Below are 43,242 nucleotides of genomic sequence, written 5' to 3' on the forward strand. Positions count from 1 at the left end.
CAGACTGGTTAGGATTTGAAGTTGAAGGGTATGTATTTGTCACTCTTATTTACTGGGTTATCTGCTTCAGTATGTCGCAATACTCAAAATCTATTGAACGCAAATTTAATACAGAGCATTAATTGCAATAATCAATAAATTGATACTTATTTTTAAATGATGCCTGTTTAACATTATTAGTCAAAAAGGAAATTTCATGTCCGCAGAAGAAAACATGATCACAATGCAAAAAGTTAATAAATGGTATGGGGATTTTCACGTACTCAAAGATATTAATTTAACCATTAAAAAAGGCGAGAAAGTGGTTATTTGTGGTCCGTCAGGATCGGGGAAATCAACCACTATCCGCTGCTTAAATGGTCTTGAAGAATTCCAAAAAGGCAGCATTACCATTAATGGGACAGAGCTGACCGACGATCTTAAAGTGGTGCGTCATATCCGCGCAGAAGTGGGCATGGTATTCCAACACTTCAACCTATTTCCGCATCTTTCCGTGCTCGAAAATCTGCTTTTAGCACCTATCTGGGTACATAAAAAACCGCGTAAAGAAGCCATTGAAACGGCCATGTATTATCTTGATCGCGTAAAGATTTTAGATCAGGCATATAAATATCCGAATCAACTATCCGGTGGGCAGCAGCAACGGGTCGCTATTGCACGCTGCTTATGTATCAACCCTAATATTATGTTATTTGATGAGCCGACCTCTGCATTAGATCCAGAGATGGTTTCTGAGGTACTTGATGTAATGGTCGAGCTTGCAGATGAAGGGATCACCATGATCTGTGTTACTCATGAGATGGGCTTTGCCAAAAAAGTCGCTGATCGTGTTATCTTTATGGATGCAGGGCAAATTATTGAAGAGAATGAACCGCAGCAGTTCTTTGATAATCCGCAGTCGGATCGCCTCAAGCTATTTTTAGAACAGATTTTGTCACACTAAAAGTGATCAAAGGTTAACGCGCAATACGCGTTAACCTTTCTAGAAAAAATGAACCGATTTCATTTAATTAGTTAAGCTAATATTATCCACCATTAGAACAACACCACGTTGCTTACCCCAGTCGGGTAATATCGCAAATGGGATATTCACATTAGTGATATCTAGGGTTGAACCAGACTGATTAATTAAGTCAGCCAGTTTGATTTTATAATGCGCCCAACTGTCCTCTTGAGGTTTTTTGATTACATAATCGCCAGAACTACAAGGGTAGAAACAATCCATTTTGATCACCAGCCCGCCTTTCTTTCTCGGATCAAATTTTACTTTCAGATCGAATTCAAGATAATCATATTCAGCATAATTCTCGCCATTAACAGTTTCAAAAAATGCAATGCCTTTATCTGTATAAAATTTAATGCGCGTAACTTGACCATGGTCAACGTCACTTACCTGCGAAACTATCAATCGGTCATATTGTACAAATTTATTCAAGTGAAAAGGAGGTTCAACTTTATCCGCATAAATAGTAAGAATCTTTTTAACTTTCTCTTCACGCTCGTCTGCGGCAATTCCAGAAAGGACTAAAGCAACTTGAGCGGCTTTAGCAACTTGTGCTGCTTGAATAATTTCAGCCTCTTTCGCTGCTTGTGCGATTTGAGCAGCTTCCGCTACTTTTGCAGCTGCAGCGATTATAGCGGCTTTTGCAACTTTCTCTGCTGCTTTTACAGCTTTCTCCGCTGCTGCTATTTCCGCAGCTTCTGCTTTTGCAGCTTTTGCAGCTTTTAGTGCAGCAATAATCTTAGGATCATCCTTAATAACTTCATTAGGATAACCTTTTTTGGCATCTGCTTTTTTTACGATGCAAAGTTTAGAAGCATCACTTGAACTTAAACAGAACTCATTTAAGGCTTGATCAAGTTTTTTAAGACAATGTTGAAAAGAGTTTTTTACTTTTTCCGGTATATCAGCCCTGGTATAAACTGGCATCTCTTTTACCGTTCGTCCCTGACGAATAAATACTTTTTCTGCATCTAAGAAACGAGTGAATAAATCTGTGTTATAAAACAGATTACCATGCTTGGACGCTTTTTCCCTATATTCATAAATTTTCCCATTATTCTCATTATGGAAAGATAATGTGGTCACTTTATTCGCTTTCATCCCATGTGGTAACCAAGATTGCATCCCAGTTTTTATCTCGCCATTATTAAGCTCGGCTTGGAAATTATAAAAGACAGGAAACCCCTCATTCGTCAGATAATTACCATTTTTATAGTTCAAAGTACAAGCAGAATCTCCTATATTTTGTACTGTCACCTCACGGTTCTTATTTGTCTCATGAGCAAGTGTCTGCACATCTGCAATTACTGAACATGAGATAAAACTTAAAGCTGCAATTAAAATTTTACTGTGCATATTTTATAAAATCCCTTTTTTAAGATACGAGAGCCAGCTGCTTCTATCAAAATAGCAAACATGAATATATTTCTCCGCATGAGTATTTTTTTTAAAGTTCACAAACAGCCCCACACCAAAATGTAAGCGCTTACTTATAAAGCAATGAAAAATGACTAAATCCGTAGATCTAGCCCATACTTGCCTCCGATTTGATAATAACCGCTATTTAATCAATGCGTAAGCACTATAAGATGAGTATACAGATTAAAATACAAACAAAAAGAGAGCTACAACACACAAGTAAGCGCTTTCACCCAAAGGGCTATTCACCAGATTATGCTGCAGGTATGTTTTAGCGCTATTTTGTAGCTTACTCATCAATATTGGCGAAACAGGTTACGCTGTACTGCTATCCTTTCGGCGTCACCGTTGGCCGAGATGCCCTTGATTATATTCCCCTTAGTTAAGGCGTACTCTCTATTTTGCAAGTGAGCGGCTTTGCTGGGCAAAAAAAAAGGTTAACGAATTTATTTCGTTAACCTTTTTTTACTCTTGTTTATGCAATTATTAGCGCTTTAATTACTCAAAGCAGCAATGTAACACTGCGTTGACAATAATTGAAAATGCTGAATTCACATTAGTAGTTAGTCATAACAACACTATCGATAATAAATGCAACACCACGTTGATTCCCAAAATCAGGAAAAATAGCAAAGGGTACATTCACATTAGCAATATCAAGGTTTGAGCCGGGATTGTTAATTAAATCTTCCAAGCGCACCTGATAGTGCTTCCACACACCCAGTCTTGGTTTTTCAATTACGTACGGACCCGAGCTGCAAGAATCAAAACAATCCATTTTGATATTTAGCTTACTATCAGCACGATGATCAGATATTAGCTTAAGATCAAATTCAATATAGATATATTCAGAATAATCTATACCGCTATTACTCGCATAATATGCAACACCACCATCGGCTGGATAATTAACACGCATAACATTACCACGCATCCCCCCTTTAATTATTTTCGCTATAGCAGGATCATTATGGCCAAATTTATTAAGATGGAAAGGAGCTTCAACGTTGTCAGCAAAAATAGTGAGTTTCTTCCTGTTTTTGGCGGCAGCCGCTTTATCAACTGCAGCCTTAAATGCTTTCACCCTAGCTTCTCTGAGTGCTTTAGCTACTTCAATGGCTACGGCCGCTTCAAAAGCTTTGTTTGCTTCAAGTGCTTTAGTTGCGTCAAGTGCCCTGGCTTCTTTAAGTGCTTTGATTTTGGCTGCAGCAATAAACTCAGGATCATTCTTAATAAGCTCATTAACGGAACCCTTGTTGGCATTCGCTTTTTTAGCTATACACAATTTAGATGCATCATTCGAGCTTTTACAAAACGTCAGCAATGCTTTATCGAGCTTCTTAATACAGTTTTTAAAGACGTTTATTGTTTTATTCGATATCTCTGCCTTTTTATAAACAGGCATATTTATTGTCACCCCCCCCTGGCGCATGAGTATTTTGTCTACAGCCAAAAAGTGAGTTAATAGGTTCGTTTTATAAAACAGTTCGCCGTACAAGGAAGTATTGTCAGTATATTCATAGATTTTCCCAATAGTCGTATCATGAAAAGATAATATACTCGGCTCTCCAGGTTTAATCCCATGCGGCAACCAAGATTGCATCCCCTCTTGTAATTCCCCCTCATGAAGTTCAACTTGGAAGGTATAAAAGATAGGCATCCCCTCACTCGTTAGGTAGTCACTATTTTTATAGTTCAATGTACAAGCCGTATCACCGACATTTTGTACTGTTACCTCGCTTTTTCCGTTTACATCGTGAACGAGAGTCTTTACATCCGCGATCACTGAACAGGACATAAAGCTTAAAGCTGCGATTAATAATTTCATTTCCATATCTGATAAGATCCCTATTTAAATAATTTTAGCGAGTGCAATTAACCTTTATATCAGTCAGCTCTAATATTGATTAGCATTGAGAAACATAATTAAGTTAAATATACCATGTGTGGTAAATAAATTAACTGCTACGCACGATCAATCAAGCATAAAAAGTAAATAATAGCGTTTAAGAATCAACTTTAACTGATTGAACGTTAACTCTTTAAGTAACGCTGTTCCCACTTTTTAAAAACGTAAATAACAGAAAAGGTTAAGCACATATATAAAAGGCCCGCTGCTAAATACGCTTCAAAGGGGGCATAATATCGCGCATTCACTACGCGAGCCGCGCCTGTGATATCAACAATAGTCACCACACCGGCAATCGCACTGCCATGAATCATAAAGATCACCTCATTACTGTAGGCTGGTAGTGCACGCCGCAATGAATTGGGTAAAATGATTCGCCGTAAAATTTTCCACCTGCTCATGCCATAAGCTTTAGCCGCTTCGAGCTCTCCTTCGGGCACAGTTCCAATCACACCGCGTACTATCTCTGCGGTATAAGCACCGGTATTTAATGTAAAGGCTAATAATGCACAGAACCAGGCATCCTGAAAGTAATCCCACAACCAACTTTCCCGCAGCCAATCAAACTGCGCACTTCCGTAGTAAATAATAAACAGCTGCACTAATAATGGTGTACCGCGAAAGAAGTACATATACGAACCAATAACGCCTCTAACCAGCCGGTTTTCGCTACTTTGTAAAATACCAGCAGGGATCGCAATCAGCAGACCTAACAGTAATGAACCAGAGACAAGCAGCGCAGTAGTCCATAGCCCTTCGAGGTATAACGGGTATTCATTAACAATAATTGATAAATCCATCTCTACCTCGTTTTAATTGTATATTTACGTTCAGCCCAATTTAAAAACGAGCTTGAAATAAAAGTAAATAAAAGAAAAATAAAGGCAACGGCTAGATAAAAGGTAAATGGTTTTTGGGTCGAACCTGCAGCATCCCCAGCAATCTTAACCATATCCTGTAAACCAATAATAGAGACTAACGCCGTTGTTTTTAATAAAACCTGCCAGTTATTGCCTATCCCCGGCAGGGCATGACGCATCATTTGCGGAAACATTACCCGGGTGAATATTTTAGACCTGCTCATACCATAGGCCGTAGCGGCTTCTAGCTGGCCTTTTTCAACAGACATAATTGCACCGCGAAATGTTTCCGCCATATAGGCTCCAAAGATAAAACCTATGGTTATAATGCCGGCAAAATAGGGGCTAATATCGATATAGTCAGGTAAAAATGCGTACCACTCATGGGCAGCATCAAAACGGGTAACCGTTTCATTAAGCCATTCATTTAACCGGTAACTTAAATCATTAACCAGCATCTGACCGCCAAAAAAGATCAGCAGCATCAAAATTAAATCGGGAATACCGCGAATAATAGTGGTGTATAACGTCGCGATACTTTTTAAAATAAGCGAATGTGATAATTTGGCTAGTGCACCGAGCAGCCCCAGAACAACCGCCAGTAATAATGAAAGCAATGCAACTTGAACGGTTAACCATGCACCTTCAAGCAGTATATTCTGGTAATTTTGCAGTTCAAGCATAACTGTTTCTTATCGGTTACAACCGCAAAGGACGATTTTAAGCCTTCGCGGTTGAGTTAATTAATACTTATTGGTCACTACCATAAACATCGAAACTAAAGTATTTATCTTGTATTGTTGTATAAGTTCCGTTTGCACGGATTGCGGCAATTGCACGGTTAAACTGCTTAACGAGATCCTGATTTTGTTTGCGAATTGCAATACCCGCACCTTCACCAAACCACTTAGGATCATTAAGCTTAGGCCCGATAAATGCGAATTTATCACCGCCATCTTTCTCTAACAGCCCGCCAGTAATAGCAGCAGAGTCTGCCAGTACAAGATCTAAGCGGCCCGCTTTAAGATCAAGGTATGCTTCATCGGCTGAGCCGTAACGCTTGATTTGAGCGCTCGGATAATTATCTGAAATATACATATCCATTGAGGTTGCTCGCTGTACGCCAATCTTTTTATCAGCCATAAACGTGTCTGTCGCCTGATATTGCGCACCTTTCAATGCCACAAAACGAGCTGGAATATGCTGATATTTATTAGTAAACGCCACTTTTTTCAAGCGTTCTTCAGTAATGTCCATGGTGGCAATAACTGCATCAAATTTGCGGGACATTAACGCGGGAATAATGCCATCCCAATCTTGTTTTACAAAGGTACACTTAGCTTTCATCTCCTCACATAATGCATTGGCGATGTCGATATCAAAGCCGGTTACACTGCCGTCGGCTTCCGTTTTACTAAAAGGAGGGTAAGCGCCTTCCACGCCAATACGAATCTCTTTCCATTCTTTTGCCTGCGCGGTATTGAAAGACAAAGCAAGTAGTGTGATTGCCATTTGCATCCAGCATAAAGTGATTTTTTTCATTTTAGTTCCTTATGTTACGGTAGATAAGTTAAGTGAAATTACTAAGAACTGAAAAATAAATTCAGATCCAGTGAGTGTTATTAATAAACAGATGAAATAAATTTTTTGAAACGTTCTGATGATGGATTTCCAAAAACCTGCTCTGGTTTTCCCTCCTCTTCAACTAAACCTTGATGTAAAAACAGTACTTTATTAGAAACATCACGCGCAAAGGTCATCTCATGAGTAACAACCAGCATAGTCCTTCCCTCTTCAGCAAGACCACGCATCACATTTAACACTTCGCCGACTAATTCGGGATCAAGCGCCGAGGTAGGTTCGTCAAATAACATCACTTCAGGTTCAACAGCCAGCGCACGTGCAATCGCGACGCGTTGCTGCTGTCCACCGGAAAGCTGACCTGGAAAAAAACCTTTTTTTTCATATAAACCGACACGTTGTAAAATTGCTTCCGCTTTCACAATCGCTTCTTTTTTAGGTACCCCTAAAACATGTACCGGTGCCTCAATAACATTTTCTAATACAGTCATATGCGACCACAAATTAAAACTTTGGAACACCATCGCCAAACGGGAACGGATACGTTCAACTTGTTTTATTGAAACAGGAATCAGACCTCTTTTTTTATCCTGTTTCATTTTGATTAACTCACCGTTTACCAAAATATCACCCGAGGTCGGCGTTTCAAGTAAGTTCACACAACGCAAAAGTGTACTTTTACCTGAGCCAGAAGCCCCCAAAATAGAGATAACGTCACCTTTGTGCGCATCTAAATCGATACCTTTTAATACTTCATTATCTGCGAATGATTTATGCAGATTTCTTATTGATAAGGTTGGTAAACTCATAGTTAATATTCATTTTTATTGACAATAAATCTCATTGTACCTGCTTTATAGATTTAAATTAATAAAATTAATACAAAGCTTTGCTCTGCATATTATTTATTAAAACATGAATAACTATTCAGAAATAAAGGCTGTATATGTGCGTCCTGGCACGCAAAAAAGAGCTCAAAATCGATCTGAAATGTGAGCTAAATCTTATTTCAACTATTTTCTTTACAAAAAAAATAGTCGTGCTATTGTCCGCGCGATTTATCCATCCATTAATATAAAAAGGTACATTGCGTGTCACAAACTATTAACTATGCTAATCCAGCCCCCCTTGGCCTAATGGGCTTTGGTATGACCACTGTTTTACTTAACATCCATAACGCGGGTTTTTTCCCAATGAGCGCAATGATTCTTGCAATGGGCCTTTGTTACGGCGGTATTGCGCAAGTTATCGCGGGTATACTTGAATTTAAAAAAGGTAACACCTTTGGACTAACTGCATTTACTTCTTACGGTTTTTTCTGGATCAGCCTAGTCGTACTCATTGTTTTTCCTAAACTTGGTTTGGCTGATGCAACGCCACATGGTTTTATGGCTTGGTATCTGGTGATGTGGGGTATCTTCACTGGTTTTATGTTTGTCGGTACGCTGCGTGGCAATTTTGTGCTTAGATTTATATTTGCCAGCTTAACAGTACTCTTTTTTCTGTTGGCTGTGCGTGATTTCACAGGCTCAAAACTGATTGGGACAATTGCTGGTTTTGAAGGAATTATCTGTGGATTAAGTGCGATCTACTTAGCCATGGCTGAAGTGATCAATGAACAATTAGGAGAAACCGTTTTACCAATCGGTGAGCCAAAATAATAATTCCTGATTTTTAATCTCTATTGAAAAACCGAGTTAATCTCGGTTTTTTTACATCTGCGATTTAGAATAAACACAAAATAAGAGCAAACCGTAAATATTCGTTTCCTCTTTTCCGCGATCCTTCCTTAGATTGTTACCGTCGTGCTCCTCTGTATCCTCAATAGCAATAGGCAATGATAAGCAACCGACACACAGTTTTACAGTGTAAAGAAGGGCTGAGAGTTTCTGTCTGCGCTCTTCACCATTATTTGAGGCATAGATGAGAGATCTGCACTAGGCCATCTTCGCTCTTTCTAAATTTTTAACAGGCATAAAAAAAGGAAGCCAAAGCTTCCTTTTTTAACTAATCAATCAAATGATTACTCAGCAGCTGGAACGTCTTTCTTTTCCATTGCATCGATGACGGTTAGGCGGCAACTTTCTTTAAAGAGAGTGCCTTGGCGATCAACTTCTAACACTTTTTAACTTCTTGACCTTCTTTTAGATGGTCAGAATTTTATGTATACGCTCTTCACCATTATTTGAGGCATAAGATGAGATATGTGCACTAGACCATCTTCGCTCTTTCTAAATTTTTAACAGGCATAAAAAAAGGAAGCCGGAGCTTCCTTTTTAATTAATCAATCAAATGATTACTCAGCAGCTGGAACGTCTTTCTTTTCCATTGCTTCTTTGATGCTTAGGCGAACACGGCCTTGGCGATCAACTTCTAACACTTTAACTTTAACTTCTTGACCTTCTTTTAGATGGTCAGAAACTTTCTGTATACGCTCTTCACAGATTTGCGAGATGTGCACTAGGCCATCTTTACCTGGAAGAATGTTAACGAACGCACCGAAGTCAGCCAGACGAACAACTTTACCTGAGTAGATAGTGCCTACTTCAACTTCAGCTGTAAGCGATTTAATGCGGTTGATTGCATCTTCTGCCTGCTCACCAGATGTTGCAGCAATTTTAACTGTGCCATCATCTTCGATTTCAATCGTGGTGCCCGTTTCTTCACAAAGAGCACGAATTGTTGCGCCACCTTTACCAATAACGTCACGGATTTTATCCGTTGGGATTTTGAGAGTGTGAATGCGCGGTGCAAATTGAGAAATATCAGCGCGACCTTTTGGAAGAGCTTCATCCATTACAGATAAGATATGTAAACGTGCTGCTTTTGCCTGGTTTAAAGCAATTTGCATGATTTCACGTGTGATACCTTCGATTTTGATATCCATCTGCAGTGCAGTAATACCTGCAGTTGTACCGGCAACTTTAAAGTCCATATCGCCAAGATGATCTTCATCACCTAAGATATCAGAAAGAACAACGAACTCTTCGCCCTCTTTCACAAGACCCATAGCGATACCCGCAACAGATGCTTTAAGCGGAACACCGGCATCCATCAGCGCTAGCGATGCACCACAAACAGAAGCCATTGAAGATGAACCGTTTGATTCAGTAATTTCAGAAACAACACGTACTGTGTACGGGAAATCTTCCAAAGAAGGCATAACCGCTAGAACGCCACGTTTAGCTAGACGGCCATGGCCAATCTCACGACGTTTAGGAGAACCCACAAAACCAGTTTCGCCTACACAGTATGGAGGGAAGTTATAATGTAGTAAGAAGTTATCTTTCTTCTCGCCCATTAGGCTGTCAATAATCTGTGCATCACGTTGGGTGCCAAGTGTAGCAGTAACTAATGCTTGTGTTTCGCCACGAGTGAACAGTGCACTACCGTGAGTACGTGGCAGAACGCCAGTCATTACGTTCAACGCACGAATGCTTTGCGGATCACGTCCGTCAATGCGCGGCTCACCTTTAATGATGCGTGTACGAACCACTGTTTTTTCTAAATCGTGCAGGTATTCACCTACTTGCTTAGCTTCTAATGTTTCGTCGCTTGCTAATAATTTAGCTTTAACTTCAGTAGTGATAGCTTTAATGGCATCGTAACGCTGCCCTTTATCACTGATCTGGTAAGCTTCTTGGAAACGCGTTTGTGCTTCTGTTGCAATCGCAGCATCTAATGCTTCGTTGCGTGCAGGCGCAGCCCAATCCCAAAGAGGGCGAGCAACGTCAGTTGCAAATTCTTTAATCGCTTCAACAACAACTTGCTGTTGATCGTGGCCGTATACAACCGCGCCAAGCATAACATCTTCACTTAAGATGCCCGCTTCAGATTCAACCATTAATACTGCGTTATCTGTACCAGATACCACAAGGTTAAGATCACTTGTTTCTAATTCTGTTTTGGTCGGGTTAAGTAGGTATTGACCTTCTTTATAACCAACGCGTGCACAGCCGATAGGACCATTAAATGGCATACCAGAGATAGAGAGTGCAGCTGATGTTGCAATCATAGCAACGATATCTGGGTTAATTTCAGGGTTGATAGAAACAACCGTTGCAATCACTTGCACTTCGTTTTTAAAACCTGCTGGGAAAAGAGGACGAACTGGACGGTCAATAAGACGTGCAATTAACGTTTCTTCTTCACTTGGGCGGCCTTCACGTTTGAAGAAACCACCTGGAATTTTACCTGCAGCGTAGGTTTTTTCTTGGTAGTTAACAGTCAGAGGGAAGAAATCACGCTCTTGATTGTCAGCATTTTTACCAACAACAGAAACGAATACACAAGTATCGTCCATGCTACACATTACAGCGGCAGTCGCTTGACGAGCCATTACGCCCGTTTCTAGTGTTACCGTATGTTCGCCATACTGGAAACTTTTTACAATAGGAGTCATTTTTTTTCCTTTAATATAATTATTTTCGTTTTGCTTTTTATCGCGCCGATAGTATACGTCAAAGTTTTTGCTTTAAAACTTTTTTGCAGTTTTTTTTTAGAGTTTTTAGGAGGGGGATGAGTAAATAGCATTTATTTGAATACCATGATGTTAAAGCATTTGCTTATTTGTTGATGAAACTCACTCCTAGCGCCAATAATATAGAGTGAGTTTTATATAACTATTGATTATCACTAGTTAACCAATTTTTTGCATTAACGCTTGCTGAGAAGCAATCGTCACTTCCCGTTGTAAACGCACCATGACACTACGTATGAAGTTTTGCGACATTTCAAGTTTGTCTGACACAAAAGGCATACCTAATACTTGCATTAACTTTTTAATGAATAATAAAACCCAATACGAAATATTTTCAGCAAGATTAACCCCTTTCGCTAATATGTACGCTAGCTTATCAATCAAAGTAATTGATCCACCGACTAGTCCAGCTAATGCTGTATGTGCTGCTCCTAAGCACTTCTTTAGTACCCAGACTAATGCTTGCTCTAACCATCCAACAACAGTAACCGTTAATGAGTTAGTTTCCTTGCTCTCTAACCAACGAGCAATGCCAAAATCAGTTTTCTTTTCTTCTACAAAACCTTTTAACTGTGGCCAATTCCCTTCTCGTTTAATAGTTGCTATATACATATCCATACCATGATATGTCGCAGAAAAATTACTGCCAGGGGACGGTAAATAATAATCACCACCAGAAAAAGGGACGTGGGTATAAGGCCAAGGCAATAACTTAGGAACAGGATCTGTTTTATGGTAAGCCCTAAAAATATTTTCACTGTTTAATTTTTGTGTGATATTTTCAGCAAAACTGGCTAAACCAGTTCTAGGACTACCAAAAGTATACAAATAAGTGCTTTTACTCGTACTGACCCAGTTCGCACAAAGAGTCGCTAAAGCACCGCCTAAACTATGACCCACACAATGCACAGTATGAATCCCATGACGGGGTTGGTTAATCACATTAACAAAATCTTTTAAGCGTGGTTTCATCGTATTAAATGTATTATGGAAACCTCCATGTACTAGATGACCCGACTCACTTCTAGATGTTGCTATATGACCGTTAGTGAGCCAATCAGCAAGCAACTGAGTACCTCGAAATACGATAAATGCGTGGCCTTTATAAGGTGCTTTTTTACCTAATAAAACAAAGCCAAAACCTGTTGATATTTTAAATCCAGGAGGCCCACCTGTTTTCGCTGTTAATAAATTATCATCCGCAAAACTAAAGCTCCCTTTATAAAGCCTATTCAACAAACGTAAGGCATCCTCTTTAGTTAGTTGTTTTGTTAATGCATATACATCATCAGCTATTGTTGCAGCGACTATGGCAGATTGCGCATTAGACATGTAATACTCCTAAATATTTATCCAAATAAACTACTTCTATCATCAGGATCAGCTTCAACGTCCCATGTACATAAACTAAAAATTGGAGATCTTTCTACAATTATAAAGTTCAGTTCTGGCAGGGTTAACTCACAACTGACGTGCAAAGGCTTACCTCGAGCTTCAGAGTTCTCCTCTGATTTTCTTTTTGTACCACTCCACATTTCATATTCTTTACCATCATAAAATGCTGTAATTTTTTGCGCAACTACAAACTCCATTGGTAAAACCGCACTAAGAAGGCTGCTACGGTATATCGGAGAAAAATGAAACTTGCCATTTTCATCAGTTACTGTTTCGTCGTATTGAGCTTTATTGTAATCCACCATACGTACTAACTTTACGCCAGCCGCAGGTTTACCTTCAAAATTAACTACCCCTGTCATCTCTGAAAACAGGCACTGTTTTATACTCACCGCAGTTACTCCATATGAAAATATTAATAATAAAATTAGTAAAATGTGTTTTTTCATCATATTCCTACTTATACCAATCCGTTAATTCGCTTCTCTATTTATGTGCAACAGAAATAATTGTATCGCTGCATGGAAAAACAGTACAAAGCCGCATTTTAGTTAACAACAAAAACAAGATGAGAGTTGTTGTCAAACGATAATATTTAGCGATTGACGTAAATATTATAATTTAACCATACATATCTAAAAAAAAACACAAAAAAAGCAAGGAACTAAGCTTTCAGAACAGAACTTAAAAATGACAGGGATTTTAAAAATCAGTATAAGGTGAGGAAATGGCTAATAATTAGCGAGTGTGGGGTGTTGAATTGTTTCGTTTAAATTAAGAGGAAAGCAAAACGTATGCTATTTATATTCTGATGATAATGTTGCAGTGATCCTTGCCATTTTAAAACTCCTTATCTACATTACTTGGTTGAAAATCATCATATTCATCTTCTTTGTCTTCTTCATGAACAAAAAAACTTGACCTATCACTAGGTGGATCGGGCTTCACATCCCAAGTACAGTGACTATAGATCAAGTTCCCATTGACCTTAATATAACTCGCTTCTTCTAACGAAAGTTCACATGAAACAACTAATGGCTTACCGCGCGCTTCATAGTTTTCAGTGCTGTCCATGGTTGTGGCTTCCCAGACTAAATATTCTACCTCGTCTTTATAAGCAGTAATCTTTTGATTAGCCACAAATTGCATCGGTAGAAACTTCCCAATTATATTACGACGATAAAGTGCAGGGAAATGAAAGTTTCCATTTTCACCGGTCACTGTTTCGTCGTATTGAGCTTTATCGTAATCCACCATACGTACTAACTTTACGCCGGCCGCTGGCTTACCCTCAAAATTTATAACGCCTGTCATCTCTGAAAACAGGCACTATTTAGCTATACCTTTACTTCCCACAGCAGTCACTCCATATGAAAGAATTAATAAGAAAATTAGTACCACTTTTTTCATCACAGCCCGATTCAGCACTTGTTAACTTTTTATCTCTAGAAACCTGAAATTTTCCAAAATCGTGCGGGCCGATGATGATTGTCACTGCCATTTTGAGGACGGCTAGGATCCCCTGTCAAAATTAAAACCCCATTTTCGACACTCACGTCAATAATGGTACCCGCCTTGTAGCTAAATTTAGCTATATCATGCCCTTGAGGATATTTACTTGAATACAGCCTTATTGTACTTATTCTGGGCTGGGTACAATCACCACCAAAACCAAAAATAAAGCTATCTTGATAATAAATAGCAATAACGCCATCAAAGCCTTTTGCTGTTAAAATCTTTGGCGGAATAGAAGAAAAATATAGATCTGTAGTAAGTAATATCACCTCAAAGCTATTTAAGTCAATTTGCCATAAATACGTACCGAACGCCTTGGGAGCAGTAGCCATCCCACTTAGTAAAACAATCTGTTCATTAACATAATTTGCGGATTGAATCTTCATTTTAGAGAGGTCTAATTCATGAAGAAGTTTACCTATTTGATTATCTTGACGTTCATAAATACTGTTTTTTTTAAATATGAGTTCCCTCTCTGTGTTGCCTAAGCGTAAAGAGATCACGGCGGTATGTTGGTCTTCATTAGAAAATATGTCTCTTTTGATCAACTTGCCTTGCGATGTTAAATCTAATTTTTCAGAGAGAGGAAGTGCAGATTTATGTTTGCGGTCAACATTAATCACTTGCTGTGTTACATTTTCTTTTTCTTCAACTTGTATATTATTATCAAGTATCTGCACAGTAGAAGAAAACCAAATTTTTACTTCGGTAATTTTTCCGACAAATATTAGATTAATTAACACCACACTGAGCACACAAAATACGATACCAAAAGAGATGATCAGCAACCATTTAAGCACTTCCATATAGACTCCATACATTGATAAAAATACAATTGAAGATAAAATGATATTCTTTTTAGGGAATCCTCTTACTTAATGATTTTATTCTATAGCTAATTTACTTGCTTTAGATACAAGCAAACTTATTCAATCAATAACCGCTTATTTTCCAAAATCTAGCTCGCCGTTCAAAATCATCTACCATGGACTAGAGAAATAAATTATCCATCAACCACCTCGGCATCAACAATAACGTCTCTTATATAAATGAATATTAATAATAAATTTTTAACTCTTCGCGACGATAGAATGTCGCCATTACATTTTTCTACAGGCACAAAAAAAGAGCCATAAGGCTCTTTTTGAAGTCAGGGTTTAAGTCGAAATTAACGACGTAGACCTAATTCTGCGATTAGTGCTGTGTAAGCAGCAACATCTTTACGCTTTAAGTAGTCAAGTAATTTACGACGTTGACTTACCATGCGTAATAGACCACGACGGCTGTGGTGATCATGGATGTGCTCTTTAAAGTGACCTTGTAGATGGTTGATTTGTACTGTGTACAATGCAACTTGTACTTCAGAAGAACCAGTATCGCCTTCAGAACGACCAAATTTAGCTACAATTTCAGCTTTTTGTTGTGCACTTAGTGACATAACATACTCCGATATTTTGTGGTTAAGTGAATTAACCTATTTAAATTATTATCGCCGATCACTAATTCAGCGATAAAGTGAGCGCATATTTTATATATTAAGCAGATACTACGCAATGTTTATTTACATCTGATTTAATCTTAACTGATCAGCAAAGCCAATTAAAAATTGTATATCACAAATTAAAACTTATTCCATAGTCGAGGACTATTTTTAAATGTAAACCATTTGTTGTTTTTATATTATGCGAATAGACTCGTATATTAATCAATACGAATAAAGCATTCATCCAATTAAAATAATAACCAATAAAGTCGCCATCTAATTAAAATTCACTACAAAACAGATGAATTGTATGGGAGAAGTTAACTTACATGACCGCATTTCTGATTATAGCAGGTGTGTGTTTTTTACTTTCTAGCCTTAAACCTACTATTTTTATCTGCAAACAAGATAATAATGTCGGTTGGAAAATTTTACTGACTTTTATTATCTTATTTATCTTCGGTTACCTGATTTTCCTTTATTTTTTATACGCTAAGACTTCACCCACGTTTATTGAAAAAAGCCTATCTCTGATTCTATTTGGAGGGGGCATTTTTGTTATGATGGTTATTAGATTAAGCCAGAAAAGTATTAACAAAATTCATAATATTTCCCATCAAGAAAAATATAATTCACTTCACGATTCACTAACAGGGCTTGCTAATCGCCAACATTTTTTAAGTGTAATTAACAAAAAAAGTGAGCAAGCAAAACCTTTTTCGGTCTTTGTTTTAGATATTAATCGCTTCAAACAGATAAATGATATGCTCGGACATAGCTTTGCCGATCAGATTCTGATAAAAATAGCATCAGTGATTCAAAGAAAACTACCTAACGACTGTTTTATTGCTCGGGTCGGTGGCGATCAATTCATGCTAATATCGAATGCAGTTACAGATAAAGATATTAGCAATTTAATGCGCACTATCCATCTGACACTCAAATCCCCTTTCAGCATCAACAGCTATAATCTTAAAATCAGTATCTCTATCGGTGGCGCCCTCTTCCCAAAACATTGCACTCAGGTTCCCCTCCTATTACAGCAGGCAGATGCAGCAATGAGTGAGGCGAAAAAGAAACAGATCGAATATATAATTTATAATGAAAATTTAGAGAGTGATGCGCAGTCTCACCTTGAAATATCCAGTAAGTTACACTGCGCCCTTGAGAAGAAAGAATTCGAGGTACATTACCAACCACTAATCAAGATTCAAACAAGTGGCCTCTATCACTTTGAAGCGCTGATCCGCTGGCCAGTAGCAGAAGGAAGCTTCATTCCGCCAGATAAATTTATTCCCATTGCAGAGCAGAACAACTTGATTAAATGGATAACGCTTTTCGTTTTAAATGAAATTTGTACACACTTGCAGGTGCTTAAACAAACCAGTATTGATGCCTGTATCCATCTCAATTTATCAGCTCTAGATCTGCAGGATGACTATCTTTCAATACAGCTTGATGAACTCATTAAACAAAGCAGAATTTCACCACATCAGTTGGTTTTAGAAGTGACTGAAACGGCGGCGATGAATGATATGGCTACCACTAAAGCGGTATTGCTGCGGCTCTCTCAGCAAGGTTTTTTAATCAGCCTCGATGATTTTGGTACAGGGTACTCTTCTCTTTCCATGCTCCTAGAACTACCTATCCATCAGATTAAGATTGACCGCTCTTTTGTAACCTTGATGCAACAAGAAAAAAACCATTATTCAATTGTTAAATCGCTTATTTTCCTAGCACACCAGTTAAATTGTTCAGTGGTCGCTGAAGGAGTTGAAACAAAAGAACTTGCAGATCAATTAATTTATTTAAAATGTGATTATTTACAAGGCTACTATTACAGCAGACCGTTACCTATTAATCAGCTTATTGGTTATTGTCAGCAAACAGAAAATTAAAACATGAATATCTATATTGAAGTAACTTGCCTACGGAAAACTGTTTAATCTTCTAATTCAAGGCTAATACCCGTGCAACCCTTCTCGCAACTCACACCGACTTCGCTTGTAACGGAAACACTCAATTTAAGGGGGCGTTGGCAAGTAGCACAAAGCACGGTTTCACCTCTACCTATTTTTTTGATCAAATTGCGCTGTTCGTTAAATGAGTTAGCTGCAGATTTATTAATTGCGGAAAAGTCTAATTTAGCCATTTTGTTACCTCGCTGCGCATCTAAATTCCCACGCAGAGCATGGGAACTAGTAATAGGGCCGTTTTAATAAGGTTTACAGATTAGCGAGACGTTTAGGTGCGATTAAACCATCATCATTCATCTCTCCGACACCAATAAAGGTATGTTGATCACCAACTGTGATGCGCACAACAGTGTCACTCGGCGCGCCAAATACCTGCACAGGCTGACCATGTAAAACATAGTCCCCCATCTCTTCTGTGACATTCACTTCGGGAAAGTTTTTAACAGCAGTGTCCATCTCTAATAAAAGCGGATCTAATAGCTCATAAGGACTGATATCTGACTCTTTAGCCTGCTCAATTAACGCTTCCAACTGATCAATAGTGACCATTCGCTGATAGGGATAATCAGCAACTTGGGTGCGGCGTAACATCGACACATGTGCACCACAACCGAGTAATTCACCTAAATCGTCAACGATAGTACGAATATAAGTGCCCTTACTGACGTGGATATCTAAATCAACTTCATTGTCTTCAAAACGTAACTGATTTATTTCATAAACAGTGATCGGCCGCGCGTCACGTTCAATGGTGATACCTTCGCGCGCATATTTATAAAGCGGCTGGCCTTTATGTTTTAATGCAGAATACATCGACGGTACCTGCATAGTTTCACCGCGGAAAGTATCTAACGCCTGATCAAGCTGCTGTTGAGTAACTGCAACTGGCCGTTCGCTAACCAGCTCACCTTGTGAGTCGCTGGTCGTTGTGCGCACACCTAATGTTGCAGTAACAGTATAGCGTTTATCGGAATCGAGCAAAAACTGAGAAAATTTTGTGGCTTCACCTAAACAGACGGGCAACATCCCAGTTGCAAGCGGATCCAATGCCCCGGTATGCCCTGCTTTATTAGCAAAAAAGATACGTTTAACACGCTGCAATGCATGATTTGAACTAATATCTGTTGGTTTATCTAATAAAACGATGCCGTTTATTGAGCGCCCCTTTCCCCGTCTTGCCATTACTTTTCGTCCTCTTCCGTTTTACCTGATTCTGCTGATTTAATCTTATCACTTTTTATAGCGCCGCTGACTAACTCAGAGATGCGTAAACCTTCCGTTAATGTTTCATCAAAACAGAAGCGAACCTCAGGGACGATACGCAATTGCATCGCTTTTCCCAATAATCTGCGGATATAACCAGAAGCAGCATTCAGACCTTCAAGAGATTCATCGTTAGTCTGATCACCAACAGTCAAAAAAGTAACAAATACCTTTGCATAAGCTAAATCACGTGTGAGATCAACTCCCGAGATAGTGACCATGCCGATGCGCGGATCTTTTACTTCTTGTTGTAATATACGTGCCAGTTCTTTTTGCACTTGCTGCGACACACGTGAAGAGCGGCTATATTCTTTTGCCATTTGTAACTCCAGAATCACCAATGTGATTATTCTATATATAGCCAAGCTATCTGGTGATACAGATTCAGGTAGTTTGGATATAAATGCGAATGGAGGCATAAAGCCTCCATTTTTTACAGTAAAGCTAATTTATACTTATAGAGTACGTTTAACTTCAATTATTTCAAACACTTCGATCTGATCGCCTACGCGTACATCGTTGTAGTTCTTAACACCGATACCACACTCAATACCGTTACGTACTTCAGGTACATCATCTCTAAAGCGACGCAATGACTCAAGTACACCTTCGTAAATAACTATATTTTCACGTAGTACACGAATCGGGTTATTACGTTTGATAATACCTTCCGTCACCATACAACCAGCAATTGCACCAATTTTAGGAGATTTAAATACTTCACGCACGTCTGCAATACCGGTGATCTCTTGTCTAAATTCAGGTGGTAATAAACCGCTCATTGCCGCACGTACTTCATCAATCAAGCCATAAATAATACTGTAGTAGTGCAGATCAACCCCTTCATTATCGATAAGTTTACGTGCAGATGCATCCGCACGTACATTAAAGCCGATAACGATTGCACCCGATGCAGAGGCTAAAGAGGCATCTGTTTCAGTAATACCACCAACACCACGACCAATGATATTAACCTTAACTTCATCAGTTGATAGTTTGTTCAATGACTCACAGATAGCTTCGAGTGAACCTTGAACATCCGCTTTAAGCACGATATTGAGTTCTGAAACTTCACCTGCTGCCATATTTGCGAACATGTTATCAAGTTTCGCTTTTTGTTGACGAGCGAGTTTAATATCACGGAATTTACCTTGACGGTATAATGCAACTTCACGTGCTTTTTTCTCATCTTTAACAACGCTGGCTTCATCACCCGCCATTGGTACGCCCGATAGACCTAATACTTCTACAGGGATAGAAGGGCCCGCCACTTCAATAGGTTGACCATTCTCATCACGCATTGCACGAACACGGCCATATTCAAGACCACACAGGAGAATATCGCCCTGCTTTAATTCACCGTGTTGAACCAGGATAGATGCAACTGGACCGCGACCTTTATCAAGACGAGATTCAATTACCACACCCGATGCAGGACCGGTTGCCACTGCTGACAAATCTAACATTTCAGCTTGAAGAAGAATACTGTCTAGTAACGCATCAACACCGGTTCCCACTTTTGCTGAAACGTAAGCAAAGATGTTTTCACCACCCCATTCTTCAGAAATGACATTGTGCTGTGAAAGTTCACTTTTAACACGCTCAAAATCGGCACCTTCTTTATCGATTTTGTTAACAGCAACAATCAATGGAACTTTAGCTGCTTTAGCATGTTGAATCGCTTCAATAGTTTGTGGCATAACACCATCATCTGCAGCGACTACCAATACCACAAGATCCGTCGCCTTAGCACCACGAGAACGCATTGAGGTAAAGGCAGCATGTCCGGGTGTATCTAAAAATGAGATCATCCCTTTATCAGTTTGTACATGGTAAGCACCGATATGCTGCGTAATACCACCCGCTTCTCCGTCAGCAACTTTTGCACGACGAATATAATCCAGTAGTGAAGTTTTACCGTGATCAACATGACCCATGATAGTTACAACAGGTGCGCGAGATGTGCGTTCGCCGCCACCTTGTTGCGCTTCAGCCATTACCGCTTCTTCTAACTCGTTTTCTTTAGTTAGAATAACTTTATGACCCATCTCTTCAGCAACAAGCGTTGCTGTTTCCTGATCAATCACTTGGTTAATAGTGGCCATAGCCCCCATTTTCATCATCACTTTGATAACTTCGGTGGCTTTAACTGCCATCTTATTAGCCAGCTCCGCAACCGTAATTGTTTCACCAATTTTTACATCACGCTCAACAGGTGCAACCGGTTTTTCAAATGCCTGTTGCAAGGCCGACGGCGTATTAGGTCGCATCTTTTTACCACGACGTCCACGACGGATTTTTTCAGATTGTACAGGCGCTGGCGCTTTTTTCTTTTTCTTACGGCGAGAAGGACCTTCTGCTTTTGAATCAGATGCATCTTCTGCTGCCTGAGCTTCTACCGATGAAGTTACATGATAGTCGGCATCAGCGGCTTTCTTACGCGCTTCTTCTTCAGCAGCCCAACGAGCCGAGTTTTCTTCTGCTAACTTTTTGGCCAGTTCCACCTGTTGTGCAGCTTCTTGTTCAGCTTTGACTAATGCGTCATGGTCCGCTTTTTTAAGAATCTCAGCAGCTTCTTGCTCCTGCTTAATCTGCTCTGGTGTTTTTTCTGATTTTACCGATACATACTTTTCTTTGTTGGCAACCGCAGCTTTTTTCGCTTTTTCATCTGCTAATTTTTTAGCCGCTAACTTTTCAGCGTGTGCTTGTTCAGCAATCGCTTTTTTAGCTTCTAGTTGCGCTTGAATCTTTGCTTCTTCAGCTTGCTTAGCCGCGAGTTCAGCTGCATTAGATTCTGCTATTTCGTTATCAGTACGTTTAACGTAAGTACGTTTTTTACGTACTTCAACATTTATCGCATTCGCCTGACCTTTAACATGCAAAGTAGATTTTGTTTTACTCTGCAGGGTCATTTTCTTTTTAGAATCACCACCATGCTGCTTTTGTAAAAACGCAGTCAGTGTTTCTGTTTCTTTTAAGCTCACTTTATCTGATGCTGATTTATTAATACCTGCATCTGTAAACTGTTTAACCAATACGTCGACTGACTTATTTAATTCTCTCGCAAGGTCTTGTAGTAAAATATCTGACATTCTTATTTCTCCTATCTGATGCTTATTCAGCGTCTTCACTGAACCAACAGATGTTACGAGCAGCCATAATCAGCTCCCCTGCTTTTGCTTCGTTCAGTTCTTCAATTTCGATGAGATCATCGACAGCTTGTTCAGCTAAATTTTCAAGCGTAATAATACCTTTACTTGCAAGTACGTACGCCAAATGGCCTTCTAAACCTTCAAGAGCAAGTAGATCGGCCGCAGGCTTCGTGCCTTCTAAACTTTCTTCTTGTGCAAGTGCTTTTGTTGCTAATACGTTTTTAGCACGACCACGTAACTCTTCGACCATCTCTTCATCAAGACCATCAATTTCGAGTAACTCGCTCATTGGTACGTAAGCAATCTCTTCTAAAGAACTAAAACCTTCAGAAGCCAATACGCCAGCAAACTCTTCATCAATTTCAAGTGCCTCAGTAAACAGAGTAATAACACTCTCAGATTCAGCCTGATGTTTCTCTTTTAGCTCTGCCACTGTCATTACATTTAACACCCAACCTGTAAGTTGAGAAGCTAAACGAATATTTTGTCCGTTCCGGCCTATCGCTTTTGCAAGGTTCTCTTCTTCAACTGCAATATCCATGCTGTGTGCATCTTCATCAACAACAATCGAAAAAACTTCAGCAGGAGACATGGCATTGATTGCAAATTGTGCGGGATTTTCATCCCACAAAATAATATCAACACGTTCGCCACCTAATTCACTCGATATAGCTTGCACTCGTGCACCACGCATACCGACACAGGCACCAACAGGATCGATGCGCTGATCGTTAGATTTCACCGCAATCTTTGCACGAGAACCCGGATCGCGAGCCGCGCCCATTAGATCAATCATCTCTTCAGCAATTTCTGGCACTTCCAAACGGAATAGCTCTATTAGCATTTCCGGTTGAGTACGCGTCATAAACAGTTGTGCACCACGAGCTTCGGGGCGAACATCATAGAGAAGACCGCGTAAACGATCACCCGGACGGAAATTTTCACGTGGTAGCATTTCATCACGGAAAATAACCGCTTCAGCATTACCACCTAAATCAAGTAGGATGTTGTCACGGTTCATACGCTTAACAACCCCCGTGATCAACTCTCCCTTTTGCTCTGCATATTGCTCAACAACCTGTGCACGCTCTGCTTCTCGTACTTTTTGTACAATAACTTGTTTAGCCGTTTGCGTGGTAATACGGTCAAAAGTGACTGATTCGATTTCATCTTCGATATACTCACCCACTTTAATTTCAGGGTCATCATATTCAGCAGCTTCAAAGGTGATCTCTTTGCAGGGATGCAGCATCTCGGCATCTTTTTCAAGTACTAACCAACGACGGAAAGTTTCAAATTGACCCGTTTCACGATCAATTTCAACGCGTACCTCTATATCGTTGTCATATTTCTTTTTAGTTGCAATTGATAGAGCGCTTTCTAATGCCTCAAAAATAGCTTCACGTGGAAGCCCTTTTTCGTTAGACACTGCCTCTACGACCAGTAAAATCTCTTTATTCATCTGTAATCGCCTTAATTAATCAAATTTTGGAACAATATTCGCTTTTTGGATATTGCTCAATGCAAAACGCTCTTCTGTACCGTCAACATTTACGCAAATAATTTCACCTTCAACAGAGGCGATAACACCTTTCCATCTGCGACGGTTTTGAATTGGCATTCTTAATTGCACTTTTACCTCAGAACCGATAAATGCGGCATATTGATCTGCAGAAAAAAGAGGACGCTCTAAACCAGGAGATGATACTTCCAGTGTATATTCGTTTGTAATTGGATCTTCAACATCCATTAACGCACTAATTTCACGGCTAACGGCCGCACAATCATCGACTAAAATACCATTTTCATGATCAATATATACGCGCAGCGTTGAATGTTTACCTGCACGAATATATTCGATACCGACTAATTCGTAGCCGAGATCTTCAACATTTGGTTTAAACATTGCTGTTAAACGCTCTTCTAAACTTGCCAAATCTATCCCCTTTCAGATACAAAAAAAGGGCATATAGCCCTATTAAATTAACAACTTATGTTTGTTAAAAACAAAAATAAGTTGTCATATTTCAAAGTTGAAAACAATTTCAACTTCCTAAATAACAAAAAAGCCCCAATAAATTGGAGCTTCATTCAATTTGTCCGTAAAAGGACAAGATACTCTTTTCTAAAGAGGGTATCGAATACCGTTGATTATACCTAGTTAACTATTTCTAATCAATCGCTATTATCAACAATAACAAAATAATTGGTGCGGATAGAGAGACTCGAACTCTCACGACCTAAGTCATAGCCCCCTCAAGGCTACGTGTCTACCAATTCCACCATATCCGCTTAATTTAGATTATTCTGGGATTTGGTTTGAAGTATCGACTTCAACAGGTTTTTCAACAGGCTGTTCAATAACAGTAAGATCTGAAAATTCATCATTTACAGATACTTTATTTGTTGAAAGGTTACCTAAGACGAGGCTTAACCCAAAAAATATTACGGCAAGGAAAGCCGTTGTGCGTGTCATGAAATTACCAGCACCACTTGCACCAAACACTGTATTTGAAGCACCTGAGCCAAATGATGCACCCATACCAGCACCTTTACCTTGCTGAATAAGTACAAATCCAACTAAAATAATTGCAACAATTAAATAAACGACTAACAGTATTTCGTACATAAGAATATATCCAATTTTATTCCAGAAAAACGTCTTTATGCTCCACTAAAGAAGCGTGCGAATATTACCCAAAAGGCAACAAAACCACAAGGGAATATGCAGATAATTTGTATATTTTCGCCAACCAGCGACCTAATCGCTCAAAATTAGCACAAACAGATACAATTATGCTTGTACTTTCTTTTAACGAGGCCAATTACACTTTTACTTTATCTGCTATAGCTTGCGCGTAACCATGAACAATATCTTCTTTATCATCGGCTTCGACCATCACTCTAAACACCGGTTCGGTGCCTGATTTACGCAGTAATACACGGCCACGTTCCCCGAGCAACTCCTCTATGCGTTTAACCTCAGACAATACATCCTCATCTTGTAACGGATCTATTTCATTATTAAAACGCACATTTATCAGTATTTGCGGGAATTTTTTAATCCCTTGTCGCAAATCGTGCAGTGTCATACGGCTGCCCTGCATCGCGCTTATCACCTGCAGACCGGAAACAATACCATCCCCCGTTGCAAGATGTTCCGAGCAGATAACATGACCTGAGTTTTCAGCGCCGATAGACCAGTCGTTTTTCACCATTAACTCCATAACATGACGATCGCCCACATCTGAACGCTCAAATGGAATTCCTAGCGTTTTTAAAGCTAACTCTAAACCTAGATTGGACATTTTAGTCCCGACAGCCCCACCTTTGAGCCTACCTGTACGTAATTTATCGCGCGCGATGATATATAACAGTTCATCACCATCTAATACGTAGCCGGTATGATCAACCATCATCACACGATCACCATCTCCATCAAAAGCGATACCGAAATCCGCTTTCTCTTGCACAACGCGTTCAGAAATAGCCTGCATGCTGGTTGCACCACAATTTAAATTGATATTGACACCATTTGGTTCAACACCCATCGCAATCACTTTGGCGCCCAGTTCATTAATTACCAAAGGCGCTATATGGTAAGTTGCACCATTTGCACAATCGACAACAATTTTTAAACCTCTTAAATCGTACTTGTTGGGGAAAGTACTTTTACAAAATTCAATGTAGCGACCTGCCGCATCTTCAATGCGCGAGGCTTTACCTAACTCACTTGATTCAACACAGATCAATTCTTTTTCAATTTCAGCTTCGATTTCTAGTTCAACTTCTTCAGAAAGTTTTATCCCTTGATCGGAGAAAAATTTAATACCATTATCATAATAGGGGTTATGAGAAGCACTAATAACGATTCCGGCAGTGGCGCGAAAAGTACATGTTAAATAAGCAACCGCGGGTGTTGGCATTGGCCCCATCAATACTGGGCGTAAACCTGCCGCGGTGAGTCCCGCCTGCAGCGCAGCTTCTAACATATATCCGGAAATACGGGGGTCCTTACCTATTAGCACTTTTTTTGAACCCGATTTAGCAAGCACACGGCCTGCCGCCCAACCCAGTTTCAACGCAAACTCAGGTGTAATTAAAGAAGCGCCTACTTTGCCTCGAATACCATCTGTACCGAAATATTTCTTTTTCATGATTTATCCAATTTTGTTTAAATTTATTCTTTAAACGAGTTAACTTCTTGTAACACTCTGATGACATCAACCGTTTCCGCGACATCATGTACGCGAATAATTTGCGATCCCTGCTGCACGGCAATTAACGCCCCGGCAAGGCTGCCTGCTAAGCGGTTATTTATATCACGATTTAATAATTGACCAAACATTGATTTTCTAGAAACGCCAGTCAACAACGGATATCCCAATGCAACAAACTCTTTAGTGGCTGCTAATAGCTGAAAATTATGCTTAAGCTGCTTTCCAAAACCAAAGCCTAAATCCAAAATAATATTATCTTTGCGTATGCCCGCTTCAATACAAGTATTAACACGCTGCAATAAAAAGGTTTTGACCTCTTCAAGCAGATTGTTATATTCAGGCGCACTTTGCATCGTGCGCGGCAAACCTTGCATATGCATCAGACAGACTGGTACCTCTGATTTAGCTGCAATCCCTAATGCACCTTGATCCTGCAAGGCGCGTACATCATTAATTAGATCTGCACCGGCATCAACCGCTTCCTGCATCACTTGCGCTTTACTGGTATCGATAGAGATCCAGCAATCTAAATTTTTATGAATCTTTTCAATGATTGGAATAACGCGATCTAATTCATTTTGCACTGAAACATCACAGGCCCCAGGACGGGTTGATTCGCCGCCAATATCAATAATGGCCGCACCTTGCTGCACCATCGTTGTGGCTTGTTGCAGTGCTTTATCAATATTGGCAAAAAAACCACCGTCAGAAAATGAATCCGGCGTTACATTTAAAATGCCCATCACTTTAGGAGAGGTTAAATCGAGTATTTTGCTTTTACTATGCAGTTGCATTTTGTCTCTCAGCAATAAAAGAGGAAGTAATAAAAAAACCTAAGCAAGCTTAGGTTTTTATATAATAAATTGAGTTGATCACTCGTTTATTCTTTATCGTCTTCTTTTTCTTTTGTTTCAGTGGATGATAATGGTTCCTTGCTATCATCCACAGTTGTCGCGTCTGCGTTTACATTCTCAGGCGCTTCTTTCACGATTTGAACTTTAGCGACCTGTTCCTCTTCATCAGTCCAATCTGCTGGCGGACGCACGTCAATTCGCGCCATTAAATCAGCAACTTGCTCACTATCAATCGTTTCATATTTCATTAATGCATCTTTCATTGCATGTAATATATCAATATTTTCCGTTAATATTTTTTGCGCTCGTTGATAGTTTTTATCAATAAGGAATTTAACTTCTTCATCAATCATTTTGCCTGTTTCATGAGAAACGACATTAGAGCGCAGTGTATTTCCATCAACTGTTAATAAGATTGGCCCTAATTTTTCAGAAAAGCCCCACTCAGTGACCATAGCACGTGCGATCGTTGATGCTTGTTTAATATCCTGAGATGCACCCGTAGATACTTTATCAAGACCGTAAATAATCTCTTCTGCAATTCGTCCACCGTAGGCCACTGCAATACTACTTTCCAACTCAATCCGATTTTGGCTAATCTGATCGCCTTCAGGCAAAAATTGCGTAACACCTAAAGAGCGTCCTCGAGGAATAATTGTGACCTTATGAATAGGATGATGCTGCGGTACTAATCTAGCTACAATCGCATGTCCTGCTTCATGATAAGCGGTAGATTCTTTATCTTCTTCACGCATCACTAAACTGCGACGCTCCGCTCCCATTAAAATTTTATCACGGGCTTGTTCGAAATCTTGTTTATCAACAGTGCGTTTATTGCTACGCGCAGCAAAAAGAGCGGCTTCATTGATAAGATTAGCAAGATCTGCCCCAGAAAACCCGGGCGTGCCTCGTGCAAGTATACTGGCTTGAACATCCGCGCTAAGTGGCACTTTGCGCATATGTACATTTAGTATTTGCTCACGGCCGCGGACATCAGGTAAAGAAACAACCACCTGGCGATCAAAACGTCCGGGTCGTAATAAAGCAGCATCAAGTACATCCGGGCGGTTAGTCGCAGCGATCACAATAACCCCTTCGTTACCTTCAAAACCATCCAGCTCTACTAGCAATTGGTTTAATGTTTGCTCACGTTCATCATTACCACCACCGACACCCGCGCCGCGCTGCCGGCCAACCGCATCAATTTCATCGATAAATATAATACAAGGCGCTGATTTTTTTGCTTGTTCAAACATGTCACGCACACGTGATGCACCAACACCGACAAACATTTCAACAAAATCAGATCCTGAAATAGAAAAGAAGGGAACCTTAGCTTCACCGGCAATCGCTTTAGCTAACAATGTCTTACCTGTACCAGGTGGGCCAACTAGTAACGCACCTGTTGGAATACGCCCGCCTAATCTTTGGAATTTTGTTGAATCTTTTAAATAATCAACAAGCTCTTTGACATCTTCTTTCGCTTCATCACAACCAGCAACATCAGCAAAAGTTGTTTTAATTTGGTCTTCGCCCATTAACTTGGCTTTACTTTTACCAAACGACATTGCACCACCTTTACCTCCTCCTTGCATATTACGCATGAAGAAAATCCAGACACCAATCAAGAGCAACATAGGGAACCAGGAAACAAAAAGAGAAGCTAAGAAACTTGTTTCTTCAGGTGGCGTGCCTTCAACTAATACATTGTTTTTGATTAGATCGTTCAACAGATCAAGATCTGGCGCAGGGATGTAAGTAACAAAACTGGTTTGATTACTTCGAACACCTTTGACCTCTTGTCCGCTAATTTGGACTTGTTGAATTTGTCCTCGGTTAACTTCTTTGACGAATGTTGTGTAGTCTATTTTGGATTTTTTTGCTTCATCTTTTCCAAAACCTTGGAATAGAGACATCAGCACTACTGCGATGACTAACCACAATATCAGGTTCTTTGCCATATCGTTCAAGATGTAAACCTCATGTTAAGAAATAAAATTTAGATTGTAGGTTACTACAGATTAAAACCCGTCGCTACTAAATATACTTCACGCGATCGTGCACGTGATGAATCGGGTTTACGGGTTTTAACGGTTTTAAATAATTTACGCAATTCTTTCATAAATGGATCAAAATCAGCGCCCATAAAGACTTTGACGATAAAGCTGCCCTCTTTGACTAATACAGAGCGACACATATCAAGGGCAAGTTCGACTAGATACATAGATTTAGGCTGATCCATCGCTGCATTACCACTCATATTCGGTGCCATATCTGAGAGCACCACATCGACTTTATGATCGCCAATGCGCTTCAATAAAGCATTTAATACCATCTCTTCACGGAAATCACCCTGTAAAAAATCTACCCCCGCAATGGAGTCCATGGGTAAAATATCACAAGCAATCACTTTGCCTTTTATACCAACAGTATCTACCGCCCACTGTGACCAACTTCCTGGCGCCGCGCCCAAATCTACAACTGTCATGCCAGAGCGAATTAATTTATCTTTACTGTTAATCTCTTCAAGCTTAAAAACAGCACGTGAACGTAACCCTTTTTTATTTGCTTCTTTTACATAAAAGTCGTTTACATGCTCTTGCATCCAACGCTTAGAGCTTCCCGAGCTACTTTTTTTCAATACACCGGGTTTAGATGCACCCGAATTAACTTTTTTACCCATTTATTGTTCCTCGACATTGCCATACTGCAATTATTTATAATGAATAAACAGGATAAATAACAATCAAAATAGTAAAGATTAATAATTAAGGGTAGAATGCTCTGTTTTCAACCCTTAAATGAAAGAAATTTGCATGAAATTATCAAACAAACAAAAGCAACACTTAAAAGGTCTTGCACATAGTCTAAAACCTGTTGTGCTACTTGGCCAAAATGGCTTAACTGAAGGTGTTCTCGCTGAAATAGAGAACGCACTAAGCTTCCACGAATTAATTAAAGTAAAAATCGCTAGCGATGATCGTGAAGTAAAACAATTAATCATTGATGCGATTGTACGTGAAACAGAAGCACTTAATGTTACTAAAATTGGTCACATTGTAGTTCTATACCGCCCAAGCGAAAATAAAAAGATTGAACTACCCCGCAGATAAATATTATTTAGCTTAACTTATCAAAGCCCAGTTCTTACTGGGCTTTTTTATAAATCCCATTAAATAGTAGCGATTCACAGATTGTACATTAATCATTTTGTATCCAACCGTACGAGCAACAGAAGCACTTAATGTTACTAAAATTGGTCACATTGTGGTTCTCTACCGTCCAAGCGAAAATAAAAAGATTGAACTACCCCGCAGATAGATAAATAAATATTACTTATCTTCGCTTCGTTTAAAAAAGCCCAGTTTTTACTGGGCTTTTTTGTGAACCTTATAAAAAAGCCCAGTGCTCACTGGGCTCTTTTATCAGACCAATTAAATATTATGCAATATATTGCACATTAATAATTTCATATTCAATTGTGCCGCCCGGAGTCTGGATCACAATCTCATCGTCTAACATTTTACCAATTAAGCCACGCGCAATAGGTGAACTGACTGAAATTAAGTTTTTCTTAATATCGGCTTCATCATCACCAACAATGCGATAAGTCACTTCTTCATCGGTGGCAATATTGACAATAGTTACCCTTGTACCAAAAATCACTCTGCCGGTATTAGTCAGTTTGCTGATATCAATAATCTGCGCATTGGACAATTTAGCTTCGACATCTTGAATACGACCTTCACAAAATCCTTGTTGCTCACGGGCGGCATGGTATTCCGCATTTTCTTTTAAGTCACCGTGCTCACGAGCCTCCGCAATTGCTTTAACAATTTGAGGACGCGTCACCGTTTTTAATTGCTCTAGTTCAGAGCGTAAGATTCCCGCGCCATTAGTTGTCATTGGATATTGAACCATTCAAAATTACCTTTATATTCGCAATAAGCTGTATTTTAATAAGGCACTATTTTACCCTTGTTTTATCCATTAGTCATTCTTTAAGAAAAATGGTCTCAGTATTTTTAATAATTTGTGCAGCTAAACAACTTTTAGACTCCTTTCTTAATAAGCACAATGACTCGAAAATTATCGGTATATTAAGCGGGGAATTAAACCCATCTTGCTGTAAATAAAGGGGCATATCGGGTGCATCTGTTTCTAACAGTAACGATTCTATGGGTAATCGACGGATCGTCTGTTTCGTTTTTGTTGAGTTTGGATAAGTTATCACCCCACCAATCCCTATCTTAAAACCTAATTTAATAAATTCCATAGCAACCTCGTAACTGCCTGAAAAAGCATGATATACACCACCCAGGGTAAAATGCTGCTTTTTTAATATTTCCAGCACCCGACTTTGCTTTTTAACCACGTGTAGAATAATAGGCAAATTAAATCTTTGTGCGAGTTGTAATTGCTTAATAAAAATAGACTCTTGAAGCTCCATATCAGCGGACGCATATTTATCTAGGCCAATTTCCCCTACGGCTACCTGTTTTTTGTCGCTATGGTTAAGCAACTGCTGCAAACAGAGCAGATCATCTTCTTGCAGACTATCAATGAAATGTGGGTGTATACCTAAAGCGTAATAACACGGCGCATGCTCCGCACATAACGCTTGAATAGCGTGCCAGCCACTTCTCTGTGTTGCGGGAATAATAACCTTGATAATCTGTTTTTCTTGTAGCTGTGATAAGAGCGCATCGAGTTGCACCGTGAAACAGGGGAAATCCAAATGGCAATGACTGTCAATAAACATCTTTGCTCCTAAGGTTGAGATCTTAGATATTAATAGGATAGTCAAAAAGCAGAAGATCAGGCATAAACATAAAACGTTATTTATGCCTGAGGTGAGAATTAATGCTCGCGGGTTTTTCTAAAGTTAATCGCAGGGTAACGTTCAATGGCAAGGTTCAAGTTAACCATAGTAGGTGCAACGTAGGTTAAGTTATTACTACCGTCCAAGGCTAAATTATCGTACGCTTTTTTCTCAAACTCAGCGAATTTAAGCGGATCATTACTATCGACCCATAAAGCGGTGGCCACATTAATCGCCTCATAGAGGGCTTCTACTTTATATTCTAATTTTAAACGTTGGACCACCACCTCAAACTGCAATACGCCAACGGCGCCAACAATCAGATCATTACTACGCAATGGACGAAACACCTGTACCGCGCCCTCTTCTGAAAGCTGCATCAACCCTTTTAATAACTGTTTCTGTTTAAGTGGATCTTTTAAACGAATACGGCGGAACAGCTCCGGAGCAAAATTAGGAATACCGGTAAATTTCAACTCTTCGCCACTGCTAAAGGCGTCACCAATTTGAATCGTGCCATGGTTGTGCAAACCAATAATATCACCAGGATAAGCTTCTTCAGTTGCTGATCTATCGCCCGCCATAAAAGTAACGGCATCTGAAATACTGACCATCTTCCCGGTACGGGGATGGTACATCTTCATCCCTTTTTCATATTTACCGGAGCACACTCTCATAAAAGCAATACGGTCACGGTGTTTTGGATCCATATTCGCTTGAATTTTAAAGATAAAACCAGAAAACTCTTCTTCCACTGGCTCAACAATACGCTCTTTAGCTTGACGAGAAAGCGGTTTTGGCGCCCATTCCACCAGACCATCTAATACATGATCAACACCAAAGTTACCCAGTGCGGTACCAAAATAGACAGGTGTTAACTCGCCCTTTAAAAACAGTTCAAGATCAAATTTATTCGATGCCCCCAGTACCAACTCTAATTCTTCACGCAGTGACGCTGCAAACATTGGCAACGCTGCGTCAAGTTCAGGATTATCCAACCCCTTAATAACACGGCTCTCTTGAATCGTATGACCTTGACCTGAAGAATATAAAATAATTTCATCACGTAACAGATGATAAATACCTTTAAACTCTTTACCCATACCGATAGGCCAGGTAATAGGTGCACAGGCGATGTTTAATACATCTTCCACTTCATCCATCAGATCGATTGGATCGCGAGTATCACGATCACATTTATTCATAAAGGTGATAATCGGCGTGTCGCGCAGGCGGGTTACTTCCATCAATTTAATGGTACGCTGCTCAACACCTTTGGCAGAGTCAATCACCATTAAACAGGAATCTACCGCCGTTAAAGTACGGTAAGTATCTTCTGAGAAATCCTCATGCCCCGGAGTATCAAGCAGGTTAACTATCGCATTATGATAGGGAAACTGCATAACTGAGGTAGTAATAGAGATACCACGCTCTTTTTCCATCTCCATCCAGTCAGATTTTGCGAACTGACCTGATTTTTTACCTTTTACTGTACCGGCTTTTTGTAGCGCGTTACCAAACAAAAGTACTTTTTCAGTGATCGTAGTTTTACCCGCATCAGGGTGAGAGATGATAGCGAATGTGCGTCTGGAGTTGACTGCTTCTAGGAATTTAGCGTCTGCCATTTTAGAATTCTCTTAATTTGTACACGATTTTGTACACAATAATATTTTTAATAGGGTTCGATTTTCGAATGGGCGCAACTATAGCAAATTCAGATAAGCAATTCATTTAATATCAGCGTAGATATAAACGAACATATCTTGTTAAATGTTCAGTTTAAAAAAAAACAGCCTGATTATCTAAACGAAAAAATCGATTAATACGAAAAAAGGATCCAAATTGATTATTTATAACTGCCTATTATCAATCAGAACAATTATTGAGTCCTTTCAGGTTCTCACTGAATCAATTTCAATCCTACGGGTAACCCCTCACCAAATACGCGTTTGGTTTCTGCTTCATTTAGTTCTTTAACGCTGGCAACCATCTCTATCCAACTCTCGGGCGCTTTAACGTTAGTTAACTGCTTTATAATTTTAGTCCGCCAATTTGTGTCAAGATCACGGCTGCGATCGCCACTCATACGTGACATTAATACAACCGCAAAAGCGGCTTGCGGATTTTTTTTCCAGTCGATCGACAGTAATCGGGGCAGCCAGCTTTGCACCTCTTTTTTATCAATAACATTATGCGCACTGCCATGAAAAGGGATCCGTGATGCGAGTCGGCCAAGGGCCCACCAACTACTACTGGTTTCTGATGATTTCTGTAACCGTTTTAATAACCATTGACCTATTTTAGTTTTATTTTCAACAGGTAAAAGCTCTAAGGTTGCAACCAATTTAACCATATCTTGATAGGATTTTTGTTTCGCTTCCTCCTTTAATTTGCGATTAGTTAATGCGGCCGGATCGATAAATTTTTCGATATCCTCAAAAACGCGCGCCTGCTGCAGCGCACTGAGTCCGCCGGCAGCGCGTCGCCAGAATGTCCACCAATCGATCCAAACTTGGGTTTCCTGATGATGCTGCAGCCCCTGCTCATATAAACCCCAAACTTGCTCAATACGCCAATCATCAATGGGATAACCAAAACCGGGACGTAAACAATAACCGGCCAGATTAAACCAAATCCGCTCATGGGCAGCAGAGCGACGGCGGTGACTTTTACCTTCCAATAACTGATCGAACAATGCACGCAGCAGAGGGAGTTCCCAGTTATCGCGCTTGCCCAATATTTTTTCAATATCAGCACGTAAACTTTTAACCGCTTTGGGTGTTACTTGTTTTTTACTCTCACCGAAGACCAGATCGATTTTTTCTCTAACCTGATCAAAGCCCTCGGGCAGTGTGGCTGTTTTATCCGTTGCACTGTGCTGTGATAGTTGCTTACGAATTTGAAATTCAAGATGCCAACGTTGCTCATTTTCCGCCACACAATCTATTTTCAGCGTGCCGACTTCGGTGAACCTGGTTGCCAAGGAGACAATAACCGAGTCTAAGGTGGTTTTTTCTAATACGACAACCAGCGGAGGCAGTGAAATAAAACGCCCACTGGCCAAAGTCTGTTCGTCAATAGTAATGATTTCACCGACTCTATAGGCTTGGTCGGCAGTAGTAGAAAAGAGATGAAACTGAACAGGTGAACCTAACTGTAATGAAAATTTTCTTTCGCAAAGAGCCAGCTCTTGCTCCTCTTCAGTGCCTTTAGGCAGTAAACAAATTGCCTGTTTACCCGCGTCTTGCTGCTCAAGTACCAGAAAGACTGTGCGCGCCGAACCGCCACCAATTTTAAGTTGAGCACCACGGCGCGCTCCCGCATAAGCCACCGCACCCTGCGCAACAGCCAGGTTAGGATGATTGTTTTCCAGTCTATTTACCGCATTGCCACGCCATGCACTTAGCAGCTCAATAGTGCGTTCACTGAGTACGGCGCTATTAAAAACGCCCCCATTAAATAATACCGCATCGGGAATAGCGTGAGTTCCTGATTGAGTAGGAGCAATAGCTAATGCATCTTCACAAGCTATTTGGTGATCGGCGATAAACTCGGCAATATGTTTGCTCACGGCGGGATCGGCAGCATAAGGAAGGCCAAACTCTACAACAGCACTACGTCTTTTAAGCGGCCGCTGATCGAAGCTAATATTGGGAAAAAAACCTTCTAGCGCAATATCTCTCACCGCTTGTTTCGAAAGTTCACAGCTTTTAGCGCCGCCTATTAGTTTTGCGCCACTGCCTAATACAGTTACCTTGGCACTGTCGGGCGCATTTTCCCCCATCAATAACTCTTTTGCTTTTCGTGTTTGCTGTATTAATTGCGATAAGCTCGCTGCGCTGAGCTTTTTATTTGAAGATGCTTCACCATTAATCAGCCCCTCGGCAATATGTGCCAGTGCCAAATCAACATTATCCCCGCCCAGCATAAGATGATTACCCACACCGATACGAGTCAGTGCCAACGCATTGTCTTTACCTTGAGCCACTTTAATCAGACTGAGATCCGTCGTACCACCGCCCACATCACAAACCAGCAATAGTTTTATTTTAGCCAGTTGCGTTTGTACCGTATCACCCTGCCTTGCATACCAGTCATAGCAAACGGCCTGAGGTTCCTCAAGCAATAAAATATTGACCAGACCAGCGCGATTTGCAGCCTCTACAGTGAGCGCCCTTGCTCCCTCATCAAATGAAGCAGGAATAGTAATGACCACTTCCTGCTCTTCCATCAAGGCATCAGGATGGGCAAAATTCCAGGCATGACGTACATGCAATAAATAACTTGCAGAAGCAAGCACCGGAGATACTTTTGTCACCCCTTCTGCACCAGCCCAGGGGAGAATATCCGCACTACGATCAACTTGTGGATGAGAAAGCCAACTTTTCGCACTAACGACTTGGCGGCCATCAACCTTTGCGCCCAACTCTCTCGCCCATTCCCCGATAACGACCAGAGGCAATTCGCCCTCTAGTCTATCGAGGGCAGCATTGGACCAAGGTAGTTGTAAATCGACAGGGTTGATTTCACCATCAGCCGGATGATAACGAAATGAAGGTAATAAAGGCCGTTTAGCCACTTCGCCCGGGGCAACTAACTGTTCAATTTCAAAGATATGGCAGTTATCTGAGGTTAACGGCTTAAGCATATCAGCATAGGCAACCACAGTATTGGTGGTGCCTAAATCGATACCGATAAGATATTTTACTGCTAGATTATTCATTTAATCTCGGACATCCAGCTCAATGTGCCAGCGCTCAGGAGAGCCTTTGGTATCGCGACTGTTAACCGCGACGGCTTCAAGTTGAAGAGTCCCGACTTCGGTGACTTTAGCCAGCAAGCGAACCGGTACAACATCGCCCACATGGCGTCCTTCGACCGATAAGGTCGCTTGTAATTCAGGCAGTTCTCGTAATTCATCATCCTGCCAATGTTCGAGCTGTAGACCTGCTTGATCATGACGACGGGTGTTCGAACCAAAAAAACGAAAGTGCACAGGTTCGCCGACAACCAAACCAAATTCGACTTTACTCGGCGCCGTTTCAGATCCCTCCTCCATGCCAAAAGGCGCGATACATAACGCTTCCAATGGGGGTTCCATGCCGGGAATAGCGGGCATCGAACTTTCAATTCCTACGTAATAAGTATTTGCTAAGCCGCCGCGAATTCGTACACCCTGCCCGCGTTTAACATAACCGTAATAACTTGCACCACTGGCAACAGCAAGGTCTAGGTCGGAGTCGGCTAATAATCGCGCTTTTTCAGCGCCCGCATCCTCTAGCCACTGATTGATAATCGCTAAGGTCCGCTCTGCTAATAGAGGCGATTTCAGTACGCCACCGTTAAATAAAATGGCCGAGGGTTTAATAAAATCAGCAATACCGGCCTGATCAAAATCACCTGCTAATGGATCTGCAAAATCTTCATTATTAGTTTGCGAGCTTGTATTACCCAAAAGATCGTCAGCGGCACTCACCTGCCTGCTTAAAAAAGCCGCCAGGTGACGCGAAACAGCAGGGTCTTGGGCGTAAGGCAGACCCTTTTGGGTTAACCCACCGCGACGAACCGATCTTGGATGTTCATTGATATTAACGACAGGGAAGAAACCTTCCACCAATGCCTCACGAACTTCATTTCGGGTTAACTCACTGCGCAGAGTTTTACCCAGCAGTTTTGAGCCGCGACTGGGCACAGTAATAGGCACGCTGTCTATATCGTTATCGAGTAAGAGTTGCTCTTTTGCATCCCGACAAGCTTGACTAATCGCCTGAATTTGCCACGCCTGTAACTCTTTTCCCTGTTCGGTTAGCTTAGCTTTAACCCGATAGGCCAGCGCTAAATCCATATTATCACCACCGAGTAATATATGGTCCCCCACAGCAATACGATTCAGCGTTAAATTGCCCTCTTCTTCAGTCACCGCAATTAATGATAAATCTGTGGTACCACCGCCAACGTCAACCACTAAAATAATATCACCCACTTGAACCTGCTCACGCCAAGCTTCTCCGCAGGCGTGGATCCAGTTATAAACCGCCGCCTGAGGCTCCTCTAACAAAGTAAGGTTATCAAAACCAACTCGCTTGGCAGCTTCTGCAGTCAGCTCTCTTGCTGCAGGATCAAATGAAGCAGGAATGGTGATAGTTACGTCTTGTTTCGCTAATGGAAAATCGGGAAACTTATCATCCCAAGCAGCGCGCATATGATCTAAATATTCAAAGGTTGCATCTAATGGCGATATTTTACTGACCTCTTCAGGGCTAGCGGAGGGTAAAAATGCCGCATGGCGATCAACACCGCTGTGGCACAACCAGCTTTTTGCGCTAGAGACTAAGCGAATGGCCGTTTTACTGCCCAGTTCCCGCGCAATACTACCAACGATCGCTTTAGGCTGCGCATTCCAAGGTAGCGCAATATCAGCATCATTTAATTCCGATGGATGGGCCATGTAGATAAAAGAGGGTAATTGTTTTTTTTCTTCAATAATACCCGGCTGCGTTAATTGCGGAATAGACATAATAGTTAATTCCGGCACTACGGCAGGATCTTCCGTAATATTCAAAAGATCCATATAAGATAATACACAGTGTGTTGTACCTAAGTCGATCCCGACAGAATAGCGGGATGGTGTTTCATTTGCTATCGTTTCATTAGGTATAGTTTCGTTCATAACTCTACCTCCGCAGGTGCAACGATTGAAGCATCATGTCCCGCAGCTAATTTAGGCAACTTAACCTGACTCACTTTCCAACCTTTATGGATCAAAATGCCGTTAAAGGGCGCATTCCCTACTACATTTCCGGTAAGACGAACTTCAGATGCGTTAAAACCTTCAGGTATACTAATTCGCGTTTCTTCCTCTTCATTGCGAATCGCTTCGAGGGTAAAATAAGTATTCAATGTTTTCTTGCTGCCCTCATGGACAACGCGCGCAGCAGCCCCGATATCAGCATCGGAATAAGCGCTTAAATCTTCCTGAATAAAATCAATAAAACGCGCATCCTGCTGCAATAAAGTTAATAATTGTAACGCAGCCTCTGGCGTCGATTCTTTTAATAATACGGGTTTAGGCTCTGTCTTAGTCACTTCCGGGACGGTTTGTGCAACCGGCTGCTCAATGACAGCATCACTGCCTTCAATATTATTTCCCTGAGTCTCCTGATTAGAGGATGGTTTCTTTTTAGTTAAAAACAACACTAAAAAGAATACAGCGGAGATGCCCAACCCTAAGTGAAGCGTATCAATAGTCGTGGGGAATGCAGATAAATCTATATTCATTTTACTTTCCTAATAATGTCAAATGAGCCATTGCTCAAATGATATAAAATCCATGGTTATAAAAAAGATCAACCATAGTACTTTGTATTGGTCGTTAACAATATTGATTATGTGAAAATAAGAATTTAGATTCAAATGATCAGTGTATAACTTGAACAGGTAAAAAAAAGCAACACCAAATCAACTAATTCTATTTTATTGCATTTTAACACGACATTTCTTAAAAATTTAATATTGAAGATATTACTGCAAAAATAATTTATGAAATAGGTACTGCTATTCTTAAAACGTCATTCCGGAGTTTTTAGAGGTGATAGGCTGATTTTAAATATAGTTATAGCGCTTCAGCATGATATTTCATCGATTTGTCACCCTCTGCCGATAACAAACAGAAATAAGGATAAATACCTGTGTTAATATAACCGACTAAAAATTATTTATTATTAAAATGGTGTCCCATGAAAATACTCGTACGCAACCTTGCTAAAGCAACAACCGAAGAAAAACTATTAAGCTTATTTAGTGAATATGGCAAAGTACAGTCTTGCGCTTTGGTGTTAGATAAAAGTACCGGCAAGTCCAAAGGCTTTGGTTTTGTGGAAATGCCAAAAGTAGGCGAAGCAAAAGTTGCCATACAAAAATTAAATGGCTATAAATTAGCGGGTAATTTTATTCGCGTGAAAAAAGATGAAACGCAAAAAGATGAAACAGAAAAAGAGAGTGCTGAACTGGTAACAAAAACAGCAGACAAAGCAAAATCAACAGCGAAAAAAGAAGTGAAGAGCCAGAGTGCCAGCAACGATAAAAAAGCGTCTTCAGAAGTACAAGGCAATGAAAACAATACGCGCAATATATATGGCACAATAAAAAAATCAGATGACCAATTTTAATAACTAACTGCCGTTAAGCCTTTAGCGGCAGCTATTTATCCATTAATTTATTTTCTTGCATTTTTCGGGACAAAAGATCAAAGCGACTTAAACAAAGCTTCCCTAAATTTACTCTATCTATTTTAGCAAGCTTGATAGCACTTTTTTGCTGCTCAATGGCAACAATATCCGATAGGTTTTTTGGGTGATTTTGACGTTTAAGCAGACTATCGTTATACATTTCGCTGTAATAGCTAAACATCACAGAATCCCCCATTTCAGCCGCTATATCACTGCAAGCTTTATAATTGGCTAAGGATCGCCCTAATGTTTTTAATTGTGCATCCGAAAACGGTTCAGCGAATGAGACTGAAACATAAAACAAGAAAAAAAACGCCATTATATTTTTCATTGTTCCCCCAAAAAACAAAAAGAGACGTTAAGTCTCTTTTTACAACGAGTGATTTGAATTAAGCAAGGGCTTGTTCAAAATCGGCTAATAAATCGGCAGTGTTTTCAATACCAATTGAACAACGCACCATGGTTTCACTGATCCCCATTTTTTGACGAACCTCTAACCCCATTTCACCATAAATAGTAGGCGCTACAGGTAAGGCCAATGTACGGTTATCACCAAGATGGGTTGCATTGATCACTATCTTTAATTTATTTAACAGTTCACAACAATCTTCACCGGCAATAAGATCAAAACTTAAGATAGCACCGAATTTTTTAAACAAGCGTTTTGCCAAATCATGCTGAGGGTGATTTTTTAAGCCTGGATAATAAACTTTTTCAACCTTGGGGTGTGCTTCTAATAATTGTGCTAACGCCAATGCGTTATCACATTGACGCTCCATGCGTAGCTCCATGGTTTCACTGCCGACAGAAATCAGATGAGCAGTTTGCGAGCTCATGCAGCCGCCCATATCACGAAGGCCTTTTTTCTTAATTTGGCTGATTCCCCACATTGCACTGTCTCCCTTACGGTAGGCAGGGAAAATATTCGGGTATACTTGCCAGTCAAATAAACCACTGTCTGTAACCGAGCCGCCTAATGCATTACCGTGTCCGGCCACATATTTTGAAAGAGAGGTGACGATTAAACTGACTTTAACCTTTGTCGCATCAAACAGATAACTTGAAGTCAATGTGTTATCGATAACATAAACCAGTTTTTCATTTTCGCAGAAATCACCAATCGCTTCGAGCGCACTAATTTGGGTAACTGGATTTGCAATCGTTTCGACAAACACCATGCGGGTATTTTCTTGTTTTGCCGCTTGCACTTCTTCTATCTTAGTTGCATCGACAAGTGTCACTTCAATGCCGTAACTTTGCAGTGTGCCCATTATGCTGTTGGTATTACCGAATAAAAAACGACTGCAAATCAGATGATCACCTGATTTTAATAAAGACAAAAAAGTAGTCGTAATAGCTGCCATTCCAGAGGAAAAAGCGAGGGTTGAATAACCATTCTCCATTTGGCAAATTTTATGCTGAAGTGCATCAATCGTTGGCGTGGATTGACGCGCATAAGCGTGACCGGGCTGACCTTGGAATACATCAATCAAGCCTTGTACATCATTAAAGCCATAAGGGACAGAGTTGTGGATTGGTGCGTGAATTGCGCCATATTCTAAATTTAATAAACGGTCTGAATGCACTATTTTTGTTGTAAAACCTTGCTCTGACATCTTAATTCCTTGAGTTGTTTTTTCAAACGTTAGTTTGCATTAAATAATTTATTATTTTTAACATTATACAGAGATAAACAAGCAAGTTGAAATCGAATATATATACTGATTTCGTATTTCTTATCTGTTTATTTTTGACTGGCATTGTGGTCTTATCTTATCAAGAAAAACCGCTTACTAAACGCCACTCTTCGATTACAACAGCAAGCGCTTATCAATATGGATATCAAGGGGAGGATAGCGCTAGATTGTCGCTATCCTATCTAGGCACGAGATGCCCTTTTAGATTTTCTCGTCTTGGCTAATTCGACTTGCCACAGCACCTTGCTGCTTTTGATATTTTGCGTTGGTCCGTTTGTTATAAGGACGTGCGGCAGGCGCAGATAACAACTCAAAATTCAATGCGCCTATGGTCATTTTAGGACGCAACGCCAGTGGTATCTTTCCACTATTGTAAAATTCTAAAACGATTTTCCCCGACCAGCCGGGATCGATTCTATGTGCTGTCACATGCACCATTAAACCTAAACGTGCAAGTGAAGAGCGGCCATCTAACCAACCAACAATATCGGCAGGTAAGGTTACATCTTCATAGGTAACAGCCAGTGCCAACTCTCCAGGATGTAAGAAAAATGCCTCACCCTCTGCAATGATAATCGTATCACTCATCACTTTCTCAAGTGAAGCTGCGACCTCCTCGGAGGGGCCGGAGAGATCGATATAAGGCGTGGTGTGTTCACTGAACACTCTGAATTCATTGCCCAAGCGGATATCGACACTGACACCTGAAATGGCGGATTGTGGTGGCCTTGGATTTATGACCAATTTGCCTGCATCTAAATATTCTTCGATATGGGTATCACACAAGCGCATTTTTTTCTCCAGGAAACGAAAGTCGTTGATCAATTTAGGGCATTATACATGTAATTTGAGTTACATAAAATAAGGGCTGGTTAGAGATTTTTTAATGAGGGTTAATATAAAACAAGGTGTCACTATTTTTCTTACAGGCATAAAAAAAGCAAGTCCATGACCTGCTTTTTGTTCAATCAGAATGAGCTAATTAAAGCTCATCGAAGCAATATTAAAGCGCTACGATGTTTTCTGCTTGAGGGCCTTTTTGACCTTGAGTTACAGTAAACTGTACTTTTTGGCCTTCAGCAAGAGTTTTGAAACCTGTGCTTGCGATTGCAGAGAAATGAGCGAATACGTCAGGACCGTTTTCTTGCTCGATAAAACCAAAGCCTTTAGATTCGTTAAACCATTTTACTGTACCAGTAGTAGTTGTAGACATAATAGTATCCTATTTAATTTGAGTAATTTAACCTTGTAAATCAAGGCAGTTGGCGAGAAGTGTTGCTATTACTTATGAAGTATAGGATCGGTACATAATACGGAACATCGAACATAAATATAAAACGAACTTTCAAGCTACAAAGAATTATATATTGCTATCGTTATCTGTC

The 43,242-nt window shown here is 40.2% G+C and carries 38 protein-coding genes and 1 tRNA gene; 5 read left to right on the forward strand and 34 right to left on the reverse strand.

What is annotated here, in order from left to right; translation table 11 throughout:
- Positions 1–214: 214 nt before the first annotated feature.
- Positions 215–943 carry an amino acid ABC transporter ATP-binding protein gene (locus tag ACJAT7_RS06020; RefSeq protein WP_415225937.1) on the forward strand — a complete coding sequence of 243 codons (729 nt, stop codon included), beginning with the start codon at positions 215–217 and terminating at the stop codon, positions 941–943.
- A 63-nt stretch (positions 944–1,006) separates the two neighbouring features.
- On the opposite strand, the gene ACJAT7_RS06025 is transcribed toward ACJAT7_RS06020, so the two are convergent.
- The 6 genes from ACJAT7_RS06025 to ACJAT7_RS06050 all read right to left on the reverse strand — a co-directional run bounded on the left by ACJAT7_RS06025 (position 1,007) and on the right by ACJAT7_RS06050 (position 7,581).
- Entirely contained in the window at positions 1,007–2,359 is a 1,353-nt protein-coding gene (locus ACJAT7_RS06025) for a hypothetical protein (RefSeq protein ID WP_415225903.1), read from the reverse strand.
- A gap of 619 nt (positions 2,360–2,978) precedes the next feature.
- Positions 2,979–4,256 carry a hypothetical protein gene (locus tag ACJAT7_RS06030; RefSeq protein ID WP_415225904.1) on the reverse strand — a complete coding sequence of 426 codons (1,278 nt, stop codon included), beginning with the start codon at positions 4,254–4,256 and terminating at the stop codon, positions 2,979–2,981.
- 200 nt (positions 4,257–4,456) lie between these two features.
- A complete protein-coding gene (locus ACJAT7_RS06035; RefSeq protein ID WP_415225905.1) occupies positions 4,457–5,131 on the reverse strand; it encodes an ABC transporter permease in 675 nt (224 codons plus the stop codon).
- 2 nt (positions 5,132–5,133) lie between these two features.
- Positions 5,134–5,874 carry an ABC transporter permease gene (locus ACJAT7_RS06040; protein WP_415225906.1) on the reverse strand — a complete coding sequence of 247 codons (741 nt, stop codon included), beginning with the start codon at positions 5,872–5,874 and terminating at the stop codon, positions 5,134–5,136.
- Positions 5,875–5,941: 67 nt separating this feature from the next.
- Positions 5,942–6,733, reverse strand: a complete 792-nt coding sequence (locus tag ACJAT7_RS06045; RefSeq protein ID WP_415225907.1) for an ABC transporter substrate-binding protein — start codon at positions 6,731–6,733, stop codon at positions 5,942–5,944.
- Positions 6,734–6,813: 80 nt separating this feature from the next.
- The gene (locus tag ACJAT7_RS06050) at positions 6,814–7,581 is read right to left on the reverse strand and encodes an ABC transporter ATP-binding protein (protein WP_415225908.1); all 768 of its coding nucleotides are present in this window, start codon (positions 7,579–7,581) and stop codon (positions 6,814–6,816) included.
- 282 nt (positions 7,582–7,863) lie between these two features.
- Here ACJAT7_RS06050 and ACJAT7_RS06055 point away from each other — a divergent pair, with 282 nt between their 5' ends.
- The gene (locus tag ACJAT7_RS06055) at positions 7,864–8,433 is read left to right on the forward strand and encodes an acetate uptake transporter (protein ID WP_415225909.1); all 570 of its coding nucleotides are present in this window, start codon (positions 7,864–7,866) and stop codon (positions 8,431–8,433) included.
- Between the two features lie 635 nt (positions 8,434–9,068).
- Here the strand turns inward: ACJAT7_RS06055 and pnp are convergent.
- The 6 genes from pnp to rpsO form a co-directional block, all read right to left on the reverse strand.
- On the reverse strand, positions 9,069–11,174 hold the full coding sequence (pnp, locus tag ACJAT7_RS06060) for a polyribonucleotide nucleotidyltransferase (RefSeq protein ID WP_415225910.1): 2,106 nt from the start codon (positions 11,172–11,174) through the stop codon (positions 9,069–9,071).
- A gap of 237 nt (positions 11,175–11,411) precedes the next feature.
- A complete protein-coding gene (locus ACJAT7_RS06065; protein WP_415225911.1) occupies positions 11,412–12,584 on the reverse strand; it encodes a lipase family protein in 1,173 nt (390 codons plus the stop codon).
- Positions 12,585–12,601: 17 nt separating this feature from the next.
- The gene (locus tag ACJAT7_RS06070; protein ID WP_415225912.1) at positions 12,602–13,096 is read right to left on the reverse strand and encodes a DUF6795 domain-containing protein; all 495 of its coding nucleotides are present in this window, start codon (positions 13,094–13,096) and stop codon (positions 12,602–12,604) included.
- 391 nt (positions 13,097–13,487) lie between these two features.
- A complete protein-coding gene (locus ACJAT7_RS06075) occupies positions 13,488–13,961 on the reverse strand; it encodes a DUF6795 domain-containing protein (protein ID WP_415225913.1) in 474 nt (157 codons plus the stop codon).
- A gap of 131 nt (positions 13,962–14,092) precedes the next feature.
- On the reverse strand, positions 14,093–14,968 hold the full coding sequence (locus tag ACJAT7_RS06080; RefSeq protein WP_415225914.1) for a hypothetical protein: 876 nt from the start codon (positions 14,966–14,968) through the stop codon (positions 14,093–14,095).
- Between the two features lie 362 nt (positions 14,969–15,330).
- Complete coding sequence (gene rpsO, locus ACJAT7_RS06085; RefSeq protein WP_415225915.1) at positions 15,331–15,600, reverse strand: 30S ribosomal protein S15; 270 nt, start codon at positions 15,598–15,600, stop codon at positions 15,331–15,333.
- A gap of 374 nt (positions 15,601–15,974) precedes the next feature.
- On the opposite strand from rpsO, the gene ACJAT7_RS06090 reads away from it, so the two are divergent.
- A complete protein-coding gene (locus ACJAT7_RS06090) occupies positions 15,975–17,543 on the forward strand; it encodes a putative bifunctional diguanylate cyclase/phosphodiesterase (protein ID WP_415225916.1) in 1,569 nt (522 codons plus the stop codon).
- Positions 17,544–17,587: 44 nt separating this feature from the next.
- Here the strand turns inward: ACJAT7_RS06090 and ACJAT7_RS06095 are convergent, their stop codons facing one another.
- The 12 genes from ACJAT7_RS06095 to rlmE form a co-directional block, all read right to left on the reverse strand.
- On the reverse strand, positions 17,588–17,797 hold the full coding sequence (locus tag ACJAT7_RS06095) for a hypothetical protein (protein ID WP_415225917.1): 210 nt from the start codon (positions 17,795–17,797) through the stop codon (positions 17,588–17,590).
- Positions 17,798–17,870: 73 nt separating this feature from the next.
- Positions 17,871–18,803: a tRNA pseudouridine(55) synthase TruB gene (truB, locus tag ACJAT7_RS06100; RefSeq protein ID WP_415225918.1), complete on the reverse strand. Its 933-nt coding sequence runs from the start codon at positions 18,801–18,803 to the stop codon at positions 17,871–17,873.
- Positions 18,803–19,204 carry a 30S ribosome-binding factor RbfA gene (gene rbfA, locus ACJAT7_RS06105; protein WP_415225938.1) on the reverse strand — a complete coding sequence of 134 codons (402 nt, stop codon included), beginning with the start codon at positions 19,202–19,204 and terminating at the stop codon, positions 18,803–18,805. Before rbfA ends, truB begins: the two co-directional genes overlap by 1 nt.
- A gap of 135 nt (positions 19,205–19,339) precedes the next feature.
- A complete protein-coding gene (gene infB, locus ACJAT7_RS06110; protein ID WP_415225919.1) occupies positions 19,340–21,976 on the reverse strand; it encodes a translation initiation factor IF-2 in 2,637 nt (878 codons plus the stop codon).
- Positions 21,977–21,998: 22 nt separating this feature from the next.
- Positions 21,999–23,498 carry a transcription termination factor NusA gene (gene nusA / locus ACJAT7_RS06115; protein WP_415225920.1) on the reverse strand — a complete coding sequence of 500 codons (1,500 nt, stop codon included), beginning with the start codon at positions 23,496–23,498 and terminating at the stop codon, positions 21,999–22,001.
- A 15-nt stretch (positions 23,499–23,513) separates the two neighbouring features.
- Complete coding sequence (gene rimP, locus ACJAT7_RS06120) at positions 23,514–23,972, reverse strand: ribosome maturation factor RimP (protein WP_415225921.1); 459 nt, start codon at positions 23,970–23,972, stop codon at positions 23,514–23,516.
- Between the two features lie 271 nt (positions 23,973–24,243).
- Positions 24,244–24,328 (reverse strand) — tRNA-Leu (locus ACJAT7_RS06125).
- A 10-nt stretch (positions 24,329–24,338) separates the two neighbouring features.
- Positions 24,339–24,665 carry a preprotein translocase subunit SecG gene (gene secG / locus ACJAT7_RS06130; protein WP_415225922.1) on the reverse strand — a complete coding sequence of 109 codons (327 nt, stop codon included), beginning with the start codon at positions 24,663–24,665 and terminating at the stop codon, positions 24,339–24,341.
- Positions 24,666–24,861: 196 nt separating this feature from the next.
- Entirely contained in the window at positions 24,862–26,196 is a 1,335-nt protein-coding gene (gene glmM / locus ACJAT7_RS06135; RefSeq protein WP_415225939.1) for a phosphoglucosamine mutase, read from the reverse strand.
- 20 nt (positions 26,197–26,216) lie between these two features.
- Positions 26,217–27,050, reverse strand: coding sequence for a dihydropteroate synthase (gene folP, locus ACJAT7_RS06140; RefSeq protein ID WP_415225923.1), 834 nt, complete (start codon positions 27,048–27,050; stop codon positions 26,217–26,219).
- A gap of 86 nt (positions 27,051–27,136) precedes the next feature.
- Entirely contained in the window at positions 27,137–29,080 is a 1,944-nt protein-coding gene (ftsH, locus tag ACJAT7_RS06145; RefSeq protein WP_415225924.1) for an ATP-dependent zinc metalloprotease FtsH, read from the reverse strand.
- 44 nt (positions 29,081–29,124) lie between these two features.
- On the reverse strand, positions 29,125–29,793 hold the full coding sequence (rlmE, locus tag ACJAT7_RS06150; protein ID WP_415225925.1) for a 23S rRNA (uridine(2552)-2'-O)-methyltransferase RlmE: 669 nt from the start codon (positions 29,791–29,793) through the stop codon (positions 29,125–29,127).
- A gap of 133 nt (positions 29,794–29,926) precedes the next feature.
- On the opposite strand from rlmE, the gene yhbY reads away from it, so the two are divergent.
- On the forward strand, positions 29,927–30,223 hold the full coding sequence (gene yhbY / locus ACJAT7_RS06155; protein ID WP_415225926.1) for a ribosome assembly RNA-binding protein YhbY: 297 nt from the start codon (positions 29,927–29,929) through the stop codon (positions 30,221–30,223).
- Positions 30,224–30,551: 328 nt separating this feature from the next.
- Here the strand turns inward: yhbY and greA are convergent, their stop codons facing one another.
- The 6 genes from greA to ACJAT7_RS06185 all read right to left on the reverse strand — a co-directional run bounded on the left by greA (position 30,552) and on the right by ACJAT7_RS06185 (position 39,210).
- Entirely contained in the window at positions 30,552–31,031 is a 480-nt protein-coding gene (gene greA / locus ACJAT7_RS06160) for a transcription elongation factor GreA (protein WP_415225927.1), read from the reverse strand.
- 73 nt (positions 31,032–31,104) lie between these two features.
- Positions 31,105–31,872 carry a TatD family hydrolase gene (locus ACJAT7_RS06165; protein WP_415225928.1) on the reverse strand — a complete coding sequence of 256 codons (768 nt, stop codon included), beginning with the start codon at positions 31,870–31,872 and terminating at the stop codon, positions 31,105–31,107.
- 98 nt (positions 31,873–31,970) lie between these two features.
- Complete coding sequence (gene prfC, locus ACJAT7_RS06170; RefSeq protein WP_415225929.1) at positions 31,971–33,557, reverse strand: peptide chain release factor 3; 1,587 nt, start codon at positions 33,555–33,557, stop codon at positions 31,971–31,973.
- A gap of 275 nt (positions 33,558–33,832) precedes the next feature.
- Positions 33,833–36,655, reverse strand: a complete 2,823-nt coding sequence (locus ACJAT7_RS06175; protein ID WP_415225930.1) for an Hsp70 family protein — start codon at positions 36,653–36,655, stop codon at positions 33,833–33,835.
- Positions 36,656–38,602, reverse strand: coding sequence for an Hsp70 family protein (locus tag ACJAT7_RS06180; protein WP_415225931.1), 1,947 nt, complete (start codon positions 38,600–38,602; stop codon positions 36,656–36,658).
- Positions 38,599–39,210 (reverse strand): DUF2760 domain-containing protein, encoded by a 612-nt coding sequence (locus tag ACJAT7_RS06185; RefSeq protein ID WP_415225932.1) that lies wholly within the window; start codon positions 39,208–39,210, stop codon positions 38,599–38,601. The genes ACJAT7_RS06180 and ACJAT7_RS06185 overlap by 4 nt, the downstream gene beginning before the upstream one ends.
- 458 nt (positions 39,211–39,668) lie before the next feature.
- On the opposite strand from ACJAT7_RS06185, the gene ACJAT7_RS06190 reads away from it, so the two are divergent.
- Positions 39,669–40,100, forward strand: coding sequence for an RNA recognition motif domain-containing protein (locus tag ACJAT7_RS06190; RefSeq protein ID WP_415225933.1), 432 nt, complete (start codon positions 39,669–39,671; stop codon positions 40,098–40,100).
- Positions 40,101–40,131: 31 nt separating this feature from the next.
- Here the strand turns inward: ACJAT7_RS06190 and ACJAT7_RS06195 are convergent, their stop codons facing one another.
- The 4 genes from ACJAT7_RS06195 to ACJAT7_RS06210 all read right to left on the reverse strand — a co-directional run bounded on the left by ACJAT7_RS06195 (position 40,132) and on the right by ACJAT7_RS06210 (position 43,070).
- Entirely contained in the window at positions 40,132–40,491 is a 360-nt protein-coding gene (locus ACJAT7_RS06195) for a hypothetical protein (RefSeq protein WP_415225934.1), read from the reverse strand.
- Positions 40,492–40,549: 58 nt separating this feature from the next.
- Positions 40,550–41,776: a cystathionine gamma-synthase family protein gene (locus ACJAT7_RS06200; protein ID WP_415225935.1), complete on the reverse strand. Its 1,227-nt coding sequence runs from the start codon at positions 41,774–41,776 to the stop codon at positions 40,550–40,552.
- Positions 41,777–42,058: 282 nt separating this feature from the next.
- Positions 42,059–42,649 (reverse strand): dCTP deaminase, encoded by a 591-nt coding sequence (gene dcd / locus ACJAT7_RS06205; protein ID WP_415225936.1) that lies wholly within the window; start codon positions 42,647–42,649, stop codon positions 42,059–42,061.
- Positions 42,650–42,860: 211 nt separating this feature from the next.
- Positions 42,861–43,070, reverse strand: coding sequence for a cold-shock protein (locus tag ACJAT7_RS06210; protein ID WP_028866731.1), 210 nt, complete (start codon positions 43,068–43,070; stop codon positions 42,861–42,863).
- Positions 43,071–43,242: the final 172 nt, after the last annotated feature.

Source organism: Psychromonas sp., assembly GCF_047632995.1.
Lineage (GTDB): Bacteria > Pseudomonadota > Gammaproteobacteria > Enterobacterales > Psychromonadaceae > Psychromonas.

What these genes read in the sequence shown, in the direction of transcription:
- ACJAT7_RS06045 (WP_415225907.1), bottom strand. Translation starts at nt 6,733, where the DNA reads ATGAAAAAAATCACTTTATGCTGGATGCAAATGGCAATCACACTACTT.
- yhbY (WP_415225926.1), top strand. Translation starts at nt 29,927, where the DNA reads ATGAAATTATCAAACAAACAAAAGCAACACTTAAAAGGTCTTGCACAT.
- pnp (WP_415225910.1), bottom strand. Translation starts at nt 11,174, where the DNA reads ATGACTCCTATTGTAAAAAGTTTCCAGTATGGCGAACATACGGTAACA.
- dcd (WP_415225936.1), bottom strand. Translation starts at nt 42,649, where the DNA reads ATGCGCTTGTGTGATACCCATATCGAAGAATATTTAGATGCAGGCAAA.
- secG (WP_415225922.1), bottom strand. Translation starts at nt 24,665, where the DNA reads ATGTACGAAATACTGTTAGTCGTTTATTTAATTGTTGCAATTATTTTA.
- greA (WP_415225927.1), bottom strand. Translation starts at nt 31,031, where the DNA reads ATGGTTCAATATCCAATGACAACTAATGGCGCGGGAATCTTACGCTCT.
- ACJAT7_RS06210 (WP_028866731.1), bottom strand. Translation starts at nt 43,070, where the DNA reads ATGTCTACAACTACTACTGGTACAGTAAAATGGTTTAACGAATCTAAA.
- ACJAT7_RS06020 (WP_415225937.1), top strand. Translation starts at nt 215, where the DNA reads ATGATCACAATGCAAAAAGTTAATAAATGGTATGGGGATTTTCACGTA.
- ACJAT7_RS06175 (WP_415225930.1), bottom strand. Translation starts at nt 36,655, where the DNA reads ATGAATAATCTAGCAGTAAAATATCTTATCGGTATCGATTTAGGCACC.
- ACJAT7_RS06025 (WP_415225903.1), bottom strand. Translation starts at nt 2,359, where the DNA reads ATGCACAGTAAAATTTTAATTGCAGCTTTAAGTTTTATCTCATGTTCA.
- ACJAT7_RS06065 (WP_415225911.1), bottom strand. Translation starts at nt 12,584, where the DNA reads ATGTCTAATGCGCAATCTGCCATAGTCGCTGCAACAATAGCTGATGAT.
- ACJAT7_RS06190 (WP_415225933.1), top strand. Translation starts at nt 39,669, where the DNA reads ATGAAAATACTCGTACGCAACCTTGCTAAAGCAACAACCGAAGAAAAA.
- ACJAT7_RS06090 (WP_415225916.1), top strand. Translation starts at nt 15,975, where the DNA reads ATGACCGCATTTCTGATTATAGCAGGTGTGTGTTTTTTACTTTCTAGC.
- truB (WP_415225918.1), bottom strand. Translation starts at nt 18,803, where the DNA reads ATGGCAAGACGGGGAAAGGGGCGCTCAATAAACGGCATCGTTTTATTA.
- ACJAT7_RS06070 (WP_415225912.1), bottom strand. Translation starts at nt 13,096, where the DNA reads ATGAAAAAACACATTTTACTAATTTTATTATTAATATTTTCATATGGA.
- ACJAT7_RS06185 (WP_415225932.1), bottom strand. Translation starts at nt 39,210, where the DNA reads ATGAATATAGATTTATCTGCATTCCCCACGACTATTGATACGCTTCAC.
- ACJAT7_RS06180 (WP_415225931.1), bottom strand. Translation starts at nt 38,602, where the DNA reads ATGAACGAAACTATACCTAATGAAACGATAGCAAATGAAACACCATCC.
- ACJAT7_RS06200 (WP_415225935.1), bottom strand. Translation starts at nt 41,776, where the DNA reads ATGTCAGAGCAAGGTTTTACAACAAAAATAGTGCATTCAGACCGTTTA.
- ACJAT7_RS06080 (WP_415225914.1), bottom strand. Translation starts at nt 14,968, where the DNA reads ATGGAAGTGCTTAAATGGTTGCTGATCATCTCTTTTGGTATCGTATTT.
- ACJAT7_RS06195 (WP_415225934.1), bottom strand. Translation starts at nt 40,491, where the DNA reads ATGAAAAATATAATGGCGTTTTTTTTCTTGTTTTATGTTTCAGTCTCA.
- ACJAT7_RS06095 (WP_415225917.1), bottom strand. Translation starts at nt 17,797, where the DNA reads ATGGCTAAATTAGACTTTTCCGCAATTAATAAATCTGCAGCTAACTCA.
- rpsO (WP_415225915.1), bottom strand. Translation starts at nt 15,600, where the DNA reads ATGTCACTAAGTGCACAACAAAAAGCTGAAATTGTAGCTAAATTTGGT.
- rlmE (WP_415225925.1), bottom strand. Translation starts at nt 29,793, where the DNA reads ATGGGTAAAAAAGTTAATTCGGGTGCATCTAAACCCGGTGTATTGAAA.
- nusA (WP_415225920.1), bottom strand. Translation starts at nt 23,498, where the DNA reads ATGAATAAAGAGATTTTACTGGTCGTAGAGGCAGTGTCTAACGAAAAA.
- ACJAT7_RS06075 (WP_415225913.1), bottom strand. Translation starts at nt 13,961, where the DNA reads ATGACAGGCGTTATAAATTTTGAGGGTAAGCCAGCGGCCGGCGTAAAG.
- ACJAT7_RS06165 (WP_415225928.1), bottom strand. Translation starts at nt 31,872, where the DNA reads ATGTTTATTGACAGTCATTGCCATTTGGATTTCCCCTGTTTCACGGTG.
- ACJAT7_RS06035 (WP_415225905.1), bottom strand. Translation starts at nt 5,131, where the DNA reads ATGGATTTATCAATTATTGTTAATGAATACCCGTTATACCTCGAAGGG.
- folP (WP_415225923.1), bottom strand. Translation starts at nt 27,050, where the DNA reads ATGCAACTGCATAGTAAAAGCAAAATACTCGATTTAACCTCTCCTAAA.
- ACJAT7_RS06050 (WP_415225908.1), bottom strand. Translation starts at nt 7,581, where the DNA reads ATGAGTTTACCAACCTTATCAATAAGAAATCTGCATAAATCATTCGCA.
- ACJAT7_RS06030 (WP_415225904.1), bottom strand. Translation starts at nt 4,256, where the DNA reads ATGGAAATGAAATTATTAATCGCAGCTTTAAGCTTTATGTCCTGTTCA.
- infB (WP_415225919.1), bottom strand. Translation starts at nt 21,976, where the DNA reads ATGTCAGATATTTTACTACAAGACCTTGCGAGAGAATTAAATAAGTCA.
- prfC (WP_415225929.1), bottom strand. Translation starts at nt 33,557, where the DNA reads ATGGCAGACGCTAAATTCCTAGAAGCAGTCAACTCCAGACGCACATTC.
- rbfA (WP_415225938.1), bottom strand. Translation starts at nt 19,204, where the DNA reads ATGGCAAAAGAATATAGCCGCTCTTCACGTGTGTCGCAGCAAGTGCAA.
- ACJAT7_RS06040 (WP_415225906.1), bottom strand. Translation starts at nt 5,874, where the DNA reads ATGCTTGAACTGCAAAATTACCAGAATATACTGCTTGAAGGTGCATGG.